Here is a 55,028-nt window from a genome sequence, read left to right as displayed (position 1 = left end):
GGGCTCACCTTTTTGTTTCTGCAGGGATTGGGGTTATCCCCTGAGGCGATCAGTTCACCACGGCCACGTTGATGCTGCCGTTGCCCTGAGTCATGCGAACGCGGGCACCCGGCACGAAGGTGGGGCTGGCCTTTTGCACCACCACGATGGATTCCCCGTTCTCCTTCTTGATCTCGAGCTCCACGCCGTCGACCTGGTTGAACTTGTCACCGGCCGCCTTGCCTGCCGCGGCGCCTGCGATGGCGCCCCCGGCGGCGGCGATGTCGCTGCCCCGGCCGCCACCTATGGTGCTGCCGAGCAGGCCGCCGACCACGGCGCCGCCTATGGTGCCGAGCACCGAGTTCTCATCGGCCTGGATCTTGACCGGACGGGTGGACTGTATGGTGCCATAGCTGACGGTCTGGACCTGCTTGGCACGATCCTTGGTGTAGACGTCTCCTGAGTAGACGTCGCTGTTGGCACAGCCAGTGAGGGCGGTGGTCGCGGCCAGCAGGGTGACGATGGCGATACGTTTGAACATGATGAGCCTCCTGGGCGAGCATCGGGTTAATCTTTGTGTCGTGGTTAACTTTACGCCAACCGGATCGCGCATGAAACCCGCAAAATGTAACCATTTATGTGCCGGGGGCCCGTGGCCGCGCTATCTCCTCAGGGCAGAGGCTTCTCCAGCAGCAGGCGATCCTCCCCCGGGCCGAAGTAGCCCGGCTCCTCGGCCAGCAGCTGGTAGCCGAGGCGATAGTAGAGGCGCTGGGCCGGGTTGGCCGGATCCACGGTGAGCCTGACTCGCGCCGTCTGCAGCGTCGCCAGCCCCTGCTCGACCCTCAGCATCATCCGCTCGGCGAGCCCGAAGCCACGGGCCTCCGGCAGCACGGCCAGGGAGAGCAGCCAGCCCTGCGACCGATCCTGTCCCAGTCCGCTCAGGGCATAGCCCAGCAGCCTGCCGTTCAGCTCGGCCACGATCAGCAGATCCGGCCAGAGATCCATGGCCTGGCGGAAGAAGAAGGGAGGGTAGACGTCCTCACCGAAGATCTCGGCGTCGAGTCGCCCGATGGCGTGCATGTCGGTGTGGCGGGCCACTCTCAAAAGGGGGGGCTGGTGCATCCTGGCTCCTGTCAGGGGCTTGCTGCCGGGGGGCAGTCAAAAAAGAGCCACAGGGTAGTGAGCCAGTCGGCACTATGCAAGGGGGCGGCCCGACACGGGAGTGTCGCGTCAGTTCAAACCTTGGGTGAACTAGGGCGGGAGCGGCCTGCCATGGGGGCGTCTGGGGGCCTTGCGGCGGCTGTCCAGCAGGTGACGCAGGGCGAGCCAGGGGTGGTGCCACAGCATGCGGGGGCCACTCCACTTCATGATCTGCTGGATCTGCTTGCGCATGGCGGGGGCATAACAGTGGATGTCGCACTTGGCGCAGGTGGGCTTGTGACCCAGGCCATAGCGGCAGCGGCGCAGCCGTTGGTGGGCGAAATCCCGCAGTTGTCGGCAATGCCGGCAGTCGGGATCCTGATGATGGTGGTCGCAGTAGAGACGGATCATGGCGCTGACCGTCAACTGCTCCCGTCTGAGCCTGGGGTGCTCGGGTGCCTGACTGGCACGGGCACTGCGACGAGTGCCTGGCTGTTCGGAGTTCATGGCACCATTGTCCTGACCGGGGAGGCCGGGGTCTTGATACAGGTCAAAACGGGGATGAAAAACAGGGCCCGCGGGCCCTGTGTCATCAGACAGTCTCGATTGTCTGCGATCAGATGAGGCTGGTGGCCTGCTCCAGCCAGGCGAGATCCTCGCCCTCCAGTAGCGGGCTCAGGCGGCGGAAGACCTCGACGTGGTAGTCGTTGATCCAGCGGAACTCGTCCTGGCTCAGCAGGCTGCGGTCGATGAGACGTGTATCGAACGGTACATAGGTCAGCCGCTCGAAGCCCAGCATCGGCAGCTCGCCCCGCGCCTCCAGCTCGGTCACCACCACCAGGTTTTCACAGCGGATGCCGAAGGCATTCTCACGGTAGTAGCCAGGTTCGTTGGAGAGCACCATGCCCGGCTGCAGCGCCACCAGGCTGCCCTTGGGGGCGATGCGCTGGGGACCTTCGTGCACGCTGAGGAAGTGGCCGACCCCGTGGCCGGTACCATGGTCATAGTTGTAGCCGGCCTGCCACAGGGGCATGCGGGCCAGCACGTCCAGCTGGATGCCGGCGGTGCCACGGGGGAAGCGGGCCTGATCCAGCGCGATGTGACCCTGCAGCACCCGGGTGAACATGGCCTTGTGCTCGTCGCTCACCTCGCCGACCTTGAGGGTACGGGTGATGTCGGTGGTGCCGTCCAGATACTGGGCGCCGGAGTCCACCAGATAGATGCTGTCCTGGCCGAAGGTGCGCGGCACGCCGTTGGTGTGGCGGTAGTGGCACATGGCGGCGTTGGGGCCGAGCGCGGAGATGGTGTCGAAGCTCGGCTCCACATAGTGATCCTGCTCGCGGCGGAAGGATTCCAGCCGATCCGCCAGGGTACCCTCGTCCACCCCCTCGAACTCGCCGGAGGCAACCAGACGGTCCAGCCAGGCGAGGAAGCGGGTGACGGCGACGCCATCGCGCAGGTGGGCGGCGCGCATGCCCGCCAGCTCCACCTCGTTCTTGCAGGCCTTGGGCAGCATGGTGGGATCCTGACCGGCCACCAGGATGGCGCCTGCCTCCTCCATGACGAGCTGGCTCCAGGCGTTGGCGGTGTTGGGATCGGCCAGCACCTTCTGATGGTCTTCCCCGATGCGTTGCAGCACGTCACCCAGCTTGTCGATGGGGTAGACGGAGACATCCTGCCCCACGTGCTGGGTGAAGGCGATGCAGTCGATCTTGTCGGTGTCGACGAAGAAATCCATGCTGGTGTTGGCGTAGAGCACGGCGAAGCCCAGTACCACCGGCAGGCGCTCCACGTCGCGGCCGCGCAGGTTCAGCAGCCAGTTGATGGGTTCGGCCTGGGTCAGCAGCACGGCGTCCAGCCCGCGCTTGCGCAGATCCGCTGCCAGTTGCTCGCGCTTGGACTGGCTGGACCGGCCCGCCAGTGCCTCGCTGTAGAGGATGACTGGGGTCTTGGTGGGGAGGGGGCGATCCGTCCAGAGGAGGTCTATGGGGTTCTCGTCCACCCGCACCAGTTCGATGCCGCGATCCGCCAGCACGGCCTTGGCGTTCTGGTACCAGGCCAGGCTGTGCAGGCGAGCGTCGAAGCCGACCCGGGCGCCGGCCGACAGCTGTTCCGCCAGCCACTGCACATGGGGATCCTCGTTCAGATGGAGGAATTCAAACAGCTCGGCGGGGGCCTGCATGCGGGCCTGCACCGTATAACGACCGTCGATGAACAGGGCCGCCCGCTGCGCCATGATGATGGCGAGGCCGGCGGAGCCGTTGAAACCCGTGATCCAGTCCAGACGCTCGGCATGAGCGGGAATGTACTCCCCCAGGTGCTCGTCATCGTGGGGAACGATGAAGGCGTCCAGTTCCTGGGTGGCCAGGGAGGTCCTGAGCTGGGCGACGCGGGTTTCAATAATCTCGAAATGATTCATGTCGTTACTGCCAGATTGTGGTGATGTGAGTGTTCACTGGGATTGGCTGCTCGCCAGGATCTGCTTGATCGACTGGCCAGCCGCCTCGATATGTTGCTTGAGCAGGACCACCGCCTCGTGCTTGCGGCGGGCGCGGCACAGCGCCAGCAGCTGGGCGTGCTCGCGCTCGGCCTTGTCCACACCCCCCTGGGCAAACAGCAGCTCGAAGCGCACGTAACGATCGCAGCTCAGGTTGATCTGGGCGATGAGCTCCAGCGCCTGGGGGCGGTTGGCGGCCTGATAGAGGGTGGCGTGAAAACTGTGGTTCAACTCGGCCCAGTGCTCGACCTGGGTGCCGGACTCCAGGGCCAGATCGAACTGGGCCAGGATGGCTTGCGCCTTGGCGAAGGTCTCCTCCGTCATCATGTCGACGGCGTGGAACAGGGTATCGGCTTCCAGCAGGGCCCGCAAATAAAAGAGCTCGTCGATGGCCGAGGCGTCCAGCATGGTGACCACGGCGCCGCGATGGGCCTCGAACTTCACCAGCCCCTGTGCCTCCAGCTGCATCAGGGCCTCCCGCACCGGGATGCGACTCACCGCCAGCTCCCTGGCGATAGCGTCCTGGCGCAGGGGGGCGCCGGCGGGGAACTCGCCCCGCAGGATGCGGCCGCGCAGGTTCTCCATCACCATCTGGGTGCGGGTCTTGTAGGGTGGGTTTGGGGTCACGGGGCAGGTTGCAAAATTGTATATTGTATAAAGTTTGGCTGAATCTAACGCGCCACAGCCCCCGTGGCAAGGCTTGGTGGGAGCCAAACGCCGCGCTTTGGCCAAAAAAATACCGGTCAGCTGGGCTGACCGGTATGCAATCCGGGGAAGGTGGCTGGTCGTTACAGCTGCGGACCCGCCGCCACCAGACGCTTGCCTTCGTCGTTGTCGGTGAAGCGCTCGAAGTTCTTGATGAAGCGTCCCGCCAGATCCACCGCCTTGGCGTCCCACTCGGCCTTGTCGGCGTAGGTATCGCGCGGGTCGAGGATGGCCGGGTTCACGTCATGGAGCTCGGTCGGCACTTCCAGATTGAAGATGGGCAGCACCTTGGTGGGCGCCTGCTCGATGGAACCGTCCAGGATGGCGTCTATGATGGCGCGGGTATCCTTGATGGAGATGCGCTTGCCGGTGCCGTTCCAGCCGGTGTTGACCAGGTAGGCCTCGGCCCCTGCCGCTTCCATCCGCTTCACCAGCTCCTGGCCGTACTTGGTCGGGTGCAGGCTCAGGAAGGCCGCGCCGAAGCAGGAGGAGAAGGTGGGGGTCGGCTCTGTGATGCCGCGCTCGGTACCCGCCAGCTTGGCGGTGAAGCCGGACAGGAAGTGGTACTTGGTCTGCTCCTTGGTCAGCTTGGCGACCGGGGGCAGCACACCGAAGGCATCGGCGGTCAGGAAGATCACCTTGGTGGCGTGACCCGCCTTGGAGACCGGCTTGACGATGTTCTCGATGTGATAGATGGGGTAGGAGACCCGGGTGTTCTCGGTGCGGGAGCCATCGTCGAAGTCGATGGTGCCGTCGGCGGCCACGGTGACGTTCTCCAGCAGCGCATCGCGACGGATGGCGTGGTAGATGTCCGGCTCGGCCTCCTCGGAGAGCTTGATGGTCTTGGCGTAGCAGCCCCCTTCGAAGTTGAACACGCCGTTGTCGTCCCAGCCATGCTCGTCATCGCCGATCAGCTGACGCTTGGGATCGGTGGAGAGGGTGGTCTTGCCAGTGCCGGACAGGCCGAAGAAGATGGCCACGTCGCCGTCCTGACCCACGTTGGCGGAGCAGTGCATGGAGGCGATGCCGCGCAGGGGCAGGAAGTAGTTCATCATGGAGAACATGCCCTTCTTCATCTCGCCACCGTACCAGGTGCCGCCGATGAGTTGCATCTTCTCGGTCATGTTGAAGGCGACGAAGTTCTCGGAGTTGAGACCCTGCTCCTGCCAGTTCGGGTTGGTGCACTTGGCCCCGTTCATCACCACGAAGTCCGGTTCGAACGTCTTCAGCTCCGCTTCGCTCGGGCGAATGAACATGTTCTTCACGAAGTGCGCCTGCCAGGCCACCTCTGTGATGATGCGCACCGCCAGACGGGTGTCCGGGTTGGCACCGCAGTAGCCGTCGACGACGAACAGGCGCTTGCCGGAGAGCTGTTTGGTCACCAGGGATTTCAGATGTGACCACACTTCAGGGGTAATGGCCTTGTTATCGTTCTTACCCTGGTCAGACCACCACACAGTATTCTGGGTAGTGCTGTCTTTGACGATATATTTATCTTTCGGGGAACGACCGGTGAAGATGCCGGTATTGACGTTGACGGCACCCAGCTCGGTGACGACGCCGCGTTCGAATCCTTCCAGGTCTGGGCGGGTCTCTTCGGCGAAGAGCTGCTCATAACTGGGGTTTCGAATGATTTCCTGGCTGTTTTTGATACCGTACTGGTCCAGTTTCAGTTGTTGGGCCAGGGTGGGTTCTGCCACGATAGTCATTATATTCTCCTGGGTTCAGAGGTTTGTAGGGTTCTATCTGGCGTCCATGCTACCACCTAGGTGGTAGTTTTTAGCGATCGCCATCAAACTTTATAAAATAGGGTATTTTTTTGTTATTTAAGTTAAAGGCGGGTTTTGCCCGCCTTCATTTAGTGTAACTTGTTTGCATCATTACCGGGAGCCCTGCTGAACAGGGTTTCGACGTCGATCCCATCAAATTGGTACTCGGCGCCGCAATAGTCACAATGCATGTCGATCTTGCCGAGCTCCTGCACCATGGCCACCGCCTCTTCCTTCTCTATCTGCAGCAAGGCCCCTTCGCAGCGGGCGCGGGAGCAGGTGCAGCGGAACTCGATGGCCTGGGGATCGAACACCCGCACCTTGTCCTGGTGATAGAGACGGTAGAGGATCTCCTCGGCCTCGAGACCAAACAGCTCCTCGTCCTTGATGGTGGTGGTGAGCTGTTCCAGGTGCTCGAAGTCGGCGCTGTGATCCTCGCTCTGGGCGGGCAGCTCCTGCAGCAGGATACCGGCGGCGCGGGGCTGACCCTCGTGATGACCGGTGCGGATCCAGAGCTTGGTGGCGAGCTGCTCTGACTGGGCGAAGTACTGCTCGAGGCAGCCTGCCAGGGTGTCGGCCTCGAGGGCGATGATGCCCTGATAGCGCTCACCCTGATCCGGGGTGATGGTGATCACCAGCTGGCCGTTGCCGATCAGGCTCTGCAGCTTGCCATCGTCCGGCAGCTCCCCTTCATAGCGGGCCACGCCGCGCAGTTGCTGGTTGTGATCGCCGTTGATCACCGCCAGTCGCACCGGGCCATCCCCTTGCAATTGCACCGTGATGGAGCCTTCAAACTTGAGGGTGGCGGTCAGCAGGCTGGTGGCGACCAGCAGTTCACCCAACAGCTTCTGCACCTGCACCGGGTAGCTCTGGGCTTCCACTATGTGGCGATAGGTGCGATCCAGCTGGACCAGCTCCCCGCGTACTTCGTACTCTTCGAACAGATAGCGATACAGGAGATCTTGGTTACTCATCATGCATTCCTGGGTTCTTCTTGGGGGATATGGACAAAAACATTGTTAAACAGCCGGTTAGGAACTAATTCCCCCGCCTGTCGTCATAAAAGGGCCACGAGGGCTGATTAGTATTGTTTGACCTTGATAAGCTGGCGTCGTTCCTGCTTGTCGGGGCGGCGCTCCGGGCTCGGGGCAAACTGGCTGTTGAAACGGCGGGCCTCGCTGTTCTCGGTCCGTTTCTTCAGGCTCTCGGCGGTCTCTTCATAGAGTCGCTGGGCCAGGGGCGCGGATTTGCGCTGTTCGCTCACCTCGAGTACCCGCACCTCCCGCTCGTCCTGGCCTTGCCAGAAACGGATGAGGGCGCCGACTTCGACGTGTTTGCCCGGTTTGCTGCGCTGGCCGTTGTAGTGCACCTTGCCGCCATCGATCTGATCCCGGGCCAGGGAGCGGGTCTTGTAGAAACGAGCCGCCCACAGCCACTTGTCGAGGCGGACCAAGGCGCTGGTTTCTGCTAGATTTGGCATGAATCGGCTCCGGATGGCTAAAAGGGAGCCTGATTATACCAGAGGGGAGCCCCGGGGTAGAAACAGGGGACGCCGTGGTGTGACGGAATCTGTATTTTCACCGCTCCACCTCATCCGGTCGGTTGTCTCTGGGTCCATTGCCGTACACAATAGCCAACCGATTTGGATGTCAGAACATTTTGATAAACATGACGCTACCCCCTAGGGATGACCTGCTGAACTCCCTGTTGGCCCGTTGCAAGACGGTGCCACTCGCCCGCTTGAGCCAGCCTCTGTTCTGGCTGCTGCTGCTATTGCTGGCCCAACAGTGTGCCGGTCTCACCTGGCGTCTGTTCGGCCTGACTCAACCGGTTCAATCCCAGCCCTGGCAGCCTTCGGTCACCGCCAGCCAGGGGACGGGGGCCTCCCGTCTCGATATCAGCGGTGTCAGCCGTCTCTCCCTGTTTGGCAAGGCGCCACAGATTGCCGCCGAGCAGATGGCCCAGGCGGTCGCGGCCGACGCCCCCAAGACCCAGCTCAACGCCCAGCTCAACGGGGTGCTGGCGAGTTCGGATCCCGCCAAGTCCATCGCCATCATCGCCCATAACGGGTTGCAGAATTCTTACGGTATCGGCGATTACATCGACGGCACCCAGGCCAAGATCCGCCAGGTCTTCGCGGATCGGGTCATCATAGCCCGGGATGGCCGTGACGAGACCCTGATGCTGGACGGGGAGGAGTACGGCAAACCCCTGCCCAAGGCGGCCCAGCCCCAGAACAAGCTCTCCACGGTACGCAGCGAGCTGATGAACAATCCCGGCAAGATCACCGATTATCTCAATATTTCCCCGGTACGGGTGGATGGCCGCATGGTCGGCTATCGCCTCAATCCGGGCAACAATCCTGAATTGTTCAATCAACTCGGGCTGGTCGCCAACGATCTGGCGGTCAGCATCAATGGTCTGGATCTGCGGGATAACGCTCAGGCCATGCAGGCTATGCAGCAAGTGGCGGGCGCCACTGAAATGACCGTCACCGTCGAACGGCAAGGACAGCTCTACGACGTCTATGTCGGCTTGTCAGAATAATGATTGGAGTAGCACCAAGAATGATAAATAAAGGGAAAGGCTGGCGTCTGGCCACGATCGCGGCAGCCTTGATGATGGCGGGCTCTGCCTGGGCCACCGAGTATTCCGCGAGCTTCAAGAATGCCGACATCGAAGAGTTCATCAACACGGTCGGCAAGAACCTGAACAAGACCATCATCATCGAGCCCTCGGTGCGCGGCAAGATCAACGTCCGCAGTTACGACCTGCTCAACGAGGAGCAGTACTACCAGTTCTTCCTGAGCGTGCTCGACGTCTATGGTTTCGCCGTGGTGCCCATGAACAATGGGGTGCTCAAGGTGGTGCGCTCCAAGGACGCCAAGACCTCCGCCATTCCCGTGGTGGATGACAGCAACCCCGGGGTGGGGGACGAGATGGTGACCCGGGTGGTCCCGGTGCGCAACGTCTCGGTACGTGAACTGGCGCCCCTGCTGCGTCAGCTCAACGACAACGCCGGCGGCGGCAACGTGGTGCACTACGAGCCTTCCAACGTGCTGCTCATCACGGGCCGCGCGGCTGTGGTCAACCGCCTGGTCGAGGTGGTGCGCCGGGTGGACAAGGCCGGTGACCAGGACATGGACATCATCAAGCTGAAATACGCCTCCGCCGGCGAGATAGTGCGGCTGGTGACCAACCTCAACAAGGATGGCAACAACCAGGGCGGCAACGCCCCCCTGCTGCTGGCTCCCAAGGTGGTGGCGGACGAGCGCACCAACTCCGTAGTGATCAGCGGCGAGCCCAAGGCTCGCGCCCGCATCATCCAGATGGTGCGCCAGCTCGACCGGGATCTGCAGAGCCAGGGCAACACCCGGGTCTTCTACCTGAAATATGGCAAGGCCAAGGATCTGGTGGATGTGCTCAAAGGGGTCAGCTCCAGCATCGAAGCGGACAAGAAGGGGGGCGGCGCGGCGGCCACCGGCGGCGGTGCCAGCATAGGCGGTGGCCAGCTCGCCATCTCCGCCGACGAGACCACCAACGCCCTGGTGATCACCGCTCAGCCGGACGTCATGGCCGAGCTGGAGCAGGTCATCGCCAAGCTCGACATCCGCCGTGCCCAGGTGCTGGTGGAGGCGATCATCGTCGAGGTCTCCGACGGTGATGGCCTGAACCTCGGGGTGCAGTGGGCCAACGCCAATGGCGGCGGCACCCAGTTCACCGATACCGGTCTGCCCATCGGCCCGGCCATCATCGCCGGCAAGGATTACAAGGACAACGGCAACACCGATGGCCTCGACAAGCTGCTCGGCAGCTTCAGCGGCATGGCGGCCGGCTTCTACAAGGGGGACTGGGCGGCTCTGGTGACGGCCCTCTCCACCAACACCAAGAACGACATCCTCTCGACCCCGAGCATCGTCACCATGGACAACAAGGAAGCCTCCTTCAACGTTGGCCAGGAAGTGCCGGTGCAGAGCGGCTCCCAGAGCTCCACCACCAGCGATCAGGTGTTCAACACCATAGAGCGCAAGACGGTGGGGACCAAGCTGGTGGTGACGCCCCAGATCAACGAAGGGGACTCCGTACTGCTCAACATCGAGCAGGAGGTCTCCAGCGTGGCGCAGACCCAGGCGACCGGTACCGCCAACCTGGGTCCCACCTTCGACACCCGTACCGTGAAGAACGCCGTGCTGGTCAAGAGCGGGGAAACCGTGGTGCTGGGGGGCCTGATGGACGAGAAGACCCAGGAGAAAGTCTCCAAGGTGCCGCTGCTCGGCGACATCCCCGTGCTGGGCTACCTGTTCCGCTCCACCTCCAACACCACGGCCAAGCGTAACCTCATGGTCTTCATCCGTCCCACCATATTGCGGGATGCGAACGTCTACACCGGCGTCTCCAGCAACAAGTACACCCTGTTCAGGGCCGAGCAGCTCAATCTGGCCGCCGAGGATCGCTACGCCACCTCGCCCGCCCGCCAGGTGCTGCCCGCCTACGGCCAGGACGTGATGCTGTCCCCCGAGGTGCAAAAACAGATAGAGCTGATGAAGGCGCAGCAGCAGGCCACCGCCACCGGGGTCAGAACCCAGGTGCAGCAGCCCCAGAGCCAACCCTTCGTGCAGAGCAAGCCCTGATGGCTTATCAACTGGACAACAGCGAGCTGCCGGCCGAGCTGCCCGAGCTGCCGTTCGCCTTCGCCCGCAACTTCGGGGTCATTCTGACCGAGCGCCAGGGAGAGCCTCTGCTGCTCTGCCGTCAGGGAATAAGTCCCCAGACCCTGCTGGAGGTGCGGCGGGTGGCGGGCTGCGGCTTTGCCATCGAGCAGCTCGACAACGACGAGTTCGAGACCCTGCTGATGGCCCACTATCAGCGCGACTCCTCCGAGGCGCGCCAGCTGATGGAGGATCTCGGCAACGAGATGGACTTTTTCGCCCTGGCCGAGGAGCTGCCCCAGAGTGAGGATCTGCTGGACGCCGACGACGACGCCCCCATCATCCGCCTCATCAACGCCATGTTGAGCGAGGCGATAAAAGAAGAGGCGTCCGACATCCATATCGAGACCTTCGAGCGGGCCTTGGTCATTCGCTTTCGCATCGACGGCGTGCTGCGGGAGATACTGCGGCCCCATCGCAAGCTAGCCTCCCTGCTGGTGTCGCGTATCAAGGTCATGTCCCGCATGGACATCGCCGAGAAGCGGGTGCCCCAGGATGGCCGCATCTCGTTGCGCATCGGCGGCCGGGCCGTCGACGTGCGGGTCTCCACCATGCCGTCCAGCTACGGCGAGCGGGTGGTGCTGCGACTGCTGGACAAGAACAACGTGCGCCTCGAGCTCAAGCAGCTCGGCATGACGCTGGCCAATCGCAAGGTGATCAGCGAGCTCATCCGCAAGCCCCACGGCATCATCCTGGTGACGGGGCCGACCGGCTCGGGCAAATCCACCACCCTGTATGCGGCGCTCTCCGAGATCAACTCTCGGGATCGCAACATTCTCACCGTCGAGGATCCCATCGAATATGACCTGGAAGGGGTGGGTCAGACCCAGGTCAACAGCAAGGTGGACATGACCTTCGCCCGGGGTCTGCGCGCCATACTGCGTCAGGATCCGGACGTGGTGATGGTGGGGGAGATCCGGGATCTGGAGACAGCCCAGATCGCGGTGCAGGCCTCCCTCACCGGTCACCTGGTGATGTCGACCCTGCACACCAACACCGCCATCGGCGCCATCACCCGGATGCGGGACATGGGGATAGAGCCCTTCCTGCTCTCCTCGTCGCTTCTGGCGGTGCTGGCCCAGCGGCTGGTGCGCACCCTCTGCCCGGATTGCCGCGCCCCGCGCCCCATCACCGAGCAGGAGCGGCTCGCCATGAGCATGGATCTCCCGCCGGATCAGCAGATCTGGCGCCCGGTCGGCTGCGAGCAGTGCAACCACACCGGCTATCGCGGCCGGACCGGCATTCACGAGCTGGTGGTGATCGACGACGCGGTGCGCGAGGCCATCCACGGCGCCAGCGGCGAGCTCGCCATCGAGCGGCTGATCCGGGGTCATACCCCCAGCATCCGCCGTGACGGCATCGACAAGGTGCTGCTCGGCCAGACCAGCCTCGAAGAAGTGCTGCGCGTGACCCGGGAAGACTGAGATGGCGGCGTTCGAATACAAGGCCCTGGATCCGCGGGGCAGGAACAAGTCCGGGGTGATGGAGGGGGACTCCGCCCGTCAGGTGCGCCAGCTGCTGCGGGAGCAGGGGCTGACGCCGCTCGAGGTCAACGAGACCACGGAGAAGGCGAAACGGGAGGCCAATCGCTTCGTGCTGTTTCGTCGTGGCGCCTCCACCGCCGAGCTGGCCCTCATCACCCGCCAGCTGGCGACCCTGGTGGGGGCCGGCCTCACCATAGAAGAGGCCCTCAAGGCGGTGGCGGAGCAGTGCGAGAAGGCCCATCTGCGCAGCCTGGTGGCGACAGTGCGCAGCAAGGTGGTGGAGGGCTATTCCCTCGCCGACTCCCTCGGTGCCTTCCCCCATGTGTTCGACCAGCTGTTTCGCTCCATGGTGGCGGCCGGCGAGAAGTCCGGCCACCTGGAGAAGGTGCTGAACCGGCTCGCCGACTACACGGAGCAGCGCCAGCACATGCGCACCAAGCTGCTGCAGGCGATGATCTACCCCATAGTCCTCACCTGTGTGGCCATCGGCGTCATCTCCATACTGCTCACCGCCGTGGTCCCCAAGGTGGTGGCCCAGTTCGAACACATGGGCCAGCAACTGCCCGGCACCACCCGCTTCCTCATCGGTACCAGCGAACTGTTGCAGCACTACGGCCTCTGGTTCCTGCTGCTGCTCTTCATCGGTGGCTTTGTGTGGCGCTGGTGGCTGGGGGATGACGATCGCCGTCGCCACTGGCACGCCGTGCTGCTGCGCCTGCCGGTCATAGGCCGGGTCAGCCGCGGCCTCAACACCGCCCGTTTTGCACGCACCCTGAGCATCCTCAACGCCAGCGCCGTGCCCCTGCTCGAGGGGATGAAGATAGCCGGTGAGGTGCTCTCCAACGACTTCGCCCGCCATCGCATCGGTGAGGCGACCGAGCGGGTGCGGGAGGGAACCAGCCTGCGCAAGGCGCTGGATGAAACCAAGATTTTCCCGCCCATGATGCTGCACATGATCGCCTCCGGCGAACAGAGCGGCGAGCTCGACAGCATGCTGGAGCGTGCGGCGGACAACCAGGACAGGGAGTTCGAAACCCAGGTGAACATAGCCCTGGGGGTGTTCGAGCCCATGCTGGTGGTCTCCATGGCCGGGGTGGTGCTGTTTATCGTGATGTCGATACTGCAGCCGATCCTCGAGCTCAACAACATGGTGAATCTCTGATACAGGCCGGGCGCACTCGTCTTAGGGTGAGCCCGCCGATTTGAATGCAACAACAAGGTTAATCATCGATGGCCTGCGCCATCTTATTCGTTAGGGAGTCATAGCAATGCACAATCGTCGTCAACGGGGTTTCACCCTGCTGGAAGTCATGGTGGTCATCGTGATCCTGGGGATCCTGGCCAGCCTGGTAGTGCCCAACCTGATGGGCAACAAGGAGAAGGCGGATCAGCAGAAGGCGGTCTCCGACATAGTCGCGCTGGAAAATGCCCTCGACATGTACAAGCTGGACAACAACCGTTACCCCACCACAGAGCAAGGTCTGGATGCCCTGGTCAACAAGCCGACCGCCTCCCCGGAGCCGCGCAGCTACCGGGAAGGGGGCTACATCAAGCGTCTGCCGCAGGATCCCTGGGGTAACCAGTACCAGCTGCTGAGCCCTGGCCAGTTCGGCAAGATCGACATCTTCAGCATGGGGCTGGATGGGGAAGCCGGTACCGATGACGACATCGGCAACTGGAACCTGAAGGACTTCCAATAAGTGCGTGATTGCGCCGTGCTTCAGGCTCTGTTGGCAAGACTCCCGTGAGATCCGCCTCGTCCCGCCATCGCCAGTCCGGCTTTACCCTGCTGGAGGTCTTGCTGGTTGCCATGCTGATGGGGCTTGTCGCCACCGCCGTCACCCTCAGCATGGGGGGCGCCAGGGGTGACAGGGAGCTGGACAAGCAGGCCCGCCGCTTCATGGCGACCCTGCAGCAGGCCCAGGAGTATTCGGTGATGGATGGCCGGCTGCTGGGGCTGAGGGTCGAGGATCACGGCTGGCAGTTTATGTCCCGTGCGGCCAAAGACAGAAAATGGCAGGCGCTGACCGGCGACAAGATCCTGGGGCCGGTGGAGCTGCCGGAAGAGATGACCCTGAGCATTGAGCTGGAGGGATTCAGCTGGGGGACAGATGCCGATGAGAAAGCGGAGCAGAACCGTGACGAGCGGGAACGTACGCCCCAGATCCTCATTTTCCCCGGGGGGGAGCTCACCCCCTTCGTGCTGACCCTGAGCCAGCAGGTGGATGACGAGAAGTACTTGCGCACCGTCAAGGGGGACGAGTTCGGTCGCCTCTCCCTGCAAGAAGACGAAGAGGAAGAAGAGTGAGACGCCAGGCGCCCGGAATGCGCGGCATGACGTTGCTGGAGGTCATGGTGGCACTGGCGGTGTTCGCCATCGCCGGTCTCGCCGTGATGAAGACCGCCAGCGAACACCTCTCCGGCCTCAGCTATCTGGAAGAGAAGACGCTGGCGACCTGGGTGGTGGAGAATCAGCTGGTGCAGCAGAAACTCGAGGCCAAGTGGCCGGGAGACAGCTGGGTGGAAGGGGACGAGGAGATGGCCGGCCAGACCTGGTACTGGCGCTATCGCGGCGTCGCCACCGCCGACACCAACTTCAAGGCGCTGGACATGGAGGTGCGCACCGCGCCCAAGGCCCAGAGCCCGGTGGCCATGATCAGGACCTATATCAGCCGATGAGCGGGACTCAACATATGGATGGGCGCCAGATCCAGCGGATGACGCGCCTTGCCCTCCCAGCCCGTCATGGTTGCTCTACCCGGCGCGAGGCGCCGGTTGAGGTATCGCCAGGGCGGCGTGCCGCCATGGCCCATGGCTTTACCCTGCTGGAGATGCTGGTGGCCATCGCCATCTTCGCCACCCTGAGCCTGGGGGCCTATCAGGTGCTGCAGGGGGTGCTCACCAGCGACGAGGTGGCGAAGAAGAAAGAGGAGCGGCTGTCCGAGCTGCAGCTCGCCTTTGGCCTGCTGGAGCGGGACGTCAGCCAGATGGTGCCCCGCAGCGGCCGCATCGACGGGGAGAACAACAAGGTGCTGCTGGCGGCATCCCGCTTCGGCCAGCAGAGCGATGACTGGGGCATGGCCTTCATCCGCGGCGGCTGGCTCAATCCGGACGGCATACTGCCGCGCTCCGGCCTGCAGCGGGTGGGCTGGCGCCTCAAGGATCAGACCCTGGAGCGGCTGAGCTACCTTTACCCGGATCCCGTGATAGGCACGGAGCCGCGCATCCAGCCCGTGCTCAAGGGGGTGACGGCGCTGCGCCTCTATTTCTATGACAGGGGTCAGTGGAAGGAGGAGTGGACCCAGCGCGACCAGCTGCCCCATGGGCTGGCGGTGGAGCTGGATCTGGAGGATTACGGTACCATACGCAGACAGTTCCTGATTGGGGCCGGTGGCCAGAGGGTCGAGAATGGCGGCTAAGCGTCCCTCCCGTCCCGCCCGCCAGGGGGGCATGGCCTTGCTGGTGGTGCTGCTCATCCTGTCGGTGATGGTGATCATCGCCAGCAACATGAGCGGCAGGTTGCAGCTCGAGCTGAGACGGACCAGCAACCTCACCATCGGCAAGCAGGCATGGTGGTACGCCATGTCGGCGGAGGCTCTGGTGATCAAGGTGCTCAACCAGGACTACAAGGACGATCCCGAGGTGGTGAGCCTGGGGCAGAACTGGGCGCGGGAGGACGGGGTCTTCCCGGTGGATGACGGCACCCTGTCCGGCCGGGTGCGGGATCTGCAGTCTTGCTTCAACCTCAACAGCCTGAGCGTGGCGAAGAAAGAGGGGGAGGACGGGGACAACCTGGAGACTCAGCCCTATGCGGTCAAGGCATTCCGCTCCCTGCTGGTGGCGCTGGAGGTCGAGGAGTATGAGGCGGTGCAGCTGACCGATGCCATCCGGGACTGGACCGACAAGGATACCCAGCTGGTGTCCAGCTACGGGGCCGAGGACGCCTACTACGAGGGGCTCACCCCGCCCTATCTGGTGGCCAACCAGTGGATGCTGGGCACGGATGAGCTGAGGGCGGTGCGGGGTATGACGGGGGCGCTCTATGCGAGGCTGGCTCCCTATGTCTGCACCCTGCCCACTGACAAGCTGGTGGTGAACATCAACACCATCAAGCCCGAGCGGGCAGCCCTGCTGGTCGGCCTCTACCAGGGCAAGATAGGGTTGGACGATGCCAAGCAGGTGCTGACCAGCCGCCCCAAGAAGGGGTGGAAGAGCAAGCAGGAAATGACGAGCCAGATGCAGGTGCAGCCGGGAGCCGTCAGTGGCCTCGATACCGCCCTGGACATCAAGAGCAGCTACTTCGAGGCCAGCCTGCTGGCCGAGGTGGGCGACGCGCGGGCCCGCCTGAAGTCGGTGTTCCAGCGCGGCAAGGACGGCAAACTGGTCATGTTGCGGCGTCTGAACGACGGCGCAGAATAACCGGGGAGGGCGGCCACAGGGGCGCCTTCCCCGACCCCGTATCGATACCGCAGCCCAGGCTGCGATCCCGCCCATCGATGACGATGGCGCGCACGGCAGGAGAACAATTTGTGAGCGAGAGTCTGGTCATCCGTCTGGGGACCAATGCGCAGCAGCCGGTGCACTGGCTGGTGTGGTCGACACAGGAGCAGGAGATCATCGCCTCCGGCACCCTGGCCTCGGCCCATGCCCTGGGTGAGCTGCAGGAGCGCGCCGGTGGCCGCCTCGTGGTGACCCTGGTGCCCGGCAGCGATCTCATCTTCCGGCGGGTCAGCCTGCCGGGCAAATATAACCGTCAGAGTGCGGCGGCGCTGCCCTACCTGCTGGAGGAGCAGATCGCCTCAGACGTGGATGCCCTGCACTTGGTGGTGCTCGGTCATCAGGGCAACGAGGTGGACCTGATGGCGGTGGACAAGGCCAAGATGCAGGACTGGCTAGGCTGGTTGCAGCAGGCGGGGCTCAAGACCCTGCAACTGCTGCCGGACGTGCTGGCCCTGCCCCTGGCGGCCGAGGGCTGGTCCGCCCTGCAACTGGGGGAGGAGTGGCTGCTGCGCCAGGGCCCCCGTCAGGGCATAGTGGCGGAAGAGTCCCTGCTGGCCCTGCTGCTGGGTACCCAGGCCGAGCCCGTCACCATCCACAGCCATACACCGCCACCGGCCATGGCCGGTGACAACTGGCTGCCGGCGGATCCCGAGCTGCCCATGCTGCTGCTGGCCAAGGGGGCGATCGCCTGCCAGGCGAATCTGCTGCAGGGGAAGTATCGTCCCCAGACCGAATACGCCCGTTATTGGCTGCAGTGGCGCAAGGTGGCCGTGGTGGCCGGCTTGCTGCTGGTGGTGGCTCTGACCCAGAGAGGCGTGCATCTCTATCAGCTGGCGGAGCAGGACAAGGCGCTCAAGGCCGAGATCCGGCAGGTCTATACCCGGATATTCCCGGGGGAGAGCCGGATCGTCAACGTGCGCAGCCAGATGGCCCAGCATCTCAAGCTACTGGGACAGGCACCTCAGGACGGGGTCCTGCTGCTGTTGACCGAGCTGGCTCCCGTGTTCGCCGAGGTACCCGGTCTCAAGCCCGAGGTGCTGCGCTTCGACGCGGCCAGGGGAGAACTCAGGCTGCAGGTCACCGCCCCCGGCTTCACCGAGATAGAGCGTTTCCGCGAGCTGGCGGGCAAGCACTTCGAGGTGCAGCAGGGAGAAGTGCGCAGCACAGAGGGCAAGGTCGAGGGGGCGCTGGTGCTCAAGGGTAAATCATCATGATGGACAAACTGCAAGGCTGGTGGCGTGGCATCAGCACCCGTGAACAGCGGCTGGTAGCGGTAGGGGGCGGCATCTTGCTGCTCGGGCTCTGCTACTGGGCCATCTGGCAACCTGTGGCCAATCGCATCGCCGAGCGGGAGCGGCAGGTGATCAACCAGCAGCAGACCCTGGCCTGGTTGAAGGAGAAGGGTCAGGAGGTGCTGGCGATGCAGGGCAGCCAGGGTCGTCAGATAGACACCAGCGGCACCCTGGACGGGGTGGTGAACCGCACCGCCTTCAACCAGAAGATCAAGATCGCGCGCCTGCAGCCCCAGGGGCAGGAGTTGCAGGTGTGGATCGACACGGTTCCCTTCGACGATCTGCTGCTCTGGCTCGCGACCCTGTCGGATCAGCACGGGGTACAGGTGCAGATCATCGAGGTGGCCCGGGAGAATCTGGCGCCGGGCCTGGTCAAGGTAAGACGTTTACAGCTGAGTCGTCCCGAATGAAGCATAGAGTTCTAATTCCGGCCATCTTTCTGGTGACCTATCTCGTCTTCCTGCTGGTGCAACTGCCCGCCGCCCTGGTGGTCCGTTATCTGCCGCTGCCCGCCAATCTGGTGCGGCTTGAGGGGGTGAGCGGCACACTCTGGAGCGGTCAGATAGCCCGGCTGCAATACGCCAGCGAATCCCTGACCCAGCTGCGCTGGGATCTCAACGGCTGGTCCCTGCTGCGCCTCGCCCCCGAGGCCTCTGTGCGTTTCGGGGACAGGGCCGGTCTCAACGGTCAGGGGATTATCGGCTGGAATGGCGCCGCCTTCGGCCGCGACATCACCCTCAACGCGCCTGCCCCCTGGCTGCTGGAGCGGGTGCCCATGCGCCTGCCCTTCCCGCTGACGGCGGCGGGCCAACTGCAGCTCAAGGTGGATCAGTTCGCCCAGGGCAATCCCTGGTGCGATCAGCTCTATGGCAATCTCTACTGGTACGGGGCCGAGGCCGGCACCCCGGCGGGCAAGCTGGCGCTGGGGGATCCCGAGGCCAAGCTGACCTGCCTGGATTCCCGCCTGGTGGCCGAGCTCAAGCAGGGCTCGGAGGCGGTGCAGGTGGTGGGCAAGCTGGAGCTGCAGGCCAATCGCCAGTACCTGTTCCAGGGCAGTCTCAAGCCGGGTCCTGAGCTGCCGGATCAGATGAAGCAGGGTCTGCCCTTCCTCGGTCAGCCTGACGGTCAGGGGCGTTTCCCCCTGCGCTACCAGGGCCGGATCTGAGGCGCTTCTCGATACAAAACACCCTGCTCTTGCGGGGTGTTTTGTTATGGGGCGGGGGAAGAGGTACCGGTATCCTGTGTCGGGGCCGTGATCAGATGATTGAGGAAGTAACCAAACAGCTCCCCCTGTGAGCCGATACGCAGCTTGCCGTAGAGGTGCTTGCGGTGGTTCTTCACCGTGCCGCTGCCTATCCCCAGGGTGGCGGCTATGGTCTCGGCGTCCTGCCCCAGCAGCAGCAGGGTGGCCACCTGCCGCTCCCGCCGGGTCAGCAGTTCGGCCCCCAGGCTGTCCATTCCCTCGTCGATGGCCTGCCTGAGGCTGGCGCCGTCCGGCCTGGCGCCATCGCCCTTGGCGGCGCTCTGGGCCAACCAGGGGGCCGCTTGCCGCCAGTGCTGGCGACAGAGGGCGTGCAGAAGGGGGAAGATCTCGTCCAGCCTGGCCCGCTCCCCCTGGCTCAGGGCCCGGCGTTTGGCGAGGCGGCCGAGAAACAGCACCAGGGTGAGGCCGGGGTGGATGGTCAGGACCAGCCCCACCTCCTCCTGCCAGCCGGTGGCCTCATAGAAGCGTCGGCGATAGTCGGGATCCAGCGGGCCACGGGTGACCTCGGCCAAGGTCCAGACCCCGGCACCCAGCCCGTTGCCCAGCGCCTGCATGAAGGGATCCTGGCCGAAGTGACCGGCGAGGTAGCGATCGAACAGCAGATCCCGCTGGTGGCTGAGGTTGTCGTAGAGGTAGACGGGCCGCTTCCCCACCCCGAGCAGCAGGGCGCAGTCGAATGCCACCCGCTGCTGGATGAGGCGCACCATGGCGGCCGGGAAGGCCGGGCCGTGGAGGGCCTCTATGGTGTCGGTCAGGGCGCGGGTATGGGCGGCGCTGGTCATGGCTGGGGATCTCTGCTGGGCTGGGTCCGATAGGCCCCATGCTAGCACGGCAGTGAGAAAACTGTCCCCCAAGGGACATATCCGCAGGGAGGCGCCGGAGGGAGGATAAGGGCTTTTCCTCTGCCGCTGGAGCGCCCATGACTGACTCTCACCTGCTCGATGACTTGATGGCCCGCGGGCTCGTTGCCCAGAACTCCGACCCCGAGGCCCTGGCTACCCACCTGACTGAGCCGCGCACCCTCTATTGCGGCTTCGATCCCACCGCTGGCAGCCTGCACATCGGCCATCTGGTGCCGCTCCTGATGCTGCGCCGCTTCCAGCTGGCCGGTCACAGACCGGTGGCCCTGGTGGGGGGCGCCACCGGCCTCATCGGGGATCCCAGCTTCAAGGCGACCGAGCGCACGCTCAACAGCAGCGAAACCGTGCAGGGCTGGGTCGCCAGCCTGTCGGCCCAGATAGCCGCCCTGCTGCCGGCGAGTGACGGCCTGGCGGCGCCGCAGCTGGTGAACAACGCGGACTGGATGGGGCAGATGTCGGCCCTGGATTTTCTGCGGGATGTGGGCAAACACTTCTCCGTCAACGCCATGCTGGCGCGGGAGTCGGTGCGCCAGCGTCTCGCCCGCCCGGATCAGGGTATCTCCTTCACCGAGTTCTCCTACGCCCTGCTGCAATCCCAGGACTTCGCCGTGCTGCACGAGCGGCTCGGCTGCACCCTGCAGATCGGCGGCAACGATCAGTGGGGCAACATCACCGGCGGCATGGATCTCACCCGCCGTCTGCACCGGGCCCAGGTGTTCGGCATGACCCTGCCCCTCATCACCAAGGCGGACGGCACCAAGTTCGGCAAGACGGAGGGGGGCGCCATCTGGCTGGATCCGGCCCTCACCTCGCCCTATGCCTTCTACCAGTTTTGGCTCGGCACCGCGGACGAGGATGTGTATCGCTTCCTGCGCTACTACAGCTTTATGCCGCTGGCCGAGATCGCCGCCCTGGAGGCCGAAGACGCCGGCCGCCAGGGGCGCAAGCGGGCGCCCCAGGTGCTGGCGGACGAGTTGACCGCCCTGGTGCACGGCGAGGCAGCGCTCGCCCAGGCGCGGGCCATCAGCGAACTGCTGTTCAGCGGCCGGGTGGCGGAACTCGACGAGGGGCAGCTCGCGCAGCTGGCCGCTGGCGGCCTGCCGACCACGGCCTGGCAGGTCGACGGGGATCTGGCGGCCCTGCTGGTGGCGACCGGGCTAGCCGGCTCCAGGCGGATTGCCCGCGAGCTGCTGGCCGCCGGTGCCATCAGCCTCAACGGCCGGCTGGCGGAGGGGAGCGAGCCGGTGGAGGGGGACTGGCGCTTTGGCCGCTACCTGCTGCTGCGCCGGGGCAAGAAGCAGTACCATCTGGTGCTGCGCCCCTAGGGCTGGTGGCTCCTGTTCCCTAGCTCGCGGATCGCGTTATCGGGGGTGTGTCTGATCAGGGCCGATGGGGCACTCGCTGCACCCGCTAGGGGTCGATGGCGTTTCCATTGGCTCGGGCCCACCCAGTTCGCGGATCACGTAGTCGAGGAAGTGGGTGATGAGGGCCGAGTCGGCGCGCCTCTGGGTGTAGAGGGCGTAGAAGTGCGCCCCCTTGGGCCGATAGGCGGGCAGCACCTCGCACACCGAACCCGATGCCAGCTCATCGGCCACCAGATAGCGGGGCAGGCGGGCAATGCCGAGCCCCTGAGCCATCGCCATCTGGATCGACTTCTTGTTGCTGAAGGCGAGCTCCCCGGCTACCTCCAGGAGGATCTCCTTGCCCTGGTGGAGCAGGGTCCAGTGCTCGCGGCGACCGTAGTCCTGGCTGCGGGTGATGAGGCTGTGATGTTGCAGATCCTGGGGATGCGCCAGGGGCGGATGCGCGGCCAGGTAGGCCTCGCTCGCGCAGAGCACCAGATCGTCCTGGACTATGGAACGCGCCAGATAGGGTTCACTGCGCAGCACTGTGCTGCGAAAGGCGACGTGCAGGTTGTCCCGCACCAGGTCGGCGACGTGGTTGGAGAAGTCGGCGATGATCCGCACCTCGGGGTGGCTGGCGCGAAAGCGCAGCAACACCGGGGTCAGCACCACCTCCCCCCAGAGATCCGGCGCCGTGATCCTGAGCTCGCCGCAGAGGCTATGGCGACGCCGTTGCAGACCGTCGAGCAACTCCTCGTGCAGGGCCACCATCTGATCGGCCTGCTGGCAGGCCAGCTTGCCCGCATCGGTCAGCTGTACCCGGCGGGTGGTGCGGCTGAGCAGCACGGCCCCCAGGCTCTGCTCCAGATGGCGCAGATCCTTGGAGGCCTTGCTCGGGGTGATGCCGAGGTGGCTGGCGGCCGCTGCGAAGGAGCCAAAGCGGGCGATGGCGAGCAGCAGTCGCATCAGATAGAGGGTGTCGAGCTTGTGGTTATCCATGGGATCTCTTATTGAATCCTGTTGGGAATGAGTATCTTTCTTTTCGGCCTGATTATGTCTTTAAGGGCTGGGATTATAGTGGCGTCAACGAGGCACAGATGCCAGGAGAAAGACCATGATCCCGATGTTGAATGACGAATTCCACTTTGTGCGGGCCGGGCTGCGGCTCAAGAATCGGGCCGTGCTGGCCCCGCTGACCCACAACATGAGCGCCGACAATGGGGATCCCAGCCGGGCGGAGCTCGACTGGCTGGCCCGCTGCGCCGAGGGAGGCTTTGGCTTGCTCATCGGTGCCGCGACCCAGGTGCAGACTGGGGGGCGCTGCTGGCCCGGACAACCGGCCCTGATGACGGATGCCCAGCAGTCGGCCTTTGCAAGGCTGGCGCAGAGCGCCGAGGAAAACGGCGCCCTGGCGCTGATCCAGCTTCACCACGGTGGGGTCCGTGCCCAGCCCGAGCTGAACGGCACTGCTCCGGTCGGCCCCAGCGCCATGGCCCCGGGTGGCCGCTATCCGTTCGGGGTCGAGGCACTGACGGAGGCGGATATCCTCCGGCTCATCGATGCCTTCGTGGGGGCCGCCGAGCGTGCCCATGGGGCCGGCCTGCACGGGATCGAGCTCCATGCCGCTCACAACTTCCTGCTCTGCAACTTCCTCAATCCCCTGCTGAACCGACGGGAAGATGGCTGGGGGGGCAACCTGGCCGGGCGGGCAAGGCTCCTGATCGCCATAGTGCGGGGGATCCGGGCCCGGCTGCCGAAGCGCTTCCTCATCGGGGTGCGGCTCTCACCGGAGAGCTATGCCCATATCGAGGGGATCCGGCTCGCCAACCAGCTGGCGCTGGCCGAGTTGCTGGCGGAGGAGGAGATCGACTACCTGCACTTCTCCATGGGGGACAGCTTCAAGGCGGCGAACGAGGATCCCGACGGGGGCTCCCTGCTGGCGGCGGTGCGAGCCGGGGTCGGGGGGCGGGTGCCGCTCATGGTGGCGGGCCGGATCCGGGACGCCGAGTCCGCCCGGCTGGCCCTGGCCGGCGGCGTGGATCTGGTGGCGGTGGGGGCGGCGGCCATCGGCAACCCGGATTGGATGCAGAGGGTGAGCCGGGCCCAGCCGCTGCGCCAGCCTCCCTTTGGGACGGCCCTGCTGACGGAGCTTGGCTTCACCGAACGCGCTCTGGATTACCTTGGCAGCCTGCCAGGCCTGGTGGCTCGGGCCGAGTGTGAGGAGGTGCTATGAGCGACTGGGCCCTGCTCTGGATGTTTGTCCCGACCTTCTTCCTCATCTCCGTCTCCCCCGGTCTGTGCATGATGCTGGCCATGAGTGTCGGCGCCAGTCTGGGGCTGAGGCGAACCCTCTGGGTCATCGCCGGGGAGCTGCTCGGGGTGGGTCTGATCGCGCTGACCGCCTTGCTGGGCTACACCCAGGTACTGGTGGAACACCCGGCCCTGTTGCAGGGCTTCAAGTATGGCGGTGCCCTCTATCTGCTCTGGCTGGGGGTCATGGGTCTGCGCCCTGGCCCTGGCGACGGGCCCGCCCCCGAGGTGGACAGGGGGCGAGCCGGCCTGCTGCTGCGGGGCTTCACCGTGGCCATCTCCAACCCCAAGTCCTGGCTCTTCATGATGACCCTGCTACCCCCCTTTATCAGCCCGGATCTGGATGTCGGCCGTCAGACCCTGGCCTTCGTCGCCGTGATAGTGCTCATCGAGTGTGTCAATCTGCTGCTCTACGCCTACGGCGGACAGAGCGCGCACCGCCTGTTGCAGGGGAGGGGAAGGGGCAATCTGCTCGGGCGCATCTCGGCCCTGCTGATGATGGGTATCGCCCTCTACTGGCTGCTGGGGTGAGCGAAGAGGGGGAAGCGGCCGTGCACGGCCGCTTCCCTTCAGGCCATGAGGGGCAGCAACTCGGCATAGTCCTTGAGAGCCGGGAAGCGCTGGAACTGCAGGGGCGGCATGGCGCTGTCCGGCTGGTAGATGCCGAGCTGGTGGGCTATGCCGTAGTCGGCGGAGGCGACCAGGATCCGCTCGCTGTCGTCGATGAAGAGGGTGCGGGCGGGATCGAAGGGCAGGCGTCCTGCCAGAGCCTGCCAGCAGTGCTGACTCTCCTTCGACCAGCCGAGCTCGTGGGTGCTGACGATCTCGTCTAGATGCTCATCGAGTCCGAGTCGTTCGATCTTGACCGCCAGGCTGGCCGGGTGGGCGTTGGTGAACAGGACACGGCGCTTGCCGGCGGCCTTGAGGGCGGCGAGAAACGCGATGGCGTTGGGGCGCCACTGGATCTTCTCCAGGATCTCCTGTTTCATCCCCCGGATGTCGAGCGCCAGAGTCTGGCTCCAGTAGTCCACGCAGTACCAGTCGAGGGTCCCCGCCACCGCCTCGTAGTGGGCGTCGATGCGGCGCTTCGCCTCGTCCGGTGCCAGGCCGTGGCGCTCGGCATAGCGGGCCGGCACCAGGGTTTGCCACAGATGGCTGTCAAACTGCAGGTCGATCAGGGTGCCATCCATGTCGAGCAGAACCGTGTCTATCTGGTGCCAGGGGAGGGAAGCGGGCATGGATCATCCTTCGTATCGTGTTGAAAGCGGAAAAGGCGGCATTATAACGGATTTTTCAGGCACCTTTAGCGCCCTTGCCCCGTGGTGTTCGTTCGGTGAGTCGTTTACTCTTGAAGCACGATTTTTTAACGAGCAACGCCCCCATGAGTGAGCACCACAAGAGCAAGCCCGAACACATTCGTGTGGAGATGATCGCTCACGACAAGCCCAAGCCGGCGATCCTCAAGGCCGAGATAGTGGCCGAGAGCCGGCTGTTCAAGGTGGAATCCCTGCACCTCCAGTTTTCTAACGGGGAGGAGCGCGTCTACGAGCGGATGCGCGGGGGCAACCGGGGGGCCGTCATGGTGGTGCCCATGCTGGATGCGCACACCTTGCTGCTGGTGCGCGAATACGCGGCGGGCACCCACTCCTACGAACTCGGCTTCCCCAAGGGGCTGATCGATCCGGGGGAGAACGCCCTTGAGGCGGGCAACCGTGAGCTGATGGAGGAGGCGGGCTTCGGCGCCCGCGAGCTGGTGCCCCTCAAGCAGCTCTCCCTCGCCCCCGGTTACTTCTCCAGCCGCATGGACATCTTGCTGGCACGGGATCTCTACCCCGAGCAGCGCATCGGCGACGAGCCCGAGCCCCTGGAGGTGATCCCCTGGCCCCTCGACCGGGTCGATGAATTGTTGGCGCGACCCGACTTTACCGAGTCGCGCAGCATCAGCGCCCTGCTGCTGGCCCAGAAGTGGCTGGCGGAGCAGGGAAATGAGCGCCCCTGAGGCGCAGTGTGTAGAAAACAGAGGTAGCGAGATGCAGGAGCTGTTGGCCTGGGTGCCTGGGGTCAAGGAGATAGCCCGCGAAGCGGGGCGGATCCTTCACGAAATCTATCACGGCGGTCAATTCGAGCGTCAGCTGAAGGAGGATGCGACCCCGGTCACCAGTGCCGATCTTGCTGCCGATGCCTACCTCAAACAGGCGCTGTCGGCGCTCACCCCCCATATCCCCGTGCTGACCGAAGAGGCGGCGGATGTCCCCTTCAGCCAGCGGTCGAACTGGCGCCAGTACTGGCTGGTGGATCCCCTGGACGGCACCGGTGAGTTCATCGCCGGCAGTGGCGACTTCGCCACCCTGATAGCCCTGGTGCAGGACAACGTGCCCGTGCTCGGGGTCATCTATGCGCCGGAGTCCGACGTGCTCTACTGGGCGGTGCGTGGCCACGGCGCCTTCAAGGAGGCGGGGGGGGAGGTCTATCCCATCAGCGCCATGCACCACGAACACGATCAGCCGGACGCCCTGGTGGTGGCCATCAGCCGTCGCCAGAAGCTGGAGCGACTGACCCGCCGCCTCAACCCGGCCATCAACTACGAGCTGATCCCGCTCGGTTCCAGCTCCCTCAAGTCCTGCCTGGTGGCGGAGGGGGCCGCCGACTGCTACGTGCGCCTCGGCCCCACCGGCGAGTGGGACACGGCCGCCGCCCAGTGCATCGTCGAGGCGGCCGGGGGGCGCATCCTCAGCCTGGCGCTGCAACCCCTCAGCTACAACGAAACGGAGTCGCTGGAGAACCCTGACTTCATCGTGATGGGGGATCCGGATCTCGCCTGGGGCAAGATCCTGGTCAGCTAACGGGGCCGGGATCCCGGCCCCGACATCGCAAAGGGCGACCTCGGGGTCGCCCTTTGCATTAGCGCGATCCTCTGCCGTTATCGGACTTTTACAGGGATATTCGCTGGCAAATGTGAGTCGTGGCAGTGGATCATCACACTTATCCAGGATGGAATGGTGAGTGCTTTCATGTAATTCTGTAAATGCTCATTGTGTCAAAATAAAAAATCATCCTGATCGTGAATTTTGGTTTTATGTATCGTAAAAATCCTGATATCAGGATATATGGAATTATATACTCCGATTATCCAGCCCAATCTCACTGGCTTGTCCGCGCTTTGGCAGTGAGATCTGCCAGTTCCGATTTTTGAGAATTAAATTCTGAAAGAGCACAATTATTTCAGTTTTAAATACTGACAATAAGTGAATTAACGATGAGTTTATCTGCAGAGGTCACAACGGAGCTATCCGGTTCCCGATCCGTCGTCGCCCACACCGGCTGGCGTCGTCACGACACCCACTGGGTCATCAGCCTGTTCGGCACCGCAGTCGGCGCCGGCATCCTGTTCCTGCCCATCAACCTGGGGCTCGGCGGGATCTGGCCCCTGGTCATCGTCGCCGTGCTGGCGGGTCCCATGACCTTCCTGGCCCACCGCGGTCTGGCGCGCTTCGTGCTCTCCTCCTCCCGCCCTCAGGCAGACTTCACCGAGGTGGCGGAGGAGCATTTCGGCAAGATGGCCGGCCGCCTCATCTCGGCGCTCTATTTTCTCTCCATCTTCCCCATCCTGCTCATCTACGGCGTCGGCCTGACCAACACGGTGGAGAGCTTCATGGTCAACCAGCTCGGCATGGCCACCCCGAACCGGGTCATGCTCTCCGGCGTGCTGGTGTTCGCCATGATCGCCGTGATGCTGGCCGGTGAGAAGGCCATGCTGCGCGCCTTCGCCTTCATGGTCTACCCGCTGGCGGCCATACTGGCGGCCCTCTCTGTCTACCTCATCCCCCAGTGGCACTGGCCGGAAATGGTGGCCTTCGAGGGGGGCAGCTTCCTCAACACCGTCTGGCTGGCGCTGCCGGTGACGGTATTCGCATTCAGCCACGCCGCCGCCATTTCGGGCTTTGCCAACGTGCAGCGCCGGGAGTATGGTGAGCAGGCGGAGGCCAAGAGCGGCCTGATACTACGCAACACCACAATCATGCTGGTGGGCTTCGTGTTGTTCTTCGTCTTCTCCTGCGTGCTGAGCCTCTCCCCGGCCCAGCTGGCGGAGGCCAAGGCGCAAAACGTCTCCGTGCTCTCCTATCTCGCAAATATCACAGACAACCCTGTGATAGTGACCCTGGGGCCGCTCATCGCCTTTATCGCCATCAGCTCCTCCTTCCTCGGCCACTTCCTGGGGGCCCGCGAGAGCCTCAAGACCCTGATCGCCAAGCCCACCGGCCTGTCGCTCGGGAAGGCGGACAGGATCGGCATCGCCCTGATGTTCTTCGCCATCTGGGGGGCGGCCGTCATCAACCCCGGCATCCTCGGCCTGATGGAGACCCTCTCCGGCCCCGTCATCGCCATGATCCTCTTCATCATGCCTGTGGTGGCCATCTACAAGGTGGAGGCGCTGGCTCGCTTCCGTCAGGGCTGGGCCAACGGCTTCATCCTGCTGACCGGGTCGCTGGCGGTGTCGGCGCTGCTGTTCAGCCTGCTGAAGTAACGGGCGGCCTCAGGCGGGAGGCAAACACACAAAAAGAGGCGACCCTGGGTCGCCTCTTTTTTTATATCCGGTTTGATGGTTTTGCCTGTCTCAATACCATTTCACTCAGCCCAGCTTGGCGCCGTTCTCCACCGCCCGCTCCGGGATGGCCATCACCACGGCGCCGTCCGGCCGGTAGAAGCCGGTGAGCAGAAACTCCGACTGGAAGGGGCCTATCTGCTTGGTGGGGAAGTTCACCACGGCCACTATCTGGCGGCCCACCAGATCGCCCGGTTGATAGAGGTCGGTTATCTGGGCGCTGCTCTTGCGTACCCCGATCTCGGGGCCGAAGTCCGCCCACACCTTGTAGGCGGGCTTGCGCGCCTCGGGGAAGGGTTCGACCCGCACCAGGGTGCCGACTCTCAGCTCCACCATCTCGAAATCCTGCCAGCTTATGGTCTGCATCTTGGCTCCTTATCTCGCCTGTTTAGCGCGATGCTCAGCATGCCCGATCCGCCGTCGTCTTGTCTTCGGCGCGGAGCCGATCCGTTATGGCAACTGGCCGTTTTGTTGGCGCCAGCGGGACGGGGTCAGGCCGGTCTCGGTGAGGAAGCGTTCGGCGAAGGCCCCCTGATCCTGGTAGCCGCAGCGGCAGGCTATCTCGCCGATGGGTAGGGCTGTCCGGGCCAGCAGGGTGCGGGCCAGCGTCATGCGCCGCCCCCGTATGTAGTGGGAGACGCTCATGCCCAGCTGCTGGCGAAAAGCGTGCTTGAACTGGCTCTGGCCGAGGCAGGCGAGGGCGGCGAGGCGCTCGTTGCCGAGGGGCTCGGCGAGGTGGGCCTCTATATGGCGCTGCACCCTGAGGATGCGGGGGGAGACAGGGGCGGCGGCGTTCTGGCCCTCGGCCAGCAGGTTCAGCCAGATCTGCTCCATCCCCGCCACGTGGCGACCCTGTGCCACCATCTGGCGCAGGAAGGCGAGGTAGTGGCGCTGGGGCTCGTCCAGCTCGATAAAGGGGCGCTCGGTGAGGGTGGCTGGCAGCCATTGGCTCTCCTGCACCAGGAAGGAGAGGGTCGGATCGGCGGCGTAATCGTGGCGCTCCCCAGGCGCTATGACGCAGGCAAACCCGGGGGCGAGGCGCCGACCCCTGCCCTGCACCTCTATCTCGATGGGACCGTCCAGGGGGATCACCAGCTGGGCGAAGTCGTGGCTGTGACTGCTCACATCGCGCTGATAACGGCGCAGGCTGAAGGGAAGGGGAGTGGATGACAATGACGCGGCCAGGGGCCGCGTCATTGAGGGGGGAGGACTCTTCGCCATCTGCTCGGCAGATTATTCGGCGTCGTAGTCTTCGATTTCCTTGCCGAGCGCTTCCATGATGGCGCGCGCCTCGGCAGGGACGCTGTCCGGGTGATCCTTGCGCAGATCCTCGTCACCGGGCAGCGGCTGGCCGGTAAAGGCGTGCAGGAAGGCTTCACAGAGCAGCTCGCTGTTGGTCGCATGACGCAGGTTGTTCACCTGGCGACGGGTGCGCTCATCGGTCAGCACCTTCAGCACCTTGAGCGGGATCGAGACCGTAATCTTCTTGACCTGTTCGCTCTTCTTGCCGTGTTCCGCATAGGGGCTGACGTAGTCGCCGTTCCACTCTGTTCCCATGATCCACCTGTTCTCATTTGGCCGTGAGCGCGGATTTTAACCCTTAAGGAATTCAATGGCAATCCAACAGCAAAGCCATTTAGACGTCCAGAAGTGTTGACGGCTTTTTTGTGCTGACGTAAGGTGGTTCACCATAGGCCAGCAATGGCAGGCTGGTCGTGGCAGAGGTGCGGCGGCCATCCCCCAGCGACAGTTCAAGGAGAGAGTGAGATGACCCACAAGGCCACCCTGGCGGTACGTACCGGCATTGAGACAGACACCCAGCACGGCGCCGTGGTGCCGCCCATCTACCTTTCCAGCAACTACACCTTCGCCGATTTCGGCGAGCCGCGCACCTACGATTATGCCCGCTCCGGCAACCCGACCCGCACCAACCTGGCGGACGCCCTGGCGGCCCTGGAAGGGGGCGCTGGCGCCGTGGTGACCGGCACCGGCATGGGGGCCGTGCACCTGGTGACGACCGCCCTGCTCAAGGCCGGCGATCTGCTGATCGCCCCCCACGACTGCTACGGCGGCACCTGGCGCCTGTTCGAATACCTGGCGGCCAAGGGTCACTATCGGGTGCAGTTCGTGGATCAGGGGGACGAGGTGGCGTTGGCCGAGGCGCTGACTCAGAAGCCCGCTCTTGTGTGGGTGGAGACCCCCTCCAACCCCCTGCTGCGGGTGGTGGACGTGGCCGCCATCGCCGCCGCCTCCCACGAGGTGGGCGCTCAGGTGGTGGTGGACAACACCTTCCTCTCACCCTTGTTGCAGCAGCCCCTGGCCCTGGGCGCCGATGTGGTGGTGCATTCCACCACCAAGTACATCAACGGCCACTCAGACGTGGTGGGTGGGGTCGCCATCGCCAAGGAGGCCGCCCTGGCCGAATCCCTGGTGTGGTGGGCCAACTGCCTGGGACTGACCTCGGGGGCGTTTGATTCCTACCTCACCCTGCGGGGCCTGCGCACCCTGGCGCCGCGCCTGCGCACCCATCAGGAGAACACGGACAGGATCCTCGCCTTCCTGCAGCAACAGCCCCTGGTGAAGAAGATTTATCACCCCAGCCTGCCGAGTCATCCGGGCCACGAGATTGCGCGCCGTCAACAGTCCGGCTTCGGCGCCATGCTAAGTTTTGAACTCGATTGCAACGAGGCAGGGCTGCGCGCCTTCCTGGCGGCCCTCGAGCTCTTCTCGGTGGCCGAATCCCTCGGCGGGGTGGAGAGTCTGGTGGCCCATCCCGCCAGCATGACCCACAGGGCCATGAGCCCGGCGGCGCAACAGGCGGCGGGCATCAGCGCCCAGCTGCTGCGCCTCTCGGTCGGCATAGAACACGGTGAAGACCTGGTGGCCGACCTGGCCCGGGCATTTAAACAAGCAGCACTGGCAGAACAGGTGAAGTAAATGGAACAGCAGCAAGGAGAGGTAGCGGTGGCAGCAGAAGCGGCACTGAAGCGGCGCCATGTGCACAAGTTTGGCGGCAGCAGCCTGGCGGATCCCGTCTGTTATCGCCGGGTGGCCAGCATAGTCGAGCAGCAGCCGGGTGGTCATGAGCTGATTGTGGTCTCCGCCGCCGGCAAGACCACCAACCGGCTGATCCAGCTGGTGGAGCTGGCGGAAGCAGGTGACGAGGCCGCCGGTGAAGCCATCACGGCCCTGCACGCCTACCAGCAGAGCCTGATCGATGGCCTACTGGAGGGGGATCTGCAGCTCGACTTGAGCAAGCAGCTCGCCGACGACCTGCAGCTGATCGCCAAGACCCTGGAGGGGCAATTCGATCGCTTCGAGCGCAACGGCCTGCTCGCCTTCGGCGAGGTGTGGTCCGCGCGCCTGTTGGCCGCCCTGCTCAGCAGCCGTGGCGAGCCCGCCATCTGGCTCGATGCCCGCAGCTTCCTGCGCGCGGAAGACGGCGCCCTGGTCAAGGTGGATACCGCCATCTCCAGCGAGCTGCTCAAGGCCCGCCTCGCGGAACATGCCGGCCGCATAGTCGTGACCGGCTTTATCGCTGCGGATCTGGAGGGGCGCTCCTTGCTGCTCGGTCGCAACGGCTCCGACTACAGCGCCAGCCTGTTGGCGGCGCTGGCGGATGGCGAGTCCACCACCATCTGGAGCGATGTGGCCGGGGTCTACAGCGCGGATCCGCGCCGGGTCAAGGAGGCGCGCCTGCTGGAGCGCCTGAGCCTGGCCGAGGCCAACGAGCTGGCCCGTCTCGGCTCCTCCGTGCTGCATTCGCGCACCCTGCAGCCGGTGGCCGACAGCCGCCAGCGCCTTACCCTGCGTTGCAGCTACAACCCGGACGAGGGTTGCACCCACATACTGCGCCGGGCACCGCGTTCCGGCGGGGCCCGCATCGTCTCCTCGGTGGATCAGATAGCGCTCATCGAGCTGAAGGTGTTGCCCCAGACCAGCTACGAGCAGACGGTGGAGGCCATCGAGGCCCACCTCGCCCGCCATCGCCTCAACCCGCTCACCCTGCAGCGCCAGCCGGATCGGCGGGTGCTGCGCCTCGCCTACACCCTGGAAGTGGCACAAGGGGCCTTCGAGGTGCTGCGCGACTTCCAGCTGCAAGGCAACTTCACCGGCCTCATCCAGAAGGAGGGCTTCAGCCTGGTGGCCCTGGTGGGCGCCGGGGTGACCGACAACGCCGAGCAGTGTCACCGCTTCTATCAGCTGTTGGCGGATCAACCCCTGGAGTTCGTGCAGGTGGCCAGAGACGGCCTGAGCCTGGTGGCCGTGCTGCGCCAGGTGGTGCTCGAGCCCCTGCTCATCGCCCTGCACAGCGCCCTGTTCAGCCGCCCGACCCGGGTCGGACTGGTGGTGTTCGGCAAGGGCAACATAGGCGGCCACTGGCTCAGCCTCTACGCCCGCGAGAAGGCGCGGCTCGAACATGATCTCAACCTGGCCCTCACCCTGTACGGGGTGTTCGACTCCAAGGGGGGCCTGCTGGACGAGGAGGGGCTGGATCCCCTCAAGGTGCGGGACAAGTTTGATCCCAAGCCCCTCATCTGGCCCGAGCTGCTGGGTCAGCTGGAGCAGCACGGCTTCGATACCCTGATAGCGCTCGACATGACTGCCAGCGAGACGGTGAGCCGCTACTACCCGGACTTCGCCCAGCTCGGCATCCACATCATCGCCGCCAACAAGTTCGCCGGCGCCGCCGAGAGCGAGTTCTACCAGCGCATCAAGCAGAGCTGCCGGGATCATCAGGTGCAGTGGCGCTACAACGCCACCGTGGGCGCCGGTCTGCCCATCCAGTCCAGTATCCAGATGCTGCGTCAGAGCGGCGATCGGATCCAAAGTGTGTCGGGCATCTTCTCCGGCACCCTCTCCTGGCTGTTCCAGCAGTACGACGGCAGCCGCCCCTTCTCCGAGCTGGTGGATGAGGCCTGGCAGCATGGCTTGACCGAGCCGGATCCCCGGGAAGATCTCTCCGGCCAGGATGTGCGCCGCAAGTTGCTCATCCTGGCGCGAGAGGCGGGCTTCGAGCTGGATTCCGCCGATATCGAGCTGGAGAACCTGGTGCCTGCGCCCCTGCGCAAGGTGACCACGGATCAGTTCATGGACCGCCTCAAGGAGCTGGATGCCCCCATCCAGAGTGCGTTCGAGGGCGCGCAGCGGGTCGGCAAGGTGCTGCGCTACGTGGCCCGCTTCGAGCACGACGGCAAGGCGCGGGTCGGGTTGGAGACGCTGGAGCCCCACCACCCGTTCGCGAACCTGCTGCCCTGTGACAACGTGTTCGCCATCGAGAGCGACAGCTATCGCACCAACCCCCTGGTCATTCAGGGGCCGGGGGCGGGGCGCGAGGTGACGGCGGCCGCCATCCAGTACGATCTCTGGCAGATCTGCGCCAGCCTGTGATGATTGAGAGCAATGAAGAAGAGGCGCCCCTGGGCGCCTCTTCTGTTTGTGTGGCAGATAAAATGGCAGCGGTGCGTTACCAGAGCACGCGGCCCAGCAGGGGGGCGAGCAGCACGGTCGCCATGCCGGCGATCATCATCACCATGCTGGAGACCACCCCCTCCTCGTTGCCCATCTGGTACGCCTTGGCGGTGCCGGCGCCGTGGGCGGAGGCGCCAAAACCCGCCCCCTTGCCGAGGCGGCTGCGAATGGCGAGCACCGCCAGCACGCTCTCGCCGACCGCCATGCCGATCACCCCGGTCAGCACCACGAACAGGGCGGTGAGATCGGCGTTGCCCCCCACGGAGCGGGTCGCCTCCACCGCGAAGGGGGTGGTAATGGATCGCATGGCCATGCTGCGTTGCAGCAGATCCGGCAGCTCCAGCCAGCGGGCCAGCAGCACAGTGCTGCCCACCGCCATGATGACGGAGGCGATGACTCCCACAGAGAGCGACAGCCAGTGGCGGCGCATCAGCCGGCGGTTCTCGTAGACGGGTACCGCGAAGGCGACGGTGGCGGGCCCCAGCAGCCAGAGCAGCCAGCGGGACTCGGCCATGTAGTCCTGATAGGGGATGTGGAACAGCATGACCACGGCCACCAGCAGGGCGGGGGCCAGCAGCAAGGGCATCAGCGGCAGTATGCGCTTGCGGGCATAGAGCCATTTGCTGGCGTAGTAGAACAGCAGGGTGAGGGCGAAGCAGAGCAGGCCGAGCAGGGTATCAGACATGGCGACGACTCCGGCGGGCCAGCATGAGTTCGAAGCGATAGACTCTGTCCACCACCAGGGCTGTGGTGCCAAGCACCAAGATGGTGCTGATCACCAGTACCAGCATGATGCGCCACCCCTCTTCCAGCAGCAGATCCTGATAGTTGACCACGGCCACCACGGCGGGGACGAAGAACAGCAGCATCTCCGCCAGCAGCCAGCGGGCGCCGGCGCTGAACCACTGGGCCTTGACCACCCCGAGCAGGATGCAGGCGAGCAGCAACAACATGCCGGTGAGGTTGGCGGGCAGGGGCAGGTGCAGGGTGCGCACGGCGGTGTCCGCCAGCAGCCAGATGCCGGCCAGCAGGACGATTTGGAAGAAGGTTTGCAGCCAGTTGAGGCAGAAGGTTTTCATGATGGTGGTCTGTCTGTGAATCTGATCACAGTATAAGAGGGTGGTAAACCTGCAAAAAATGAATTTAAATTATGAAAAACATGCCGATTTGGCATTAATTTAGATTCCACCACCACGAGTCCCGCCATGGATATCCGAGCCCTGCGTTACTTCGTCGAACTGGTGCGGGAGCAGAGCTTCACCCGCGCCTCCGAGAAGCTGTTCGTCACCCAGCCCACCATCAGCAAGATGATCCGCAGCATGGAGGAGGAGCTGGGGCAGCCCTTGCTCAACCGGGAGGGGCACAGCTTCACCCTGACCGACAGCGGCCAGGTGCTGTTCACCCACGGCCAGCTGGTGCTGGCCCAGATGCAGCAGCTGGAGGCGGAGCTCGCCGACTTGCAGAGCCTGCAACACGGTCGCCTCGCCCTCGGCATACCACCCATGGTGGGGCACGTCTACGCGGATCTCATCCGCGCCTATCGCAGCCGCTACCCCAGAGTCGAGCTCTCCATCGTCGAGTACGGTGGGCGGCGCATCGAGCAGGCGGTGCTGGAGGGGGAGCTGGATCTCGCCATCACCATGCTGCCGACCAAGGAGGAGGGTGCCCTGAGCGCCCTGGAGCTGGATTGCTATCCCGTCCAGGTGGTGCTGCCCGATCTGCCCCGCTGGCGAGATAGAGCCGAGATCCGGCTGGGGGATCTGAGAGAAGAGCCGTTTTTGCTCTACACCCAGGCCTTCACCCTGAGCGAGCGGCTGGAGCAGGCGTGCCAGCAGGCGGGCTTCACCCCCCAGGTGGCGGCGCGCAGCAGCCAGTGGGACTTTCTCACCGCCATGGTGCGAAGCGGCATGGGGGTCGCCTTCCTGCCCGAGCCCATCTGCCGGCGGCTGACCCCGGACGGCCTGGTGCTGAGGCCGCTGAAGCCCGAGCTCAGCTGGCGGCTCGGGGTGATCTGGCCCGCCAAACGCTACCTCTCCCGCACCGCAGAGGCCTGGCTCGCGCTGTGCCGGGAGAGTCAGGGCTAGTCTATGGTTGCATCCTGAGTCGCAAACGCGAGCATGAGGCCGCATTCTGCCTCATTGTGAGGCTGGCGGGCCGCGTCTCGCCAAGCCGCGAGACAGAGGCGCGGGGTTAGCCCCTCATCAGCTCACCCAGCCGGCGGCAGAGCCGGCGCAGGGTCTGGTTGTCGAGACAACCGAAGCCGAGCAACCAACCCTCCCGTGTCCGCTCCCCCAGGTGAAACTGACCAAGCGGGCGTAGCCCCAGCCCGAGGGCGTTGGCAGCCGCCGTCCAGCGCACCTCGCCGCCTGGGGGCAGCAGCACGGCGCACTGCAGGCCGGCGCCGCTGTGGATGGGAGTGAGCGCCGGGCAATGCTCGGCGAGTTCCCGCAGCAGCAGATCCCGCCGGCTCTGGTAGACGAGACGGCTCTGGCGCAGGTGGGCGGCGAAGTGGCCGGCGCGGATAAAGTCCGCAGTGACCGCCTGCTGCAGCTGGTTGCTGTGGCCGTCGATGGCGGCGCGGGCCCGGCCGAAGGCCTCCATCAAGGGGCGCGGCAGCACCAGATAGGCGAGGCGCAAGGAACCGAACAGCACCTTGCTGAAGGTGCCCACATAGATGACCCGCCCCTGCCCATCCAGCCCCTGCAGGGCGGGCAGTGGGCGTTGATCGTATTGATACTCCCCGTCGTAATCGTCCTCCAGCACCCAGGCCCCCTGGCGCTCGGCCTCGGCCAGCAAGGCCATGCGCCGCGGCAGGCTCATGGGCACCCCCAGAGGATACTGGTGGGCCGGGGTACAGTAGATGAGCCTGGGCTGCGGGTGCTCTCCCGCCGGGTTGAGCCCCTCCTCATCCACGGGCACGGGGTGGATGCGGGCGCCGGCGCTCTCCATGGCGGTGCGCGCCCCCGGATAGCCGGGATCCTCCACCCAGACGCAGTCCCCTGCATCGATCAGCAGCTGGGTCGCCAGCATGATGCCCTGCTGGGAGCTGGTGAGGATCAGGATCTGATCCGATTCGCACACCACGCCCCTGGACTGCACCAGGTAGCTGCTGATGGCCTGGCGCAGCTCAGGCAACCCTTGCGGATCCCCGTAGTTCATCCAGTCGCCGGCGCGCTGGCGCCACTGCTGCTGCATCAAGCGGCCCCAGAGCTGTTGGGGGAAGAGGCGGGGATCCGGCTGGCTGGAGGCAAAGGAGCTGCCCACTTCTGGCACTTCCTCGCAGGCGCCTCCCGCCGCCATCTCCTGACCACGGCGAGAGAGCCCCGCCGCCGATTGGGGTGGGCGCGGCACTGGCCGCACCGCCGCCAGCGCTACGAAGCTGCCGGCTCCCACCCTGCGCACCAGATAGCCTTCCGATTCCAGCCGACCGTAGGCGAGCTCCACCGTGCTGCGGGAGATGCCGAGATCGCTCGCCAGCAGGCGGCTTGCGGGCAAGCGGCTGTGCTGGGGCAGGTGGCCCGCGAGTATGGCTTCCCGCAGGGTGCGCACCAGCTGTTCATGGAGAGGAAGGTCACTGTGCTGCTGGTGGGCGAATAATGTCGGCAGGACCGTCATGGTTGGCTCCCATCGGCTTCCCGTCGGGTGCGTGCCGAGTGCTCATGGAGGGGCAGATCGGTTTGCTGCTGATGGGCGAACAGGGTTGGAAGGACTGTCATGGCGCTCTCCCAATGGAGGGGAAGGATCGTAATTGGTCTGCTTATATTGGCAAAATTGGTCGGGGTGGCAAGGCCATTCTCTCGCTACAGTGAAGTCAGCGTTCAGGCCTTAAGCATCACAAGGAGTCGGTATGTCGGAGTTTGGCGCCATCATCAGCTGGCAGCGGGGGGAGGATGAGCCCTTCGTGGATCAGCGTTACAGTCGGGCCCACAGCTGGGCGTTTGACGGCGGCGTGCGGGTGCCCGCCTCCTCTTCCCCCCATGTGGTGCCCTTGCCCTATTCGGTGGCCGAGAATGTCGACCCCGAGGAGGCCTTCGTCGCGGCGCTCTCCAGCTGCCATATGCTCACCTTCCTCTGGCTGGCGGCCAAGGCGCGCTATCGGGTGGAGAGCTATCAGGACGAGGCGCTCGGCATCATGGAGGCGGACGAGCGCGGTCGCCAGTCCATCACCCGGGTCAGGCTGCGCCCCCGCATCGTCTTCGGTGGCGAGCGGCAGCCGACGTTGCCTGAGCTGGAGCAGCTGCATCATCAGGCCCACGAGGAGTGCTTTATCGCGAACTCGGTGCGAACCGTCGTCACCACTGAGATCAGAACCTAATCGGGGCGGACGGTTGTCACTACCGAGATCAGGCCCTAATCAGGGTGGACGGTTATCACCATAGAAATGAGGCATTAATCGGTGGTGTGAACCCTAGTCACCACCGAAATTAGAAACGAGTCGCAAGGAGCATCAGGATGAGTCAGGTATTGAGTACAGGGGTGGCGAGCCCGGTGGAGGCCAGCGCGTTTTTCGAGGCCCAGCTGAAATATCGCACCGATCCGGCGGATCTGGCCGCGGATCTGCTGAGCGGAGAGGCGGGTGAGGGCGGGAAGATAGTGGTCATCGACACCCGCTCCCCCGCCCACTACGCCGAGGGCCATATTCCGGGGGCGGTTTCTTTCCCCCATCGCACCATGAATGCTGCCAGCACGGCGGCCCTGCCGCGAGACAAGGTCTATGTCTGTTACTGCGATGGCATCGGCTGCAACGGTTCGACCCAGGGGGCCTACAAGCTGGCGACTCTGGGCTTTCAGGTAAAAGAGTTGATCGGTGGCCTGCACTGGTGGCGTCAGGACGGCTTCGCCGTCGCCACTGGCAGCGAGGCCGGGGTTTTGCAAAAAGAGATGTTGGAAGGAGGGATCGCCTGTGCCTGCTAAGCCGCTTGTTACCCATATTACGAACGAGTTCGATCAGCCCGTTGGCGCCGAGGTGCCGGGTTGGGCGGGGGCCGAGTTCCCTCCCAAGGCGGTCATGAGCGGTTGGGGCTGCCGGCTGGAGCCGCTGGATCCCGCGCGTCACTGCGGCTCGCTCTGGCAGGCATTTGGTGCCGACAGCGGGGCCATGTGGACTTATCTCACCAGCGGTCCCTTCGAGGATGAGGCGGCCATGCTGGCCTGGCTGCAACAGAGCGCCGCCAAGGCGGATCCCCAGTTCTATGCGATCGTGGACGAGGCGAGCGGCCAGGCACTGGGGCTCGCCAGCTATCTGCGTATCGACCCCGCCGCCGGCAGCATAGAGGTGGGTTGGCTGCACTTCTCCCCCACCATGCAGCGCACCCGCCTCTCGACTGCGGCCATGGCGCTGATGATGGGCAACGCCTTCGCGCTCGGCTACCGGCGCTACGAGTGGAAGTGCAACGATCTCAACTGGCCCTCCCGCCAGGCGGCGCTGCGCCTCGGCTTCAGCTATGAGGGCACCTTCCGCCAGGCGCGGGTGGACAAGGGGCGCTCCCGAGATACGGCCTGGTTCTCGGTGATCGACGGCGAATGGCCGGCCCTGAAAACGGCCTTCGAGTGCTGGCTGGCGGATGAGAACTTCGATGGGCAGGGGCGCCAGATATTGCGGCTCTCCGATCTCCGCCTGCCGCGCCAAGACTGACCAGGCTAGGCCCATAAGACTAAGCCCATAAAACGAGAGAGGCCCCGAGTTGCGGGGCCTCTCTCATTCAATCTGCGGCTTAGTCGTGATGATCGCCAATGGGGGCGGCGATCCACTTCATCAGGGTCAGCATATCCTGGGGCGCCACGCCCACCGAGAGGCCGCGCTTGCCGCCGCTCACCAGGATCTCGTCATACTGCATGGCGGAGTCGTCCAGCACGGTGGGCAGCAGCTTCTTCTGGGCCAGCGGGCTTATCCCCCCCACCTTGTAACCGGTCAGCTTCTCGGCCTCTGCCGGCTTCATCATCTCCACCTTCTTGAGTCCTGCTGCCTTGGCGAGCTGCTTCAGGCTGCACAGGCCGGAGGAGGGCACTATGGCCACCACAGCCTGCTTGTCGTGATGGGCGATCAGAGTCTTGAACACCTGCGCCTCCGGCAGGCCGAGCTGGGTTGCGGCATGCTTGCCGAAATCGTCGTGGGCCTCGCACTCGTAGGGGTAGAGCTTATGGGGGATCTTCAGCTTTTTCAGCAGGTTGATAGCGGGGGTCATCAGATTTCCTCGAGCCGGGACAAGGCCAGACAGTCTGCGCCCGAGACGCTGGCATGGCAAGGGGCGCGGTCAATTCGCCCCATGGCGCAGAGCGCTTGCGAGGACGCGGCCCCCGGATCCCGCCTATGCTCTGAGGGCTAAACCCTGCATGCCTATACTGGATGCGTCGCAATGTTGGCAAGGGAGAGGGATCCTAACCCGTGAGTAGCTCAGTGATGAACCTGCCGAGTACCGAGCCTTTCGGCCGCCATGACGCCTTGGCGCGGTTGACCGCCCTCGACCGTGCCTACGGCATCGTCGAGTTCGATCTCGCCGGTCGCATGGTCGCGGCCAACCCCTTGTTCTGCTCCATCCTGGGGTACAGCCTGCAGGATCTGCTCGGCCAGTCTCACCGTCTGCTGGTGCCACCGGAGCTGCAGGAGGGGCACGCCGCCTTCTGGCAGGGGGTGCTCAGCGGCGAGATCCACGGTGGGGCCTTTCGCCGTGTCCTGCGGGACGGCAGCAACCTCTGGATCCACGCCACCTATACCCCGATCACCGACGAGACGGGTACTCCCCTAGGGGTGATCAAGCTCATCCACGACATCACCCAGGAGGTGCTGGCGGAGCAGCGCGTCGAGCTGCAGAGCCAGATGTTCGACATCATAGTGGCCGCCCACCAGAGTTTTCTGCTGGATCGCAACCTGGGATCGGCCTGCGACACCATCTTCGAGCGCTTGCTGAGCGTGAGCCAGAGTGCCTACGGTTTCATCGGCATAGTCCAGCATGAAGAGGGCCAGCCCAGCCTCTATGTGCCCTCCATCTCCAATCTCTCCTGGGACGAGGCCACCCACGCCTGGTACGAACAGCAGCGCCAGAGTCGGGGAGGCCTCATCTTCAGCAAGCTCGACAACCTGTTCGGCCATGTGGTGACCCACAACGAGCTGGTGTGCAGCAACGATCTGCCGAGCCATCCGGCGAGTCGCGGCTCATCCCCCCGCGGCCATCCCCGGCTGTACAGCTTCCTCGGTATCCCCATTCGCCACAAGGGGGAGGCCATCGGCATGATAGCCCTGGCCAACCGTCCCGGTGGTTTTGACGAGAGTCTGGTGAGCCTGCTCGAGCCCCTCACCACGGCCCTCGGCACCTTGATCCATGCTCGCAACCTGGAGGAGGAGCGCAGCCGGATGGAGCAGGTGTTGCGTTTCAACGCCGAGCACGACTTCCTGACCCGCCTGCCCAATCGCAGCCGTTTCTTCAGCCAGGCCAATCTGCTGCTGGCCCATCTGCTGCTGCATCCGGAAGAAAGGAACTGCTGCCTGGCCCTGATCGATATCGATTTCTTCAAACAGATCAACGATGAGTACGGCCATCTCGCCGGCGATGCGGTGTTGCGGGAGCTGGCCCAGTTGCTGATGCAGGGGGTGCAGGGCAGGGATCTGGTGGCTCGTTTCGGCGGGGAGGAGTTCATCCTGCTGCTGCGCGGCGTCGACCCTGAGGAGGCGAGATCTCTCATGGAGCGCATCCGCATGGCGATCGAGCGGCACAGCTTCCGCCATCAGGGGGGGCTCATCCCCGTGACCATCAGCGTCGGTCTGACCCCCTTTCGGCCTGATTACCACTCCATGGATGACTGGATCCAGTGCGTGGATCTGCACCTCTATGAGGCCAAGCGTCTCGGTCGTAACCGTATTGCCTAGGGTTGCCGGATACCGGAAATAGAAAAGGGCGCCACAATGGCGCCCTCTAACTGAGCCTATCAGATGTTCCAACGAGACAAGGTCAAGTACTCAGCCCATCCAAGGGAGTGGATACAGTTGATAATGATGGGTTTATGGATTCTGGAGACGATCGATAATACCGCCTAGTCAGAGTCTATTGGGCTCGAACATCCCATTATATGGCTATTGCTTTTATCAGAGCTGACAGCATCATTCGTTCCATGCAACTTGAATCAATCCGGTTGGGTGGACAGTCAATGGAAGGGAAAATCCTGAAGCGCTATTGGTATAGTCCAAATAACCATGAATACTTCCCATCTTCTGATCGAGATACTTAGTATCTGCTATTACAAGTATTTTATACTTTCCACTTTCGGGGAATTTCCCTGTAATGGTCTGAACAGCGGGTGTACCTTCTTTTTTAATTTCTACGGGAGTACCATCAGGGGAAAATATAAATGAATCGGCTAAAACAGCCCATTTTCTGAAACCAAGACAGTCACAAAGAGAAGCTACCGTGATAGAGAAATTGGAGTTTTCCACTCCATTTAATTCAACAACTTCAAAGTATTCAATTCTGCCCTCTCTTTCTATCTTAGGGGAGGCTTCTGCATCAATATTTATATTTTTAAAATCACCTTTTTTCACATCTAGAACTGAGGATGTATTTTCCACTGCGTCAGAAATATTATGAAAAGTGTCAACGTCTGTTGATTTATTCCTAGTATTACCCATCATGCTAGCACATCCACTCAATAACAGCAGCATTGAGAGCATCACGAGAGACTTATAATTCATTATGATCACCTATTATTATATTGGGACACGCCGGAGACATTCATATGAGAGTTAAGGTTTATACCTGATAAACATTATTAACCCCTAAAACACTATGTTATGTAATTTGTTAGTAACTGGCTTGGTATAAAAATATAGCCAATACACCTGTAGGTTCTCATTGGAAACTATTTTGGTCAAGCAAGTGTTGTCGAGAATGTACCTGATATCACAGTTCATTTTTAATGTGTGTTTTATTTTTATGCCTCGAACATTTGGTTTGATAACGTTCAAGTAAAAGGGCGCCACAATGGCGCCCTTTTTGCGTTTGATACCAGACCAGTTATCAACCCGTGTTGCGCATACCGGCGGCTATACCGGCTATGGTGACCATCAGCGCCTGATCCAGCTCTGGATGCAGGGTCTCGGGGTGGTTGCGGGAGCGGCCAAGCAGCTCGACCTGCAGCACGTTGAGGGGATCCGTGTAGGGGTTGCGCAACTTGATGGACTCCTTGATCCAGGGCTGATCGTCCAGCAGGTCGCCCTGTGGACGCAGCTCCAGCACCACCTGGATGGAATCGGAGAGCTCCTGACGCAGCTGTTTGCCCAGGGCCCACAGCTCGGTCGGTACCAGACGGGTGTCATAGTACTCGGCGAGCCAGAGGTCGGCCTTGAGGAACACCATCTCCAGCATCTCGAGGCGGGTGCGGAAGAAGGGCCATTGGCGGCTCATCTCGTCCAGCACGGCCTTGTGGCCGTCGTCGATGGCCTGTTGCAGCCCCTTGTGGGCACCGAGCCAGGCCGGCAGCATCAGCCGGTTCTGGGTCCAGGCGAAGATCCAGGGGATGGCGCGCAGGCTCTCGACGCCGCCGTTGGGCTTGCGCTTGGCGGGACGGGAACCGAGCGGCAGCTTGCCGAGCTCCATCTCCGGGGTGGCGGCACGGAAGTAGGGAACGAAGTCCTGATGGCCACGGACGATGGAGCGGTAGTGCTCGCAGGAGGACTCGGCGACCTGCTCGATCACGGCGCGCCAGCTCTCCTTCGGCTTGGGCGGTGGCAGCAAGTTCCCCTCCAGCACGGCGCTGGTGTAGAGGTTCAAGCTGTTGATGGCGACCTTGGGCAGGCCGAACTTGAAGCGGATCATCTCCCCTTGCTCGGTCACCCGCAGGCCGCCGCGCAGGGATCCCGGCGGTTGGGACAGGATCGCCTGGTGGGCGGGGGCACCACCACGACCGACGGTGCCGCCACGGCCGTGGAACAGGGTCAGGCGCAGGTTGTTGGATTCGGCCAGCGCCACCAGGGATTCCATGGCGGCGTATTGGGCCCAGCCGGCGGCCATCATGCCCGCGTCCTTGGCGGAATCCGAGTAGCCGATCATCACGTACTGACGGCCCTGGATGTAGCCGCGATACCAGTCCACCGACAGCAGGCGCTCCATCACGGCGGTGCCCGCCATCAGGTCTTCCTGGGTCTCGAACAGCGGTGCCACTGGCATGCGGAACTTGCAACCGGCTTCCTTGAGCAGCAGCTGCACCGCCAGCACGTCGGAGGGGGCGCCGGCCATGGAGATGATGTAGATGCCGAACGCATCCGGGTCGTGCTGGGCGATCACCCGACAGGTGTCTATGGTCTCGCGCGTCTCGGCGCTCGGTTCCCAGTCGGTCGGGATCAGCGGGCGGCGGGAGTTCAGTTCGTTGAGCAGGAAGGCCTGCTTGTCGTCCTCGCTCCACTCGGCGTAGTCACCCATGCCGAGATAGCGGGTCAGTTCGGAGAAGACCTGACCGTGGCGCTCACCGTCCTGGCGGATGTCGAGCTTGACCAGATGGATGCCGAAGCAGGCGAGTTTGCGCAGCACGTCCAACAGCATGCCGTCGGCTATGTTGCCCATGCCGCAGGCGTGCAACGAGTGGTAGCAGAGCTCAAGGGGCTCGCGCAGCTGGGCCGTGGTCTTGACCAGATCCCGGCTCTCGCTCACCTGGCCCTGCACCTTGGCGGTCAGGTACTCCTGGGTCTCGCGCAGCTGTTCGCGCAGCTCGCGCACCAGGGCGCGGTAGGGTTCCGGGTTGTCACCCACCAGTTTGCGCAGATCCTCGGTGCAGTCGGCCATGGAGAGCTCGGAGGTGAGCTCCTTGATGTCGCGGTAGAAGAGGTTCACCGCCATCCAGCGGCCCAGCTCCAGCACCTCGGCGGTCACCTTGGCGGTGACGAAGGGGTTGCCGTCACGGTCACCGCCCATCCAGGAGGTGAACTTGACCGGCGCGGCATCTAGGGGCAGGCGCACACCCAGGTGGTGTTGCAGGCGCTCGTCCAGGTGGCGCATGAATTCGGGAATGGCGGGCCAGAGGCTGTTTTCCACCACGGCGAAGCCCCATTTGGCCTCGTCCACCGGGGTGGGGCGCTGCTCGCGGATCTCGTTGGTGTGCCAGGCCTGATTGACCAGCTGTTCGATGCGATTGAGGATCTTGTCCCGCTCACGGGGCAGCAGATCGGAGAGCTCCAGCGCTTCCAGGCAGTCGTTGAGTTGCACGTGCTTGTGGATCAGGGTGCGACGGGTCACCTCGGTGGGGTGAGCGGTCAGCACCAGATCGATGTCCAGCTCGCGCACGGCCTGGATGATGGCCTCCTGGGACAGGTTGGAAGCTTTCAGCTTGTCAAACATCTGCTCCAGGGGATCCGGGGTGCAGACCTGCTCTTCGCAGCGGCGGGAGATGGTGTGGAACTGTTCCGCCACGTTGGCCAGATTGAGGAACTGGCTGAAAGCGCGGGCCACGGGCAGCAGCTCGTCATCGGAGAGGGTGCGCAGGGTCTCGAGCAGGCGTTCCCTGTCTGCCTCATTGCCCTTGCGGGAGGATTTGGCCAGTTGGCGAATGGTCTCGATCTTGTCGAGGAAGGCCTGTCCCTGATGATCCTTGATGGACTTGCCCAGCAACTGGCCCAGCATGCCTACGTTGGCGCGTAGAGCGGCGTACTTTTCGTTCATTCCACATCCTTATTTTTGTTGGTGCCTCCTGACCTTCCTAGGCGAGAGGCAGCCCCACTTATTGTTGTGCGATTACAACATATGCTCCGTCATCTTAGGGGGACAATCTACCCAGATTGTCTGCGCAAGGTCAAATAACAGGCCGATTCAGAACATGTATTTCCCTCACCTGTCCCGCCCCGGCATGTCATGTAACTTACTTACATTCTGCCCCTGTCAGATGCAGAAACGCCGGACCAGGTGCTGCAATACCGCCGTGGTCGGTTTGACGAACGACAGATCCAGATACTCATCCGGCTGGTGGGCCTGGGCGATATGGCCAGGGCCCAGCACTATGGTTTCACAACCGAGCAGCTGGATGAAGGGGGCCTCGGTGCAATAGTTTACGGATTGCGCGGCCTGGCCGCTCGCCAACTCAGCTTCCCGCACCAGATCCGAGTCATCCTTGCAGGCATAGGCGGGGATGGGCTCGTGCAGGTGCTGCAGGTGCAGGCAGCCCGGCTGGTGGACTTCGATGGGGGAGAGGGCTTCTTTCAGCATGCCCATCAGCTCGTCCGGCCCCACCTGCGGAGTGGGCCGCATGTCGATGTGCAGCTCGCAGCAGCCGCAGATCCGGTTCGGGCTGTCGCCCCCTTGGATGTAACCCAGGTTCAGGGTGGGCTGGGGCACGGCGAATCTATGGTCCGAGTATTTGTCCTTCAGATCTTGCTGCAGTTTCAGCACCTGGCCCATGGCTTTATGCATGATCTCCATGGCGTTGACCCCGTTGGCGGGATCCGAGCTGTGGCCGCTCTTGCCCGTGATGCGGATCGCCTCGGACATGTGCCCCTTGTGGGCCACCACGGGTACCAGGCCGGTGGGTTCGCCTATCACGGCATAGTCCGGCTTGAGCTCGGCGGCATCGGCGATGGCGCGGGCCCCCGCCATGGTGGTCTCCTCGTCGGCGGTGGCCAGGATGCGCAGGGGCTTGTTGAGGGTGGTCAGATCTATATCTTTCAGCGCCTCAACGATAAAGGCGAAGAAGCCCTTCATGTCGATGGTGCCCAGGCCATAGAGGCGGTTGCCCTCCTCGGTCACCCTGAAGGGATCCTTGCTCCAGCCCCCCTCATCGAAGGGCACGGTATCCGTGTGGCCCGCCAGCAGCAGGCCTCCCTCACCTTGGCCGATCGTCGCCACCAGGTTGAACTTGCCCGGCAGATCCGGCAGGGCCGTCACCTCGCAATGAAACCCCAGCTGACCGAACCAGTCCGCCAGCAGACGGATCACCCCCTCGTTGCTCTGATCCCAGCGGGGATCCGTGCTGCTGATGGAGGGAATCGCAATAATATTCTTATAAAGTGAAAAAAAATCCAGATTGGCCATCAGCTCCTCCTTGCGTCCCCGGAATCTTTCTGTTAGAAAATACAAATGCAAAGTGAGTGCATGAATATTCTTTTCGAGTGCTCATCGACAAGGCTTCTAGTTGTAAGGGAAAGTTAATGTTCTGTCACCTGATCTGTAACCGACGACACAACCCCGCCTGAATTGCCCCTCCGCACACAGAGTGTCAAAGGGGCGATAGCTGACCCTTTGTGCTACAGCATCGCGCTGTGAACTTCAAACCCAGACTTGGAATACTCAACAATGCTTAACACCGTTATCGTCGGTGCCAGTGGCTACGCGGGAGCCGAACTGGCCGCACTGGTCCAGAACCATCCACAACTCAAGCTGTTCGGCCTCTACGTCTCTGCCGGCAGCCAGGACGCGCACAAGCGCTTCTCCTCCCTCCATCCCCAGTGGGTCGGCGCGCTGGATCAGCCCCTGCTGCCCCTGGACGAGGATGGCATGACCCGGATCCTGACCCAGGCCGATCTGGTGCTGCTGGCCACCGCCCACGAGGTGAGCGCCGAGCTGGCGCCCAAATTCCTGGCCAAGGGGCTGCCGGTGTTCGATCTCTCCGGCGCCTTCCGGGTCAAGGATCAGCAGTTCTACTCCTCCTTCTACGGTTTCACCCACGAGAGCGAGCAGTGGCTGGATCAGGCGGTCTACGGCCTCGCCGAGTGGAACGCCAATGCCATTCAGGGCGCCCAGCTCATCGCCGTGCCCGGCTGCTATCCGACGGCGTCCCTGTGCGCCCTCAAGCCCCTGCAGCAGGCGGGCCTGATCGCCAAGGATTGGCAGCCCATCATCAACGCGGTCTCCGGCGTCTCCGGGGCCGGTCGCAAGGCGGCCATCAACACCAGTTTCTGCGAGGTGAGCCTGAACCCTTACGGCACCTTCAATCACAGACACCAGCCGGAGATCAGTCACCACCTCGGCAAGGGGGTGCTGTTCCAGCCCCACCTCGGCAACTATGTGCGCGGCATCCTGGCCACCATCTATGTGCAGCTGGCGGACGGCGTGACTCAGGTCCAGGTGGATCAGGCCTACCTCAAGGCTTACGAAGGCAAGCCGCTGGTGCGCCTCACCGGCCAGATGCCCTCCATTCGCGGGGTGGCAGGCACCCCATACTGCGACCTCGCCTGGCAGCAGCAGGGCAACATGCTGGTGGTGGTCTCTGCCATCGACAACCTGCTCAAGGGCGCCGCTTCCCAGGCCATGCAGTGCATAAATATCAAATTCGGGTTTGAACCGGCCACCGGCCTGATTTAAGGAAGGATCGAGACATGGACAAGCAGACACTGGTTATCAAGTTGGGTGGGGCGCTTATCGAGAACGACGAGGCGCTGACCGCCCTGTTCGCCACCCTGAAGACATTCCTGGACGAGCAACACAGACCTCTGGTGCTGGTGCACGGTGGCGGCTGTCTGGTGGACGACCTGCTCAAGGGGCTGGGTCTCACCTCCACCAAGAAGAACGGCCTGCGGGTCACCCCGTTCGACCAGATCCCCTTCATCGCCGGCGCCCTGGCGGGCACGGCGAACAAGATGATGATGGCCAAGGCCATCGCCACCGGCACCCCGGCGGTGGGGCTCTGCCTCGCCGACGGCGGCCTCTGTCAGGTGACCCAGCTCGACCCGGATCTCGGCGCGGTCGGTGACTGCCAGCCGGGCAACCCGGCCCTGGTGCAAGGGATCCTGAGCCAGAATTTCCTGCCTGTGGTGAGCTCCATCGGCATCACCGCCGAGGGCCAGCTGATGAATGTCAACGCGGATCAGGCGGCCACCGCCATCGCCGAGGCGCTGGGCGCGGATCTGGTGATGCTGTCCGACGTGAGCGGCATCCTGGATGGCAAGGGCAAGCTGGTGCCGCAGCTGGACAAGCAGAGCGCCCTGGATCTGATGGAGAAGGGGGTCATCCGGGATGGCATGGCGGTCAAGGTGAAGGCGGCCCTGCACGCCGCCGAGACCCTGGGCAAGCCGGTCTGCGTCGCCAGCTGGCGCTACCCGGATCAGCTGCTCAAGCTGCTGGCGGGCGGCGCCGTCGGCACCCAGGTCACTCTCTAAATCAGCCGGGAAAAGGATAATCCGATGCAACATCTTCTGAAAGACAGCGATTTAAACAAGGCCCAGATCGAGGCGCTGATCGCGCTGGGCAAATCGGTCAAGGCGGATCCCAAGAAGTACAGCCAGGCCCTGGCGGGCAAGAGCGTAGTCACCCTGTTCGAGAAACCGTCCCTGCGCACCCGGGTCACTTTCGACATCGGCATCGCCCGCCTCGGCGGTCACAGCGTCTATCTGGATCAGCAGAACGGGGCGCTCGGCAAGCGCGAATCCGTGCAGGACTTCGCCGCCAACCTGTCCCGCTGGTGTGACGCCATAGTCGCGCGGGTGTTCGACCACCAGACGCTGGTTGGACTCGCCGAACACGGCACAGTGCCCGTGGTGAACAGCCTGTGCAACCTTTACCACCCCTGCCAGGGGCTGGCGGACTTCATGACCATCGCCGAGCACTACGCCGATTTGTCGAAGGTGAAGCTCGCCTACCTCGGTGATGGCAACAACGTCAGCCACTCCCTGCTGCTGCTGGGAGCGACCCTGGGCACAGACGTGACCCTGGTCTGCCCCAAGGGTCATGGTCCGGACACCCAGATCTTCCTGCAGGCCCAGGCCCTGGCGGCCCAGTCCGGCGCGCACATCCATATCAGCGACGACGTGGGCGCCATCGAGGGCTTCGACGTGGTTTATACCGACACCTGGGTCTCCATGGGTGACAACACGCCAATGGAGCAGGTAAAAGATATCTTTATGCCTTATCAGATCAACCAGGCCCTGCTCGACCGGACCGGCATCCAGCACGTGCTGCACTGCCAGCCGGCGCACCGGGAGCTGGAGATCACCTCGGAGGTCATGGACGGCCCAGCCTCCCTCATCCTGGATGAGGCAGAAAACCGGATGCATATCCAGAACGCCGTGCTGCTGACCCTGCTCGGGCACAAGTGACGCGGCAACCGACCCTGAATCAAACACCTTATCGAATCATCATGGAGAGAAGTAAATGAGCGGAATCAACAAGATAGTACTGGCTTACTCGGGCGGACTGGATACCTCGGCCATCATTCCCTGGCTGAAAGAAAACTACGATGCGGAGATCGTCGCCTTCGTCGCTGACGTCGGTCAGGAGCGTGACGATCTGGAAGGGATCGAGCAGAAGGCCATCGCCTCCGGCGCCACCAAGTGCATCGTCAAAGACCTGCGGGAAGAGTTCGTCAAAGAGTACGTCTACCCGACCCTGAAGACAGGGGCCGTCTACGAAGGCACTTATCTGCTGGGTACCTCCATGGCTCGTCCCATCATCGCCAAGGCCATGGTGGAAGCGGCCCTGGCGGAAGGCGCCGATGCCATCTCCCACGGTTGCACCGGCAAGGGCAACGATCAGGTGCGTTTCGAAGGGGCCGTGGCCGCCCTGGCGCCGCAACTGAAGGTGATCGCCCCCTGGCGTCTGTGGGACATGCGCTCGCGGGAAGATCTGCTGGCCTATCTGGAAGCCCGCGACATCCCCTGCAAGGCGACCCTGAAGAAGATCTACAGCCGCGACGCCAACGCCTGGCACATCTCCACCGAGGGTGGCGAGCTGGAGAGCACCTGGAACGAGCCGTCCGAAGCGGTCTGGCAGTGGACAGTGTCTGCCGAGCAGGCACCGAACGAGCCGGAATACGTCAAGCTGACCGTGGCCCAAGGCGAAGTGGTCGCGGTCGACGATCAGCCGCTGAGCCCGCACCAGATCCTGATGACCCTGAACGAGCGTGCCGGCAAGCACGGCGTCGGTCGCATCGACATCACAGAGAACCGCATGGTGGGCATGAAGTCCCGCGGCTGCTACGAGACCCCGGGTGGTACCGTCATGGTCGCCGCGCTGCGCGCCGTGGAAGAGCTGGTGCTGGACAGGCCGACCCGCGCCTGGCGCGAGAAGCTGGGTGCCGAATTCTCCCACCTGGTCTATGACGGTCGCTGGTTCACCCCGCTGTGCAAGGCCATTGTCGCCTCCGCCAACGCCATCGCCGAGGATCTCGACGGCGAAGTGGTGCTGAAGATGTACAAGGGCCAGGTCACCGCGGTGCAGAAGAAGTCGCCGAATAGCCTCTACTCCGAAGACTTCGCCACCTTCGGCGCCGACGAGGTGTACGACCAGAGCCACGCCGAAGGCTTCATCCGTCTCTACACCCTGGCCAGCCGTATCCGCGCCATGAAGGAGCAGCATCAGGCCATCGGTGGGGATCACACCCACGGCTAAGCCTTGAGGTTTCAAGCCGCAGAAAATCGGTGAGGGGGCTTGGCCCCCTCACTTATAAGCGGCGGTATGTGACGAAAGCGGCAGCGCCTTGGCCGCGGCTGTGAGATAAGACTCTGTCAGACGAGAGACTCGCAGCCAAGCAAGGCAAGATTTCAGCGCGCAGGCCAAGGGGCCGCGCCAGTGCGGCAGGCGCAAAGGCGCCTACCGGCAACGCATTCAAGGAGAGCAGTATGGCACTTTGGGGTGGACGCTTCAGTCAGGGCGCAGACAGCAGGTTCAAGCAGTTCAACGACTCGTTGCGCTTCGATTACCGGTTGGCGGAGCAGGATATCCAGGGCTCCATGGCCTGGGCCCGCGCCCTGGTCAAGGTCGGCGTTCTGACCGGCGATGAACAGGCGCAGCTGCAACAGGCGATGGAAGTGCTGCTGGCCTCGGTGCAGCAGGATCCCCAGCAGATCCTGAGTTCGGACGCCGAAGACATCCACTCCTGGGTCGAGGGCAAGCTGATCGACGCCGTGGGGACCCTCGGCAAGAAGCTGCACACAGGGCGTTCCCGCAATGATCAGGTCGCCACCGACCTGAAGCTCTGGTGCAAGGCGCAAGGGGAGCTGCTGCTCGCCTCCATCACAGGGCTGCAACAGGGGTTGGTGGCGTCGGCCCGTGCCAATCAGGCCGCCGTGTTGCCCGGCTACACCCATTTGCAGCGTGCCCAGCCGGTCACCTACGCCCACTGGGCCCTGGCCTATGTGGAGATGCTGGAGCGGGATCACTCCCGTCTGCAGGATGCGCTCAGGCGCCTCGATACCAGCCCCCTCGGTTGCGGCGCCCTGGCGGGTACCGCCTACGCCATCGACCGGGAGGCGCTGGCGCTGGACATGGGCTTTAGCGGCGCTACCCGCAACAGCCTGGATTCGGTGTCGGACCGGGATCACGTGGTGGAGCTGATGCACGTGGCGTCCCTCTCCATGGCACACCTGTCCCGCTTCGCTGAGGATCTTATCTTCTACAACACCGGCGAGGCGGGCTTCGTCGAGTTGTCCGATGCGGTGACTTCCGGCTCCTCCCTGATGCCCCAGAAGAAGAACCCGGATGCGCTCGAGCTGATCCGTGGCAAGACCGGCCGGGTGGTTGGCGCCCAGATGGGCATGCTGATGAGCCTCAAGGCGCTGCCGCTGGCCTACAACAAGGATATGCAGGAAGACAAGGAAGGGCTGTTCGATGCCCTCGATACCTGGCACGACTGCCTCGACATGGCGGCGCTGGTGCTGATCGACTTGAAGGTCAACGGTGAGCGCACCAAGGCGGCAGCCCAGGGCGGTTACGCCAACGCCACCGAGCTGGCGGACTATCTGGTTGCCAGGGGCATCCCCTTCCGTGAGGCGCACCATATCGTCGGCGAGACAGTGGTCTATGCCATCCAGGTGAAGAAACCCCTGGAGGAGCTGTCTCTGGAGGAGTTCCAGCGCTTCAGCCCCGTGGTGGGTGAAGATGTGTATCCTAACCTGGAGCTGGAGGCGACCCTGGCCAAGCGGGTCGCCAAGGGCGGCGTCGCCCGGGAGCAGATCGAAGGCGCCCTGGTCGCCGCCGAAGCCTGGCTGGCCAAGCGCGGCTGATTGCCGGGCTGAATGCAACGAAGAGGGCCTTGGCCCTCTTTTTTATTTCTGTGTCATCGCCTGCCGACCCCGATTGCGTGAGAATGGGCAGGTGCACGGACGCACCGCCATCCATCAAGGAGTTCCTATGTATCTGCCGCCCCACTTCGCCGTCACCGAGCCCGAGGCGCTGCACGCGCTGATGCGGGCCCATCCGCTGGGGGCCCTGATCACTCATGGGGAAGGGGGGCTGGATGCGAACCATCTGCCGTTCGAATTCGATGCGGAGGAAGGGGTGCATGGCGTTTTGCGTGCCCATGTGGCGCGCAACAACCCGCTCTGGCAAGAGGTGACGGATGGGCAGGAGGTGCTGGTGATCTTCAAGGCCGCCGACGGTTATGTCTCCCCGAACTGGTATCCGAGCAAGCAGGAACATCACAAGCAGGTGCCGACCTGGAACTATGCCGTGGTCCATGCCCACGGCCGCATCCGGGTGCGAGACGACGCCCGCTTCGTGCGCCGCCTGCTGGCGAACCTGACGAGGGTCCACGAGGCCGCCGAGCCCAAACCCTGGAAGATGGCGGACGCGCCGCGAGACTATCTCGAGGCCATGGTGGCGGCCGTGGTCGGCATCGAAATCGAGATAAGCGGGCTGGTGGGCAAGTTCAAGCTGAGCCAGAACAAGGAGGCGGCGGATCGGCAGGGGGTCGTCGATGCCCTGCAGGCAAAGGGCAAGCTGGCGCTGGCGGAGGCGATGCAGGCGCCACCCTCGTCGGTGCCGCGCTAAGGCAGCCACTCGCCCCAAAACGAGAAACGGCAACCCTGGTTGCCGTTTCCATTGCTGCCTCGCCGGGTTCACAGATCCCTGAACGGTTTGCGCTTCTCCTGCTCGAGCACTATGGCCTCCAGGTTGGCGACCCGCTCCTGCAGCTCCCTGATGATCATGTCCTGCTTGCCGAGGCGGTCGGTGATGCGAACATCCCCCAGCTGGTAGCGGGCGCGCTTGCCGAGGTAGCCGAACAACACGCTGATAAAGACGATCAGGACTATGCCTGTCCACATGGTCATACACGACTCCTTGCCGATGCATAAACGAGAGGATCCATCTCGCTGGCTATCGTTGTCTCACAGCCGCCGGCGGGCGGCAATACCCGTCTGGACGCCGGCTCAGGGGCCCTGCCAGAGCGGCCTGCCGACCCAGAGTCCCCAGAGGGTCAAATGCAGCAGCACGATAAACCAGAACACCAGCCGGTAACTGCCCTTCTGGGTCTTGTGGCGCAGCCAGTGGCGGGCGAGCAGGGCGCCGGGCCAGCCGCCGAGCAACTCCAGCAGATGCAGACGGGCTTCCGGCACGCGCCAACCGCCGCGCACGGCCTGGCGCTTGTCATGGGCGTAGGCCAGGGCCGTCAACAGGCTCATGGTGGTGATGAGGACCAGTGGCCACCAGTTGGCGTCCACCATGCCGAGCCAGCCGCCCCACAGCAGGGGCAACAGGGCGAGCCAGATCATGATGTCAGTTCCAGAGCTCGCGGCTCATCCGGGCTGAGTGTGCGGATGACTTTGGCCGGGTTGCCGACGGCCAGTGAATCGGCCGGGATGTCGCGGGTGACCACGGCGCCGGCTCCTATGATGGATCTCGGCCCTATGGTGACGCCGGGGCAGATGATGGCGCCGCCGCCAATCCAGCAGTCATCGCCGATGCGCACCGGCTTGTTGTAGGCGGTCCAGTTGCGGCGCTCCAGGTGGTTCAGGCTGTGGGTGGCGGTGTAGATCTGCACGTTCGGGGCCAGCAAGACGTTGTTGCCTATGTGCACCTCGCCCACGTCCAGTATGGTGACGTTGAAGTTGAAGAAGGTCTTCTCGCCGATGTGGATGTTGCGGCCAAATTCACAGGTGAAGGGGGTGCTGATCCAGCAGGAGTCCGGGCAGTGGCCGAACAGCTCGCCACACAGGCGCTGGCGCAGGAGGTGATCCCCGGAGGGAGAGGCGTTGAACTGTGCCAGCAGTGCCTGGCCGCGGATGCGGTCGTTGGCTATCTCCTCGGTCTGGGTGAGGGGGCCACCCGCCAGAATTCCATCCCAATCGCTTGCCATGCTCTCATCTCCTCATGTGCCAAGAGGCGCCAGTATACGCAACTTGTCAGGAGGCGTCAGGAGGCTCTCATCTGAGACTGATGATCCCGTCAATAAAAAAGGCGTCACCCAAGCGGGGACGC

Annotated in this window: 55 protein-coding genes; 31 read left to right on the top strand and 24 right to left on the bottom strand. The window is 63.7% G+C overall.

What is annotated here, in order from left to right; genetic code table 11:
- Positions 1-49: 49 nt before the first annotated feature.
- From ACRCYW_RS06405 to hslR, 8 genes are all read right to left on the bottom strand, one after another.
- Entirely contained in the window at positions 50-520 is a 471-nt protein-coding gene (locus tag ACRCYW_RS06405) for a glycine zipper 2TM domain-containing protein (RefSeq protein ID WP_438549303.1), read from the bottom strand.
- Positions 521-648: 128 nt separating this feature from the next.
- Entirely contained in the window at positions 649-1,101 is a 453-nt protein-coding gene (locus ACRCYW_RS06400; RefSeq protein WP_438549302.1) for a GNAT family N-acetyltransferase, read from the bottom strand.
- A gap of 129 nt (positions 1,102-1,230) precedes the next feature.
- Positions 1,231-1,626: a nitrous oxide-stimulated promoter family protein gene (locus ACRCYW_RS06395; protein ID WP_438549301.1), complete on the bottom strand. Its 396-nt coding sequence runs from the start codon at positions 1,624-1,626 to the stop codon at positions 1,231-1,233.
- 109 nt (positions 1,627-1,735) lie between these two features.
- Positions 1,736-3,538 (bottom strand): aminopeptidase P family protein, encoded by a 1,803-nt coding sequence (locus ACRCYW_RS06390; protein WP_438549300.1) that lies wholly within the window; start codon positions 3,536-3,538, stop codon positions 1,736-1,738.
- Between the two features lie 33 nt (positions 3,539-3,571).
- Positions 3,572-4,207: a GntR family transcriptional regulator gene (locus ACRCYW_RS06385; protein WP_438549454.1), complete on the bottom strand. Its 636-nt coding sequence runs from the start codon at positions 4,205-4,207 to the stop codon at positions 3,572-3,574.
- Between the two features lie 197 nt (positions 4,208-4,404).
- The gene (pckA, locus tag ACRCYW_RS06380; RefSeq protein ID WP_438549299.1) at positions 4,405-6,030 is read right to left on the bottom strand and encodes a phosphoenolpyruvate carboxykinase (ATP); all 1,626 of its coding nucleotides are present in this window, start codon (positions 6,028-6,030) and stop codon (positions 4,405-4,407) included.
- Positions 6,031-6,179: 149 nt separating this feature from the next.
- A complete protein-coding gene (gene hslO / locus ACRCYW_RS06375; protein WP_438549298.1) occupies positions 6,180-7,064 on the bottom strand; it encodes an Hsp33 family molecular chaperone HslO in 885 nt (294 codons plus the stop codon).
- A gap of 107 nt (positions 7,065-7,171) precedes the next feature.
- A complete protein-coding gene (hslR, locus tag ACRCYW_RS06370; RefSeq protein ID WP_438549297.1) occupies positions 7,172-7,570 on the bottom strand; it encodes a ribosome-associated heat shock protein Hsp15 in 399 nt (132 codons plus the stop codon).
- Positions 7,571-7,782: 212 nt separating this feature from the next.
- Here hslR and exeC point away from each other — a divergent pair, with 212 nt between their 5' ends.
- The 12 genes from exeC (at position 7,783) to exeN (ending at position 19,240) form a co-directional block, all read left to right on the top strand.
- Positions 7,783-8,637: a GspC family type II secretion system variant ExeC gene (exeC, locus tag ACRCYW_RS06365; protein ID WP_438549453.1), complete on the top strand. Its 855-nt coding sequence runs from the start codon at positions 7,783-7,785 to the stop codon at positions 8,635-8,637.
- A 20-nt stretch (positions 8,638-8,657) separates the two neighbouring features.
- A complete protein-coding gene (gene exeD, locus ACRCYW_RS06360) occupies positions 8,658-10,721 on the top strand; it encodes a GspD family T2SS secretin variant ExeD (RefSeq protein ID WP_438549296.1) in 2,064 nt (687 codons plus the stop codon).
- Positions 10,718-12,223: a GspE family T2SS ATPase variant ExeE gene (exeE, locus tag ACRCYW_RS06355; RefSeq protein WP_438549452.1), complete on the top strand. Its 1,506-nt coding sequence runs from the start codon at positions 10,718-10,720 to the stop codon at positions 12,221-12,223. The genes exeD and exeE overlap by 4 nt, the downstream gene beginning before the upstream one ends.
- Before the next feature lies 1 nt (position 12,224).
- Positions 12,225-13,445 (top strand): GspF family T2SS innner membrane protein variant ExeF, encoded by a 1,221-nt coding sequence (gene exeF, locus ACRCYW_RS06350; protein ID WP_438549295.1) that lies wholly within the window; start codon positions 12,225-12,227, stop codon positions 13,443-13,445.
- A 106-nt stretch (positions 13,446-13,551) separates the two neighbouring features.
- Complete coding sequence (gene exeG, locus ACRCYW_RS06345; RefSeq protein ID WP_438549294.1) at positions 13,552-13,983, top strand: GspG family T2SS major pseudopilin variant ExeG; 432 nt, start codon at positions 13,552-13,554, stop codon at positions 13,981-13,983.
- 44 nt (positions 13,984-14,027) lie between these two features.
- The gene (gene exeH, locus ACRCYW_RS06340) at positions 14,028-14,591 is read left to right on the top strand and encodes a GspH family T2SS minor pseudopilin variant ExeH (RefSeq protein WP_438549293.1); all 564 of its coding nucleotides are present in this window, start codon (positions 14,028-14,030) and stop codon (positions 14,589-14,591) included.
- Positions 14,592-14,608: 17 nt separating this feature from the next.
- Positions 14,609-14,962, top strand: coding sequence for a GspI family T2SS minor pseudopilin variant ExeI (exeI, locus tag ACRCYW_RS06335; RefSeq protein WP_438549292.1), 354 nt, complete (start codon positions 14,609-14,611; stop codon positions 14,960-14,962).
- Between the two features lie 125 nt (positions 14,963-15,087).
- The gene (exeJ, locus tag ACRCYW_RS06330) at positions 15,088-15,702 is read left to right on the top strand and encodes a GspJ family T2SS minor pseudopilin variant ExeJ (RefSeq protein WP_438549451.1); all 615 of its coding nucleotides are present in this window, start codon (positions 15,088-15,090) and stop codon (positions 15,700-15,702) included.
- The gene (exeK, locus tag ACRCYW_RS06325; RefSeq protein WP_438549291.1) at positions 15,692-16,702 is read left to right on the top strand and encodes a GspK family T2SS minor pseudopilin variant ExeK; all 1,011 of its coding nucleotides are present in this window, start codon (positions 15,692-15,694) and stop codon (positions 16,700-16,702) included. Before exeJ ends, exeK begins: the two co-directional genes overlap by 11 nt.
- A 110-nt stretch (positions 16,703-16,812) precedes the next feature.
- Positions 16,813-17,997 carry a GspL family type II secretion system protein ExeL gene (exeL, locus tag ACRCYW_RS06320; protein ID WP_438549290.1) on the top strand — a complete coding sequence of 395 codons (1,185 nt, stop codon included), beginning with the start codon at positions 16,813-16,815 and terminating at the stop codon, positions 17,995-17,997.
- Positions 17,994-18,485, top strand: a complete 492-nt coding sequence (gene exeM / locus ACRCYW_RS06315; protein ID WP_438549289.1) for a GspM family type II secretion system protein ExeM — start codon at positions 17,994-17,996, stop codon at positions 18,483-18,485. Before exeL ends, exeM begins: the two co-directional genes overlap by 4 nt.
- Positions 18,482-19,240 carry a GspN family type II secretion system protein ExeN gene (gene exeN / locus ACRCYW_RS06310; RefSeq protein WP_438549288.1) on the top strand — a complete coding sequence of 253 codons (759 nt, stop codon included), beginning with the start codon at positions 18,482-18,484 and terminating at the stop codon, positions 19,238-19,240. Before exeM ends, exeN begins: the two co-directional genes overlap by 4 nt.
- A gap of 44 nt (positions 19,241-19,284) precedes the next feature.
- Here the strand turns inward: exeN and ACRCYW_RS06305 are convergent, their stop codons facing one another.
- A complete protein-coding gene (locus ACRCYW_RS06305) occupies positions 19,285-20,121 on the bottom strand; it encodes a LuxR C-terminal-related transcriptional regulator (RefSeq protein WP_438549287.1) in 837 nt (278 codons plus the stop codon).
- Between the two features lie 137 nt (positions 20,122-20,258).
- Here ACRCYW_RS06305 and tyrS point away from each other — a divergent pair, with 137 nt between their 5' ends.
- Entirely contained in the window at positions 20,259-21,524 is a 1,266-nt protein-coding gene (tyrS, locus tag ACRCYW_RS06300; protein WP_438549286.1) for a tyrosine--tRNA ligase, read from the top strand.
- 36 nt (positions 21,525-21,560) lie between these two features.
- Here the strand turns inward: tyrS and ACRCYW_RS06295 are convergent, their stop codons facing one another.
- Positions 21,561-22,541, bottom strand: a complete 981-nt coding sequence (locus ACRCYW_RS06295; protein WP_438549285.1) for a LysR family transcriptional regulator — start codon at positions 22,539-22,541, stop codon at positions 21,561-21,563.
- 115 nt (positions 22,542-22,656) lie between these two features.
- Between ACRCYW_RS06295 and ACRCYW_RS06290 the strand changes: the two genes are divergently transcribed.
- Together ACRCYW_RS06290 and ACRCYW_RS06285 are read left to right on the top strand one after the other, a co-directional pair.
- Complete coding sequence (locus ACRCYW_RS06290; RefSeq protein ID WP_438549284.1) at positions 22,657-23,775, top strand: oxidoreductase; 1,119 nt, start codon at positions 22,657-22,659, stop codon at positions 23,773-23,775.
- Positions 23,772-24,383, top strand: a complete 612-nt coding sequence (locus ACRCYW_RS06285; RefSeq protein ID WP_438549283.1) for a LysE family translocator — start codon at positions 23,772-23,774, stop codon at positions 24,381-24,383. The genes ACRCYW_RS06290 and ACRCYW_RS06285 overlap by 4 nt, the downstream gene beginning before the upstream one ends.
- 38 nt (positions 24,384-24,421) lie before the next feature.
- Here the strand turns inward: ACRCYW_RS06285 and yrfG are convergent, their stop codons facing one another.
- Positions 24,422-25,090, bottom strand: a complete 669-nt coding sequence (gene yrfG / locus ACRCYW_RS06280) for a GMP/IMP nucleotidase (protein ID WP_438549282.1) — start codon at positions 25,088-25,090, stop codon at positions 24,422-24,424.
- 143 nt (positions 25,091-25,233) lie between these two features.
- On the opposite strand from yrfG, the gene nudE reads away from it, so the two are divergent.
- From nudE to ACRCYW_RS06265, 3 genes are all read left to right on the top strand, one after another.
- The gene (gene nudE / locus ACRCYW_RS06275; RefSeq protein WP_438549281.1) at positions 25,234-25,851 is read left to right on the top strand and encodes an ADP compounds hydrolase NudE; all 618 of its coding nucleotides are present in this window, start codon (positions 25,234-25,236) and stop codon (positions 25,849-25,851) included.
- Positions 25,852-25,882: 31 nt separating this feature from the next.
- On the top strand, positions 25,883-26,695 hold the full coding sequence (gene cysQ, locus ACRCYW_RS06270) for a 3'(2'),5'-bisphosphate nucleotidase CysQ (RefSeq protein WP_438549450.1): 813 nt from the start codon (positions 25,883-25,885) through the stop codon (positions 26,693-26,695).
- A gap of 413 nt (positions 26,696-27,108) precedes the next feature.
- Positions 27,109-28,377 (top strand): aromatic amino acid transport family protein, encoded by a 1,269-nt coding sequence (locus ACRCYW_RS06265; RefSeq protein WP_438549280.1) that lies wholly within the window; start codon positions 27,109-27,111, stop codon positions 28,375-28,377.
- 105 nt (positions 28,378-28,482) lie between these two features.
- Here ACRCYW_RS06265 and ACRCYW_RS06260 read toward each other — a convergent pair whose 3' ends face one another.
- The 3 genes from ACRCYW_RS06260 to metJ all read right to left on the bottom strand — a co-directional run bounded on the left by ACRCYW_RS06260 (position 28,483) and on the right by metJ (position 30,012).
- Entirely contained in the window at positions 28,483-28,821 is a 339-nt protein-coding gene (locus tag ACRCYW_RS06260; RefSeq protein ID WP_438549279.1) for a tRNA-binding protein, read from the bottom strand.
- A gap of 84 nt (positions 28,822-28,905) precedes the next feature.
- On the bottom strand, positions 28,906-29,652 hold the full coding sequence (locus ACRCYW_RS06255) for a helix-turn-helix domain-containing protein (RefSeq protein WP_438549278.1): 747 nt from the start codon (positions 29,650-29,652) through the stop codon (positions 28,906-28,908).
- Positions 29,653-29,688: 36 nt separating this feature from the next.
- Positions 29,689-30,012 (bottom strand): met regulon transcriptional regulator MetJ, encoded by a 324-nt coding sequence (gene metJ, locus ACRCYW_RS06250; RefSeq protein ID WP_438549277.1) that lies wholly within the window; start codon positions 30,010-30,012, stop codon positions 29,689-29,691.
- A gap of 210 nt (positions 30,013-30,222) precedes the next feature.
- Here metJ and metB point away from each other — a divergent pair, with 210 nt between their 5' ends.
- Both metB and ACRCYW_RS06240 read left to right on the top strand, forming a co-directional pair.
- Positions 30,223-31,392 (top strand): cystathionine gamma-synthase, encoded by a 1,170-nt coding sequence (gene metB, locus ACRCYW_RS06245; protein ID WP_438549276.1) that lies wholly within the window; start codon positions 30,223-30,225, stop codon positions 31,390-31,392.
- Positions 31,393-33,846, top strand: a complete 2,454-nt coding sequence (locus tag ACRCYW_RS06240) for a bifunctional aspartate kinase/homoserine dehydrogenase II (RefSeq protein ID WP_438549275.1) — start codon at positions 31,393-31,395, stop codon at positions 33,844-33,846.
- A 76-nt stretch (positions 33,847-33,922) separates the two neighbouring features.
- On the opposite strand, the gene ACRCYW_RS06235 is transcribed toward ACRCYW_RS06240, so the two are convergent.
- Positions 33,923-34,612: an LrgB family protein gene (locus tag ACRCYW_RS06235; RefSeq protein WP_438549274.1), complete on the bottom strand. Its 690-nt coding sequence runs from the start codon at positions 34,610-34,612 to the stop codon at positions 33,923-33,925.
- Complete coding sequence (locus ACRCYW_RS06230) at positions 34,605-35,006, bottom strand: CidA/LrgA family protein (protein WP_438549273.1); 402 nt, start codon at positions 35,004-35,006, stop codon at positions 34,605-34,607. The genes ACRCYW_RS06235 and ACRCYW_RS06230 overlap by 8 nt, the downstream gene beginning before the upstream one ends.
- A gap of 126 nt (positions 35,007-35,132) precedes the next feature.
- Between ACRCYW_RS06230 and ACRCYW_RS06225 the strand changes: the two genes are divergently transcribed.
- On the top strand, positions 35,133-36,011 hold the full coding sequence (locus ACRCYW_RS06225; protein WP_438549272.1) for a LysR substrate-binding domain-containing protein: 879 nt from the start codon (positions 35,133-35,135) through the stop codon (positions 36,009-36,011).
- A 106-nt stretch (positions 36,012-36,117) separates the two neighbouring features.
- On the opposite strand, the gene ACRCYW_RS06220 is transcribed toward ACRCYW_RS06225, so the two are convergent.
- Entirely contained in the window at positions 36,118-37,542 is a 1,425-nt protein-coding gene (locus ACRCYW_RS06220; RefSeq protein WP_438549271.1) for a PLP-dependent aminotransferase family protein, read from the bottom strand.
- 232 nt (positions 37,543-37,774) lie between these two features.
- On the opposite strand from ACRCYW_RS06220, the gene ACRCYW_RS06215 reads away from it, so the two are divergent.
- The 3 genes from ACRCYW_RS06215 to ACRCYW_RS06205 all read left to right on the top strand — a co-directional run bounded on the left by ACRCYW_RS06215 (position 37,775) and on the right by ACRCYW_RS06205 (position 39,562).
- Positions 37,775-38,242 (top strand): OsmC family protein, encoded by a 468-nt coding sequence (locus ACRCYW_RS06215; RefSeq protein WP_438549270.1) that lies wholly within the window; start codon positions 37,775-37,777, stop codon positions 38,240-38,242.
- Between the two features lie 137 nt (positions 38,243-38,379).
- A complete protein-coding gene (locus tag ACRCYW_RS06210) occupies positions 38,380-38,841 on the top strand; it encodes a rhodanese-like domain-containing protein (RefSeq protein WP_438549269.1) in 462 nt (153 codons plus the stop codon).
- Positions 38,831-39,562: a GNAT family N-acetyltransferase gene (locus ACRCYW_RS06205; RefSeq protein ID WP_438549268.1), complete on the top strand. Its 732-nt coding sequence runs from the start codon at positions 38,831-38,833 to the stop codon at positions 39,560-39,562. Before ACRCYW_RS06210 ends, ACRCYW_RS06205 begins: the two co-directional genes overlap by 11 nt.
- A gap of 79 nt (positions 39,563-39,641) precedes the next feature.
- Here the strand turns inward: ACRCYW_RS06205 and ybaK are convergent, their stop codons facing one another.
- Entirely contained in the window at positions 39,642-40,112 is a 471-nt protein-coding gene (gene ybaK / locus ACRCYW_RS06200; protein ID WP_042643734.1) for a Cys-tRNA(Pro) deacylase, read from the bottom strand.
- A gap of 200 nt (positions 40,113-40,312) precedes the next feature.
- Between ybaK and ACRCYW_RS06195 the strand changes: the two genes are divergently transcribed.
- Positions 40,313-41,791 carry a sensor domain-containing diguanylate cyclase gene (locus ACRCYW_RS06195; RefSeq protein WP_438549267.1) on the top strand — a complete coding sequence of 493 codons (1,479 nt, stop codon included), beginning with the start codon at positions 40,313-40,315 and terminating at the stop codon, positions 41,789-41,791.
- A gap of 231 nt (positions 41,792-42,022) precedes the next feature.
- On the opposite strand, the gene ACRCYW_RS06190 is transcribed toward ACRCYW_RS06195, so the two are convergent.
- The 3 genes from ACRCYW_RS06190 to argE all read right to left on the bottom strand — a co-directional run bounded on the left by ACRCYW_RS06190 (position 42,023) and on the right by argE (position 46,931).
- Positions 42,023-42,550, bottom strand: coding sequence for a hypothetical protein (locus ACRCYW_RS06190; RefSeq protein WP_438549266.1), 528 nt, complete (start codon positions 42,548-42,550; stop codon positions 42,023-42,025).
- 385 nt (positions 42,551-42,935) lie between these two features.
- Positions 42,936-45,569, bottom strand: a complete 2,634-nt coding sequence (gene ppc, locus ACRCYW_RS06185) for a phosphoenolpyruvate carboxylase (protein WP_438549265.1) — start codon at positions 45,567-45,569, stop codon at positions 42,936-42,938.
- Between the two features lie 216 nt (positions 45,570-45,785).
- Positions 45,786-46,931, bottom strand: coding sequence for an acetylornithine deacetylase (gene argE / locus ACRCYW_RS06180; RefSeq protein WP_438549264.1), 1,146 nt, complete (start codon positions 46,929-46,931; stop codon positions 45,786-45,788).
- 261 nt (positions 46,932-47,192) lie between these two features.
- On the opposite strand from argE, the gene argC reads away from it, so the two are divergent.
- The 6 genes from argC (at position 47,193) to ACRCYW_RS06150 (ending at position 53,600) form a co-directional block, all read left to right on the top strand.
- A complete protein-coding gene (gene argC / locus ACRCYW_RS06175; protein ID WP_438549263.1) occupies positions 47,193-48,200 on the top strand; it encodes an N-acetyl-gamma-glutamyl-phosphate reductase in 1,008 nt (335 codons plus the stop codon).
- A 14-nt stretch (positions 48,201-48,214) separates the two neighbouring features.
- Positions 48,215-48,994, top strand: coding sequence for an acetylglutamate kinase (argB, locus tag ACRCYW_RS06170; RefSeq protein WP_438549262.1), 780 nt, complete (start codon positions 48,215-48,217; stop codon positions 48,992-48,994).
- 24 nt (positions 48,995-49,018) lie between these two features.
- Positions 49,019-49,930, top strand: a complete 912-nt coding sequence (locus tag ACRCYW_RS06165) for an ornithine carbamoyltransferase (RefSeq protein WP_438549261.1) — start codon at positions 49,019-49,021, stop codon at positions 49,928-49,930.
- A 55-nt stretch (positions 49,931-49,985) separates the two neighbouring features.
- On the top strand, positions 49,986-51,221 hold the full coding sequence (locus ACRCYW_RS06160; protein WP_349920955.1) for an argininosuccinate synthase: 1,236 nt from the start codon (positions 49,986-49,988) through the stop codon (positions 51,219-51,221).
- 230 nt (positions 51,222-51,451) lie between these two features.
- A complete protein-coding gene (gene argH, locus ACRCYW_RS06155) occupies positions 51,452-52,834 on the top strand; it encodes an argininosuccinate lyase (RefSeq protein WP_438549260.1) in 1,383 nt (460 codons plus the stop codon).
- A gap of 127 nt (positions 52,835-52,961) precedes the next feature.
- Complete coding sequence (locus ACRCYW_RS06150) at positions 52,962-53,600, top strand: FMN-binding negative transcriptional regulator (protein WP_438549259.1); 639 nt, start codon at positions 52,962-52,964, stop codon at positions 53,598-53,600.
- Between the two features lie 68 nt (positions 53,601-53,668).
- Here ACRCYW_RS06150 and ACRCYW_RS06145 read toward each other — a convergent pair whose 3' ends face one another.
- The 3 genes from ACRCYW_RS06145 to ACRCYW_RS06135 all read right to left on the bottom strand — a co-directional run bounded on the left by ACRCYW_RS06145 (position 53,669) and on the right by ACRCYW_RS06135 (position 54,906).
- Positions 53,669-53,881: a hypothetical protein gene (locus tag ACRCYW_RS06145; RefSeq protein ID WP_438549258.1), complete on the bottom strand. Its 213-nt coding sequence runs from the start codon at positions 53,879-53,881 to the stop codon at positions 53,669-53,671.
- A 99-nt stretch (positions 53,882-53,980) separates the two neighbouring features.
- Entirely contained in the window at positions 53,981-54,322 is a 342-nt protein-coding gene (locus tag ACRCYW_RS06140; protein ID WP_438549257.1) for a DUF1294 domain-containing protein, read from the bottom strand.
- Positions 54,319-54,906: a sugar O-acetyltransferase gene (locus ACRCYW_RS06135; protein WP_438549256.1), complete on the bottom strand. Its 588-nt coding sequence runs from the start codon at positions 54,904-54,906 to the stop codon at positions 54,319-54,321. The genes ACRCYW_RS06140 and ACRCYW_RS06135 overlap by 4 nt, the downstream gene beginning before the upstream one ends.
- Positions 54,907-55,028: the final 122 nt, after the last annotated feature.

It is taken from the genome of Aeromonas sp. (assembly GCF_051657805.1).
Classification (GTDB): domain Bacteria; phylum Pseudomonadota; class Gammaproteobacteria; order Enterobacterales; family Aeromonadaceae; genus Aeromonas.
Note: the sequence above shows the minus strand (reverse complement) of the source record. Positions and strands in the feature narration are given on the sequence as shown.

Bases quoted from the DNA above. Each gene is read 5' to 3' on its own strand.
- ACRCYW_RS06240 (WP_438549275.1), top strand. From the start codon at position 31,393: ATGGAACAGCAGCAAGGAGAGGTAGCGGTGGCAGCAGAAGCGGCACTG.
- yrfG (WP_438549282.1), bottom strand. From the start codon at position 25,090: ATGCCCGCTTCCCTCCCCTGGCACCAGATAGACACGGTTCTGCTCGAC.
- argB (WP_438549262.1), top strand. From the start codon at position 48,215: ATGGACAAGCAGACACTGGTTATCAAGTTGGGTGGGGCGCTTATCGAG.
- exeN (WP_438549288.1), top strand. From the start codon at position 18,482: ATGAAGCATAGAGTTCTAATTCCGGCCATCTTTCTGGTGACCTATCTC.
- exeG (WP_438549294.1), top strand. From the start codon at position 13,552: ATGCACAATCGTCGTCAACGGGGTTTCACCCTGCTGGAAGTCATGGTG.
- hslR (WP_438549297.1), bottom strand. From the start codon at position 7,570: ATGCCAAATCTAGCAGAAACCAGCGCCTTGGTCCGCCTCGACAAGTGG.
- ACRCYW_RS06305 (WP_438549287.1), bottom strand. From the start codon at position 20,121: ATGACCAGCGCCGCCCATACCCGCGCCCTGACCGACACCATAGAGGCC.
- ACRCYW_RS06215 (WP_438549270.1), top strand. From the start codon at position 37,775: ATGTCGGAGTTTGGCGCCATCATCAGCTGGCAGCGGGGGGAGGATGAG.
- pckA (WP_438549299.1), bottom strand. From the start codon at position 6,030: ATGACTATCGTGGCAGAACCCACCCTGGCCCAACAACTGAAACTGGAC.
- nudE (WP_438549281.1), top strand. From the start codon at position 25,234: ATGAGTGAGCACCACAAGAGCAAGCCCGAACACATTCGTGTGGAGATG.
- ACRCYW_RS06210 (WP_438549269.1), top strand. From the start codon at position 38,380: ATGAGTCAGGTATTGAGTACAGGGGTGGCGAGCCCGGTGGAGGCCAGC.
- exeD (WP_438549296.1), top strand. From the start codon at position 8,658: ATGATAAATAAAGGGAAAGGCTGGCGTCTGGCCACGATCGCGGCAGCC.
- exeI (WP_438549292.1), top strand. From the start codon at position 14,609: ATGCGCGGCATGACGTTGCTGGAGGTCATGGTGGCACTGGCGGTGTTC.
- ACRCYW_RS06295 (WP_438549285.1), bottom strand. From the start codon at position 22,541: ATGGATAACCACAAGCTCGACACCCTCTATCTGATGCGACTGCTGCTC.
- ACRCYW_RS06235 (WP_438549274.1), bottom strand. From the start codon at position 34,612: ATGTCTGATACCCTGCTCGGCCTGCTCTGCTTCGCCCTCACCCTGCTG.
- ACRCYW_RS06405 (WP_438549303.1), bottom strand. From the start codon at position 520: ATGTTCAAACGTATCGCCATCGTCACCCTGCTGGCCGCGACCACCGCC.
- ACRCYW_RS06390 (WP_438549300.1), bottom strand. From the start codon at position 3,538: ATGAATCATTTCGAGATTATTGAAACCCGCGTCGCCCAGCTCAGGACC.
- ACRCYW_RS06190 (WP_438549266.1), bottom strand. From the start codon at position 42,550: ATGATGGGTAATACTAGGAATAAATCAACAGACGTTGACACTTTTCAT.
- ACRCYW_RS06160 (WP_349920955.1), top strand. From the start codon at position 49,986: ATGAGCGGAATCAACAAGATAGTACTGGCTTACTCGGGCGGACTGGAT.
- ACRCYW_RS06285 (WP_438549283.1), top strand. From the start codon at position 23,772: ATGAGCGACTGGGCCCTGCTCTGGATGTTTGTCCCGACCTTCTTCCTC.
- ACRCYW_RS06385 (WP_438549454.1), bottom strand. From the start codon at position 4,207: ATGGTGATGGAGAACCTGCGCGGCCGCATCCTGCGGGGCGAGTTCCCC.
- ACRCYW_RS06165 (WP_438549261.1), top strand. From the start codon at position 49,019: ATGCAACATCTTCTGAAAGACAGCGATTTAAACAAGGCCCAGATCGAG.
- ACRCYW_RS06150 (WP_438549259.1), top strand. From the start codon at position 52,962: ATGTATCTGCCGCCCCACTTCGCCGTCACCGAGCCCGAGGCGCTGCAC.
- argC (WP_438549263.1), top strand. From the start codon at position 47,193: ATGCTTAACACCGTTATCGTCGGTGCCAGTGGCTACGCGGGAGCCGAA.
- hslO (WP_438549298.1), bottom strand. From the start codon at position 7,064: ATGAGTAACCAAGATCTCCTGTATCGCTATCTGTTCGAAGAGTACGAA.
- ppc (WP_438549265.1), bottom strand. From the start codon at position 45,569: ATGAACGAAAAGTACGCCGCTCTACGCGCCAACGTAGGCATGCTGGGC.
- ACRCYW_RS06140 (WP_438549257.1), bottom strand. From the start codon at position 54,322: ATGATCTGGCTCGCCCTGTTGCCCCTGCTGTGGGGCGGCTGGCTCGGC.
- ACRCYW_RS06225 (WP_438549272.1), top strand. From the start codon at position 35,133: ATGGATATCCGAGCCCTGCGTTACTTCGTCGAACTGGTGCGGGAGCAG.
- exeK (WP_438549291.1), top strand. From the start codon at position 15,692: ATGGCGGCTAAGCGTCCCTCCCGTCCCGCCCGCCAGGGGGGCATGGCC.
- exeM (WP_438549289.1), top strand. From the start codon at position 17,994: ATGATGGACAAACTGCAAGGCTGGTGGCGTGGCATCAGCACCCGTGAA.
- ybaK (WP_042643734.1), bottom strand. From the start codon at position 40,112: ATGACCCCCGCTATCAACCTGCTGAAAAAGCTGAAGATCCCCCATAAG.
- ACRCYW_RS06145 (WP_438549258.1), bottom strand. From the start codon at position 53,881: ATGACCATGTGGACAGGCATAGTCCTGATCGTCTTTATCAGCGTGTTG.
- argE (WP_438549264.1), bottom strand. From the start codon at position 46,931: ATGGCCAATCTGGATTTTTTTTCACTTTATAAGAATATTATTGCGATT.
- ACRCYW_RS06395 (WP_438549301.1), bottom strand. From the start codon at position 1,626: ATGAACTCCGAACAGCCAGGCACTCGTCGCAGTGCCCGTGCCAGTCAG.
- ACRCYW_RS06265 (WP_438549280.1), top strand. From the start codon at position 27,109: ATGAGTTTATCTGCAGAGGTCACAACGGAGCTATCCGGTTCCCGATCC.
- exeF (WP_438549295.1), top strand. From the start codon at position 12,225: ATGGCGGCGTTCGAATACAAGGCCCTGGATCCGCGGGGCAGGAACAAG.
- tyrS (WP_438549286.1), top strand. From the start codon at position 20,259: ATGACTGACTCTCACCTGCTCGATGACTTGATGGCCCGCGGGCTCGTT.
- ACRCYW_RS06230 (WP_438549273.1), bottom strand. From the start codon at position 35,006: ATGAAAACCTTCTGCCTCAACTGGCTGCAAACCTTCTTCCAAATCGTC.
- metB (WP_438549276.1), top strand. From the start codon at position 30,223: ATGACCCACAAGGCCACCCTGGCGGTACGTACCGGCATTGAGACAGAC.
- cysQ (WP_438549450.1), top strand. From the start codon at position 25,883: ATGCAGGAGCTGTTGGCCTGGGTGCCTGGGGTCAAGGAGATAGCCCGC.
- ACRCYW_RS06220 (WP_438549271.1), bottom strand. From the start codon at position 37,542: ATGACGGTCCTGCCGACATTATTCGCCCACCAGCAGCACAGTGACCTT.
- metJ (WP_438549277.1), bottom strand. From the start codon at position 30,012: ATGGGAACAGAGTGGAACGGCGACTACGTCAGCCCCTATGCGGAACAC.
- ACRCYW_RS06260 (WP_438549279.1), bottom strand. From the start codon at position 28,821: ATGCAGACCATAAGCTGGCAGGATTTCGAGATGGTGGAGCTGAGAGTC.
- ACRCYW_RS06290 (WP_438549284.1), top strand. From the start codon at position 22,657: ATGATCCCGATGTTGAATGACGAATTCCACTTTGTGCGGGCCGGGCTG.
- ACRCYW_RS06135 (WP_438549256.1), bottom strand. From the start codon at position 54,906: ATGGCAAGCGATTGGGATGGAATTCTGGCGGGTGGCCCCCTCACCCAG.
- exeJ (WP_438549451.1), top strand. From the start codon at position 15,088: ATGGCCCATGGCTTTACCCTGCTGGAGATGCTGGTGGCCATCGCCATC.
- ACRCYW_RS06255 (WP_438549278.1), bottom strand. From the start codon at position 29,652: ATGACGCGGCCCCTGGCCGCGTCATTGTCATCCACTCCCCTTCCCTTC.
- argH (WP_438549260.1), top strand. From the start codon at position 51,452: ATGGCACTTTGGGGTGGACGCTTCAGTCAGGGCGCAGACAGCAGGTTC.
- ACRCYW_RS06400 (WP_438549302.1), bottom strand. From the start codon at position 1,101: ATGCACCAGCCCCCCCTTTTGAGAGTGGCCCGCCACACCGACATGCAC.